A 57,476-nucleotide genomic window follows, 5' to 3' on the forward strand; every position below is an offset into this window, starting at 1 on the left:
AGCGAAATCCAGTATCTACGCGGCATTCCGACTCGGTGCGGCCGCGGAATAACACTGAGCTTGCGAAAGTAGGGCTAGCGCTTCAGGCTCTTGATCTGCGCTTGGTTCTTGAAGTCGTTGATCATGAAGAGCGTTGCGCCATAGAGTCCGAACATCAGCACCACGCACGTGAGCATCAGCGCGAACCGGGACTTGCCGGCCTTCTTCTGCATCTCGACTGGGGCCGTCGTCATGATGAGCGCGCCGACCTCATTGAGCATCGTCGACAGCTCCGCGTATTCCGCGATATCCACCACGCGGTAATAGTTGCGCTCGTTGACAATGCCCGTGTTGAACAGCGCGCCCTTGGAAGTCGGCTCTTCCTCCATATTCCGCATGATCTGGTCAATGTGCCATGCCAGCCAGCTCACTGAGTTTTGCCGGATGCGCTGTAGCGCGTCCGCGATCTGGATGATCTGCGAGCCGATCAGCTTGGTGACCGAGCCCAGCGCCACAAAGAAAGCCGCGCCCTGGAAGTCCCGGTACATCTCATAGGGCAGGAAATGATTGTCCAGCCATGCGCGGCCAGGCCCAGTGTACCGCGGCAGCGACCAGAAGATCCAGACAAGGACGGCGGACATGACAGCGATCTCCAGTGGCCACCAGGTGCGGATGATCGTCGCCGCACCGAACAGGAAGCTGGGCAGCAGGCCGATGGATGCCGGGTCGGCATTCGCCGTCATGGCTTTCTCTAGCTGCGGCATGACCATGAATGCCTGAATGGCGAGGAAGACGTGCAGCAGCACGATCAGGACGAGGCCGGAGGCCATGGTCATGATCATTTCCTGCTTGGTCTTGGCCATCGCGACGATGTTCTCCCCCAACGACTGCAGGCCGGAAGCCAGGTCGCCGGCATTCTCCGACACGGCCAGCAGCGTCAGGTCCTCGTCGGGCACAGTGCCACGAATCGATTCGGTAAAGGTGCCCGTCTCCGCGAAGCGGGTCAGCCAGTACTGGGCCATCTTGCCGATCGCGCGCTTCTGGTACCGCTTGGCATAGTTCTCCAGGAACTGCGTGATCGGCACCCCACGCATGGCGCGCATGCTCTGCGCGAGGTCGACGTAGAACTCACCGCGCTCGCTGCTGAACTCGTGCTTGGTGGTAAATCCCACCGAGTGCACCTTGGCGACTGGGGCCGATGACGACTTACGAAAGAATGGCATTGAGTATCTCTAGTGCGTGTTGGAACTGCCTAGGCCACGCGGCGCAGGCCCGTCTCCGAGGCAAGCTGCATTTCGTACTGCTCGAAGGTGCCGAACTTGTATTCGACCTCGCGCGGATCGATCTCGCCGCGGGAGACCTTGAACATCGAGACTTCCAGCACCGTCTTGCCCGTGCTGGCCTCCTCATAGAATCGGGACCGGTTGAGCGAGCGCACGTAGGCCTTCAGCTCCAGGTTCTGCCGCTCCCGGAACATCTTGAGCATGGTCTGATCCAGCTCGATCATCTCGGCGACGACCGTTCTGCCCTTGACACCGTGCAATTCCGGCAGCCCGGCCCGGCGGCAATGCGGGCAGCCCTCCGGATTGGCGAACCGCAGGACCTTCCGGTCGATACCAAACACGCGCTCGATGCGGGCAAGATACGCCTCGCTGATCCACTTGGCCTGCACATGGTCAACCTTGCACTTGGGACAGTTGATCGGCAACAGCGCCTGGTACACCAGCAGGTTCATGAAGCCAGGTGTCGCGATCACGTCGCGCGGGATGCCCAATTCGTCGGACGTGAGGCGCATGGTGATGGTGTCGATGGCGCTCGGTGCGTGCACCGTCGAGAAGGCGCGGTGACCGGATTCAGCGATATCTCGGAATAGCCCTGCGCTCTCATGGTCCCGGATTTCACCGATCAGGACCGCATCCGGGTCCATCCGCTTGAGCTGGCGCTTCACCGCCAGAAACGGGTCGTTGCCGGTATCGTTCATCGACCGGGACACGGAGAACTGGGTGGTGTCCGGGATGATGTACTCGACCGGATCCTCCACGGTGTACTTCGCCATGGTCGACGGCAACATCGTCATGATGGTCTGGGCGGTGGTTGACTTGCCCGACCCGACCACGCCGGCGGTGATCGTACCGCCGCCGAGGCGGCCGATGGTACGCTTCCAGGCCGCGATCTGGTCGGGCAGGTAGCCGAGCTCCTCGAGCGTGCGAATCGACTGGGCCTCGTCCTGGGTCAGCATCCGCATGACGATCTTGGTGCCCTTCGCGGACTGGTTGGAGGCCCAACGAAACAGCAGGCGGTGGTCGGCAACGTCCGCCCGGATCTGGCAGGCCTGCGGCTTGTTTTCGTTGAAGGCGTTCTCCGAGCCAGATCGGCTGTGGATGTTGTAGAGGTACGCCGACGTATCCAGCAGGTCGCCAGTCTTGATCTCGAATTCCCGCGGGCGGATCAGCTTGCCGTCGACCCGGAAGCCCACCTTGGACCGCTCCTGCAGCCGTTCAATCTCGAAGTGCAAGTCGGATGCGTTGGTTTCGACCGCGAACCCGACGATGTTCTCAAACTGTGACCAGAGTGCGGAGTTCCTGTTGCGCGAATTCAGTCCGCTGGCCATCGCCTTCGTCTTCGGCTTGTTCTCCATTACCCCGTCGCGGCATAGCTCCACCATCACCACGGTGGATGCGATGTAGTAGACGGGCTCCGCTGCCTCACGTTTAAATGAAAGGGCCTTGATCAGCTCGTTGGCGATGTCCGAGTTGATCATGTTCTCGGTCAGGATCAGCGCGAAGCGGTTCGCCTCCGTCTCAACGGGGCAGATGTAATGCCGGAATGAGGCCTGAAGGTTGATCTCCTCGTACAGCTTCTTGGTGAACGGCGGCAGGTCGTCAATGTGTTCGACCGGCTTCGGGGCCGTCTGGTAGCCGCCCGCCGCGGCGCCGGTGCGGCGCCCATGACTAGCGGCCGGGGTCGCCGGAGCCAGGCTAGCGGAGAGCGGTGCTTGCGGCGCCTTCCTCCCAAACAATCGATTGAGCACGGTCGGTCCTTTGGGATCACATCGTGGGGGCCCAGACGGTGTGTCCGCCCTTGCCGCGTTGCCCGACAGGGGCGAGGACTGCACCTTCTGCGGTCAGGCGCCGCACCTGGTAACCGGCAACACGCGCGCCGGTGCGGATCGGATAGATGCGACCGTTCCAGTTGAGGTGCCCGTGGTAGTCCATGGTGCCGTCCACGTTGCTCACGCCGTAGATAGCCGCCACATACGGCTTCGCTTCCACCGCAGGCGCTGCGAGAACACCTGGGCCGCCTGCCGGCGCTGCTACCGCCGCACCCGGGGTGGCGATGCCGGCCACGCCGGCGCCGGGCTTAAGCAGTTCGTCATTGAGCCGCTTGATCGTGAGCTTGTTTTCCAGACTTTCAATTTCCCCCACCGTCGCGACGTCGGTTTGGGCAATCGCCGCCTGGCAGAGCATGGCCGCGGCAAGCGCGGTGATAATTTGGGTCGTCTTCACGGTCAGGTCCTTTTCTTACTTGGTGAGAACCGCGCCCGCCACTTTGACGGTCGCGAACGATTCGGCAGTGCCAGCCTTGCCATTGCGCTCCAGGTTGAGGGAAAGCGCGGTGAGATAGGCGTACTCGGGGAAGGTCTTCAGCATTGCGGCAGTGCGAAGTGGCAACTGCACGGTCCACGTCGCCTCCCGGTACAGACCCGGCACCGCATCTTCGGGAACGCCATCAGGGAGCCGGAAGGGCTTGATGTTGCCCATCTTCGGTTCCGTGCCGAGCACGGCCATCTTTTGCAGGGTCGGGATGAAGTCCTGTGTCAGCTCGGCCCGCGATCGGGCGAGCTTCAGCACATCCCCGACCGTCTTGGTGCTAGCCAGGGGCGCCGTGATCGAAACCCGTACCGTGCGCTGATCCGGGTCGAATGCCGCGGACTTCGCCCACTCGGCTGAGGCCGCTGCCAGGAAGCTCTCATTCGACGCCTGGGAGAAGTTGCGCATGAGCCGGACCACACAGCCCAGGCGCGGGGTGTCCTTGGGTTCGCAATCCACCGACTTCACGCCCCAGCCACCGACCGACACCGGCAGTCCCCTCACCCAATCCAGGTAATCATCGATACTTGTGGCGAGGAACAGCGGCGAAGCGCTAACCACGCTGAGCGCTTGGGCATATTGTTCCGCCGGGGTCTGCGTCTTCCGCACCGCCTCTTCCGCGAGCTGCGTTGCCCGCCACTTGCTGTAGGTTTGCCAGCCGATTCCGATACCACCGAGCAGGACGAGCAAGGCGACACCCTGGATTGGCGTGACGCGCAGCTTCGGCCGGCGCATGGCTGCGCTGGGATCCGCGAGCAGCGCCAGTTCCAGCAGGCTCAGCGTCTCGATGCCATCCAAGCGTGCATCGCCGATCAGGCTGAATGGCTCGCTGCCACAGATCTTGGTGAACTCATCGATCAGCGCCTTGACCTCCGCGGCACGCAGAAAGGCGTGATCGAAGCCCTGGCGTGGCCGCCGGTGATGAATCCCCACGGCGACATAGCCGTCCTGACCGGGAATCTCCGACACGTAGATCAGATTCTGCACCCCCGTCGCGCGCAGGATGAGCTGCGCGCCTGCGTAGACCGTCGCTCGCTTTGCGGGGCGCCTCGTCTTCGCCGGGAGCAGCCCAACGTATTGCCCGGCACGGTCCGCCCACAGCATCGTGGCACCGGCCTTGCGCGCCACGGCCTCTTCACTGCCTTGCCGCAGCAGCACCTGCCACTGCAGGCCAAAGGCCACCGACTTCCCATCAATGGTAAGTATCACGATGCCCCCGGCGCTTAGATATCGGCGTCGCGGATCACCGCCGACACCAGCACGATGGTGGTGGTCCGAGTGCGGCTCTGGGTGAGCGAGCCGCCCAAGGCCAATGGCGCGCCGTCGCCCATTGTGCGGCGGTCGTACTGCGAGTTGACGCGGTCGAAGCCCGTCAGGATGAGGGTCTGCCCATTCTTGATCGGCACCTCCTGCGTCGAGCCCTCCCCGTTCACATTGGGCAACTGCACGGACTGGGCGCTGCTGCCGCTGCCGGACACGAACGTCTGCAGGCTCTGCAGCACCGACTGGTCCAGCGACAAGGTCAGCATCACGCTGTCCTTGTTGGTGGCGTTGGGGAACAGCACCAGTTTTAGGCCCGTGGAGTCCTGCGCGGTCTGGATACCGGGGGTGGAGCCTCCGCCAGAGATGGAGGCCACCCCCGGCGTGGTGTTGCTCACGTAGGAGAACGTGTTGCGCACGTTGTAGCTGATCGCGTGGCGGTTGCGCGTCGACAACGGCAGCTCGGTGGAGGTCTGGACCCGGCCGATCTCGGCCAGCGCGCGGATGATCGCCTGCGTACCGCTGCCCGCGCCGGACATGATGTTCAGCCCCAGCGTGCCGGCATTGCTGCTCACCAACGAGGCCGGCGAGACCGCGCTCAGGCTGAATGCCGGAATGTGAGCCAGGGCCTTGGTCAGCAAGGCGTTCCAGTCAACCCCGCTCTCCCCAGTGTCGGTGGTGGTGATCTGCACCGTCTGGACGCGCAGCAGGACCATGCGGGACAGAATCTTGATCTGTTCCTTGATGATGGCGTCGGCGCGCTCCACCGCATCCTGCGTATCGGTGATCGTGATGGTGCCGGTGGCCTGGTTGGCATTGATCGTCCCCACCCGCGTCAGCACGCTGTCGGCCGCTTCCTTGATCGACGTCAGCTCGTTCAGGCCGCTCGCCTCGCTGCGCACCGCGTTGGCCGTCTGTTGCGTCGTCAGCGCATTGCTGTTGTTGCTCTGGTAGGTCGGGCCCGACAAGGCCGTCGAATAGGAGTTCGTCGCCGGGGAAACGGGCAAGTTCCAACTCTTGGTGACCAGGCGGTAGAACTTGATCGCATTGGCCTGATCGTCGTACTTCCATTGGATCTGCAGCCGGCTCGCGATGTTGTCGAGGATCTGCGCCAACGGCGCTTCCATCCGCGGGAAGTCCAGGTCGGTAGGCGAGTCGGGCTGAACGATCCCTGCGCCGCCACCCGGTGCGGGCAGCGGCAGCGGTGCCGGCGGCAAGCCACTGCCTGCCGCCGGCGGGAGGCCCGTGGGCGACGGCAACGGCACCGGTGGGATCGGCTGGGCGCCCAGCGTACCGACCTTGGCCGCGCCCGTATCCATCGTGCCGCTCTTGGGCATGAGCGACAGCGCCGCGAGGTAGACGTCCGGCGTGATGCTGACGGTGATACCCGTGACCAGGCCGATGCGCTGCGCCGCCTCGGCGAGAGACACCCTCCCGGTGGGGAACAGCACGGCCGTCTTGAAGCCGCGCTGGAGTGCGCGCGGCAGACGGACGTCCCGGGCCAGCGGCACCGATCTTCCGACCAGGTAAGGACGGTTGACCTCCTGTGCCTGCTCGACATAGGCTCGATTGGCATCAATGGCGCGGTTGATCTCGGCGCGCTTGGTGTCGGCCTTGTTCGCCGCATTCTGATACTCGCCCAGCGTTCTCTGGGTCAGTTCCGGGGAAATGCAGCCGGCCAGTGTCGCAGCGGCAGCCGCGCACGCGGCGAGTTTGAAGGTGATATTCATTGGTTCCAATCCTTGGTGGGCAGGCGTTCCGATGCGGCGTGACTTACTCGGCGCGATCACACAGGGCAGTCGCCGGAATGACGCGCACCACGGCGTTGGTGTGGAAGCACGGTTGGACCGCGGCATCGCTCATGTCAGTGGCCCGCAAGACCTCCCGCACCGCGGACTTGAAGTCGCCAGAGAACAACGCGCTGCCGACCAGCGGCACGTCCCTCTCCGCACTCCAGACCAGCGACCAGCCGGCCGCACTGGCCCAGCGGGTCAACAGCATGCGCACGTTCTGGTCGGCGGGGGTCACCTGCCAGCCCGATTGGGCCGGTGGCGCGGACGCAGAAACGGGTACGGATGCCTCGCGCTGAGCGAGCCGCTCTGCGATCAGGTCCCGCTGAGCAGCACCCTGGGGTACGGGACCGCTTTCGCGGACGATGAAGTTGGCCGCGCCGGCTGAACTCGAGACCATCAGGCCCAGCAGCAAGGTCGCGCACGTTTGTTTGATGGCCATCTCGACCTCTCCGTTGAAGAAATTGATACCTGCTCGACGCGGGATCGGTGTTTCGCCACCCTTCCCCCGCTGCTTCATTTCGATGCCACCGGCGACGCTGGCGACACCTCGTTCCAAAGGGCATGGACGCGCACGATGAACTCGGGGTCTCCTGCCGCGCTGATCGATGTCCAGCCCTTGGCCTTCGCCTCCGCGATCGCCGCACGGATCTCGTCGTCGGAGGTGCCGGGGACGGCAAGCCGCGCGTCATCCGCATCCGCTGCGGCTGTCACTGGCGGCGCGATAGGAGGGGCGCGATCCGCCTTTGCCTGCACCGGCGCTGGAGCGACCGTGGGAGCGGGCGTGGGCGCCGCGACGGGAGCCGCTGCTGTTACCGCGGCTGGTGGCGCGACAACCTCGCGCGGCGTAACCAGATCCACGACATAGGCCTGGCTCGAGTTGCCCGTGCGACGGATCTCGTAGCGGCGCCCGTTTGCATACGCGATGATCTCCACCGGCATGCCGCGCACCAAGAACGCATCCTGGCGACGCACCGCGTCAGGGACGGTCAGGGCGACTCCCGGGTGGGCCTGGATGTACGTGTTGACCCCATCGTTGAAGACGATGCGCACGGGCGACTCGGCGCCTTGCGCCAGCGCGCAGGTCGCCGCGCCGGCCAGGAAGAGGGAGGCAATGGCTGTCTTGATCACTTTTCTGCGCTCCATGGCGACATGAGGGTGTCCCGCGACACCACGAACAGGAACTCGGAGCCGGCATCGCCGGTGAGCGTTGGCTGGATGTTCAGGTTGCGCTGTAGCATGGTCCGCACCGTCTCCGACAGCGACTGCGCGAAGACGGAGCCACCCAGTTGCGTACCGCCTGCGCCGACATTCACCGTGACGTTCTGCGACGACTTGGACGCCAGCAACGACGCCGCACCAACCACCAGCGAGCTGCCGAAGATCTTGAGGAAGTGGTTGTTGACGTCAGCATCCAGGCCGGACATCCCTTGCATGTCAGTGGCGGACGCGCCGGACAGTGGGATCCACGTGCCGTTGGGCAGGATCAGCCGTTGCATCGCCAGAAGCACGCGGGTCTGCCCGACCTGGACTTCGTTCCGATAGACACCCACCAGCGTCGAGCCAGCAGGAATCAGCGGAACGCGCTGCGTGACCGAGTCGTAGACGGTCGACGTCACGCGAGCGGTGACCTTGCCGGGCATGTCGCTATTCACGCCCGTGATCAGCACGCTCCGAACCACGGTCCCCTCATAGACCGCGGCCTGCCCATAGGCCGGCTGCTGCCGATTGGTCAGATTCGGCGCGTCGTTCGCGGCTTGCTTCAGGAAGGCGCTATCGCCCGACCGAACGCTCGCCGCCGGTTGCTGTTGGCCCAGCTGCGACAGCAGCCCGAGTTGCCGTTCGGCGAGGGCGTCCGTGCCGGCAGGCTCCGCTGTCCCGGCCGGCCGCATCAGCGAGCCCAAGCCAGATGGCTCCGTGGCACTGGTCTTCTTCAGGGTCACAGTCGCCCCGGTCGCAATGGGAGCGGCCCAGATCTCTTCCTCACGGCTGGGCCCGCCAGCGCCGACGACCGGGTCCGGCGTAGCGAGCGCGCGCGAGGCCGCGCTACCGTTCCCCATCGGCGTCGGCATTGCAGCGGGCGTGCCGCGCCCCTCTGCCGCCGGCGTGCTCGCGCTGGCGTCCTCCTGCAAATCGCGCAACAGGCGCTTTCCGGCCAGTTCGGGTTCCGGCAGATCGGCCTTCGACACGGGCGCCGGTGCGGCCACGCTGTTGGGGGACTGTGGCCAGAACATCCAGGTCACCACCGCCGCCGCGAGGAGGATCAGCCCGAGAATATGCAGGTTGCGGCGAGCCTTGCCTTTAGTCAACGACGGCGAAGGTTCGCTACTCGCACCAGGCCGCGGCGCCGCCTTGCGTGCATCCTCGGCGAAAGGGTCTTTGAGATCCTGCGTCATCAGTTGCCCCAGCTCCACCGCGAGGTCTTGCGGATCACCCGCACTTCGCGCTTGCCGAGCTTCAGCAGCAGCTTGTTCGCGACGCGATCGACCACGACGTAGTCGCCCTTCACCACGTAATTGACCAGAGACGGCTTGTCGTCTTCATAGAGAAAGACACCAGGTTGATCCTGGACGCTGGGCAGCCTGAGGAAGGTTTGCCGGCCGTCGTTGAACACCGTGGTCGGCTTGAAAGGGGCGTCGCCCTCCATCTCATAGCCGAACTCATAGGCGGTCGGATCTGGCACGCCACCCAGCTCTTGCGATTTGAGCCGCGCCTTATCATTTGCCGCGGTCTCAACCTTGTCCCGCTCCTTGAGCGTCAGAGCAGCCTCCACCTCCGGGTAGTGGAAGGTCACCTTCTGGAAGCGCTTCGCGCCCGGTTCGCCCGAGCGCAACTCGAGCTGGTAGGTGCGCTTGTCGGTCACCACCGTGAGCGTCGTCACCAGATTCGGTCGCAGCGGCTTGATGTACAGGTTGCGGGGCCCGCCACTCACGCGCCACTGAATCGAATCCCCGATGGCCGGCATCTCGACCACGCCCTCGCCTGCCTCCAGTTCCAGGTGCGTGATCATCCCGGGTGTCGTCAACACCCGGAAGATCGCGTCGGGACTGTAGGTGAACATGACGATGCGGCTTTCGTCCGGCACCTCGATCGGCAGCGCGGCGGCCGACACCTTCTCGTCGGCCGACGCAGCAGGCTGGGGCTTGGCGTGCGCCGGCGGGACACAGATCGCGGCGCCGAGAAAAATGGTCAGGAGTCGTCGCTTCATTTCGTCGTCGCTTCATCATTGAGGTTGAAGCCGGTGATGTAGACGCCGGCGGGATCTTTGAGGATCTCTTCGCGCGTAGTCGGCTTGACCACGTTGAAGTTGATCGTCATTGCATAGCTGCGCGATTCGGGCGCGGCGCCGGGCGCGCGGCGCGTGGTGGTGCGAAACCGGATCAGCGCGGCATCGCCGCTGCCCAGGAAGTTGATCGAGAGGTTCTCGTACTCGCGCACCAGCCGCGGGTTGTCGCGCAGGAGCACGAGCGGGTTCTCCTTGCGACGCAGGTCACGCAGCTGGTCGCTCGCCGTTCCGATGGTCTTGGAAGCTGCGCGCGCCAGGTTCGCCTCGACCGTGGCCCCATTGATGGCAAACACCTGTTCGACCCACAGGTTCAGCGCGTAAGACAGCGCGGGCTGGTCCGGCACCCAGGCGCCCGATTGGTTGGTGTCGATGACCCGGCGCCCGGAGTCCGACTGGTGGATCACGACCGGCTCCACCGTCTTGAGCGGAAACAGGCGAATCGATGCCGCGCCGTTTGCGACCAGCGCCACCGCCTCGATGCACGCCACCAGGAACCAGCGATTGCGCTCGATGCGCGAGCCGGCGCCCATTTCATAGTGGACACGACGCGCGGCCTCTTCCGGGGGGCCGGGGGTGAAGTCGGGCGGGGCCTTGCTCGCGGACCCCGCGTTCGCGGATTTGCGGAATAGGTTCATGAGGCCCATTCTTGGACCGGCGGGAACTTTTTCAGCTTCGAATGCTGATGCGAATTCGCTCTGATTCGGGATTCGACTGGGCGTGTGGCGCGTGGCAAAAGAAGAGGCCCGCCGAAGCGGGCCGTGGTGTGTTTGGATACGCAGCGTACAAGCGCTAGGACTTGCCTCTTCGGGCAGCCATCCTGCTCGCAGCGCGCTGTCCACTGGTGCTGCTCACGGTCTTGAATGGTCGAGCCGGTCCCTGTCCTCCCTGGGAGGACGACCGAGATCCTCCGCCACTACGCCCGAGCAACTTGTTCGTAAGCATCGTAGCGCCCGCGGCTGCGGTCTTCACGCCTGGGATCTTCATCGCCACATCCTTCAAGATGCCTCCTGCCTCGCCCGCAGCCTTAGCCGTGCTCTTGCGACCATCCCCGGTCACCACACCGAGATTGCCCGGGAACAGCGTCGAGACAATCTGTGGTATCTGGCCAAAAACCCGCGATGCGATCAACGACATCCCGAGGATGACCAACGCATCAAGGGCAACCGTCAAGCCCTCCGCTGCTGAGGCATTGGCAAAGCTCATCGCCGCATTCATCCCTTCGAAAGGCGCACTCATCAACTTGAGCACCAATGCCGCAAAGAAGTTCAGCAGTAAGGCCTGGATCACAAATCCGATCCAAGCGGTAATCCACGAGCGGGTCCAAGCGGATGCACCGAAGGCGATGAAGACGGGTGCGACCGCTGCGCCGACCGCCGCCAGGAAAGGCCCGAGGAATATCACCGCAACGATGTCGACCATCGCCCGAACCATCATATACATTGCGACAACGAGCAGAACCATTGCCACCACAGTGCCCAGCAACACGCCGAGAAATCCCGCATCAAGAACTTTCGTGCAACCGAACTTCTTGATGATGGAAGTAGCGCCTCCTAGCAATGTGTGGAGCATCGTGGCGAAGAAGTCTGCCATTGCCACCCACGGCGAGGGAAGCACTCCCGAGATCGTTCTGGCCGTACTGCTGAGACCATCGATAACCTGCGGGTAGGCGCCCAAAAGCAGGGCAACAACAGAGGCTGGGACCACGACATCGATGACCACGGTCACTGGCGTGCCCTTGTTGGCGCCTAACGCAAGGATCATCCCCCAGAGGAGAGAAGCCACCGCGAGTGCGCCCCCCAACGCGCGGGCCGGATTGAGCAACAGGTTACCGACACCCATCGCCGTGGTCGATAGACTTCCCTCGTAGTCCCCAAGCAGCTTAAATTTCGCGCCGAGCTTGTCCATGCCAGTGAAGTACTGTGGCGCCTCGCCGCATTTTCCTGCCCCGGTCGAGATGGATTCGAGAAAGCCGGGGGCCGATCCGCCGCCTCCCGGCGTGTCTGCGCGCGCGGATTGGATGAGAGCGACCGTCAGCACGAGCGCCAAAAGCGCCCGCAGACCGATCTGGACCAGGGAAGCCATGGGAAATAGATATCGGCAGGCCATCGCGCTACTTCAGCCCGAGTTGATGAAGGCGTGCGTCAATGCCATTCGCATAGTCACGGGCATTGCTGTCCGCCGCCTTCGCCGAAGCCGTATCTGCGGCTTCCTTCTTGGCCGCGCTGGCGAGCTGAGCCGCCACTGCAGCCGACTGCACCTGGTTCTGTTCGATGAGCGTGTCCAGCGCTGCGGTGGCGACCTGGATCGCCTGGGTGGCCCCGGGCACGTTGCCAATCTCGTTGGCGATCCGCATCCGCTTCCCCTGCGCGGTCTGGATGGCCTGATTGAGCGCATCGTGCTTGTTGAGCAGATTGGATGCGTTGGCGTTGCCCAGCGCCGCGCGCTGCGTCATGTTGCTGACAAAGTTGTTGAAATTCCCGCTCTGAGACGCCCCATACAGGCCCATCACATCGCCGATGAAGTCGCTCTTTTTCCCCAACGCCTGCAGCAACGTATCGTCGGCGCCCGACAGGCGCCCGATCTGCGCCACCATCTGTTCCGCCTGCGCCAGATCGCTGATGCCCAACTCCCGAAGTTGGATCATCTTGCCGGAGTTGACCAACATTTGCACCGTCCGCGCCGCATTGGCCACGGCGATAGCCTCCTGCTTCAGTGTGGACGCCGCCGTCGCAGAGGTCTGGATCCAGTTGGTTGGATCGAAGACGATGCCGCCGGGACCGCCGCCGGCGTGGGCTTCGGTGCCGGCGATCAGAGTCGCGAGCAGAGTCAGGTATGCGGGACGGAGTAATTTCATGACGATGCGGTCTCCACGAGGTAGTTGGCCTTCCAGTTGGGCTTGCCGCTTCGCTTGTGCTCATCAAAGCGGCGTTGCAGGTGCCCCTCGGATCGCAGGAAAGCGAGCGATTTCGAATCCAGGGCGGTACGGATGACACGCGCAAAGCCGTTGCTCAGAATCAGGTACTCACGCTGCGGCATCAGCGTCTTGACGATATCGACGTTCTCGTTCGTCAAACCAAAGTGCTTGATATAGCCCTCGCGATGCGCTTCCGCACTCTTGTTGGCGAGCAGGATCTTGGTCAGGATGTTGTCCGTCATCGTGGCCGAGATATCGGACGAGGTAATCGAGGTCGGCGACTGGATTGTCAGCCACAGAAAGGCATTCTTCTTGCGGAAGGTCTTGAGCCAGTCATCCAGCCGGGGGGCGAACGCGGGGTGATTGACCAGGAATGACGCCTCTTCCAGATAGATGAAGGTCGGGCGGCCATCGAGCGACTCATGGATCTTCCGGAAGGCATAGTCGATGAACGCGCGCGCCAGCCGATCCACCGCCAGCAGATCCTTCATCTCGGTGCAGGTCCAGCTCGACAGCGAGTAGTCGTCGGTCGACGAGTCGAACATGCCATACGGCCGATCCTCGAGCCATTCACCCAGTTCGGTGGTCAGATGCCTAGGAAGCTGAAGCGCGAGCGTGGACAGCCGAATGTCCTGCGTGGACATGGCCAGCCTCTGGATTGCCGAGTCGATCGCATCGCGATCCTCGGCGGTGCAGCGATAGCCACCCTCCATGATCCGCTGGATGACCCACTCCCGAGCCCACAGCTGCCCATCGGGCGAGCCGTCCCGCAACACCGCCAGTGGGTTTAGCTGCATCTGGCCGTGCTTCATGTCGATGTGCTGCCCGCCGTGCAACTCGGTCGTGATGCGGCAGGAGTTGTCCCGGTCGAAGATGTAGACGTTGGACTGCCCAATCTCCGGGTCGTAGTACCGCCGGAACTGACTGAGGCAGAGAGAGACGAAGGTGGTTTTGCCGCCGCCCGTGGGCGCAATCAGTACGGCATGGCCCACCTGCCCAACGTGCGGGATAAAGTGGTAGCGTCCGCCATAGCCGTCGATAAACTGCGCCAGCGCCGAGACGGGTCGCCGCAAGACTTCGGAGAAATAGGGGTGCTCGCGATTGCCTTCATCCATCGTGAAGATGGGCGAGGCGTCGGCCACGTTCTCCAGGCTGACCAGGTGGTAGCGGGATTGCCGCGCCCACTGCCCGGGCAGCATTGCTTCCCAGGACGGGCCCAGGTTCTGCCGTTCGCGTACCGATTCGAACTCGACATCCGCGAGGCGACCGTGGACCAGCTGGCAGGCGGTCGTCAGCTCGTGTTCCGAATCGGCATACACCGCGATGGAAAGATTGTGGTACGCGAAACCCAGCCCCTCGGACGACAGGCGCCGCATGGCCTCCTTGCACTCGTCGTGCAGGTCCTGTTTGCCACTATCCGGCTCGGGCGTCGCGTCCGCCATCTTTTGCGCCACATAGTTGAACGGCGAGAACAGCGTCATCCGGTAGTAGTTCACCGCCCCCTTCAGCTCGGTCTTCGCCTGTTCTTTGCCGAGAAAGCGGATGATGTGACAGATCGTCATTTCAACGTCGGACCCCATCAGCGCTTCGAGCAGCAACGGCGACGTGGGGGAAGGCCACTCCTTCACACCGATGACGCCGCAGTACCGCACGTCCCCTTCGCTCTGGAAGGCCATGACCTGCTTGCCGGTGGTGATATAGCCATTTGCGATCCAGCCGTCGAGCAGCACACCCTGCGGCTTCGCGGGCGGTGCCAGGCGTGTTGCCGGGTTGGCGAGATGAAACAGGGAATTGGAGAACGCCCGGCGCTCCAGCCGCTCAAACCGCATCGTGGGAATGGTGGTGTCGAACATACCCAGCAAGCCCTCGAACTCCCCTACCGCCTGCTGCAGCCGGTCCCGGTCCCGCAGCACTTCGGTGCTGGCCGAAACGGACCCCAGTGCGCCACGCAACAGCGCGACGGGAAGGCTCCTGCCCTCCTCGTTCATCAGCCGCGTGACGCTATCCAGATAGCCCTCAACGCCCTGGTGGCCGGTGTAGAGGAGAAAGAACCAATGCCGGAAGCGGTAGGAGATGCCCGACCGGAAGGTGTTGCCGATCAGCCGATCGAGCTGGGCTGCCGTGGTGTTGTCGAAGTCGCCTTCCGGATACGTGTAATCCTTGCGCTTGTCGACGATCCACCACCCGGTCAGCCGCGAGTCGAACTGCCCGAAGGCGCGCTGCAATTGCGTGACAGCCTGGTCGACGAGGTCGTCATCCAAGTTGTCCGGGTCCGGCCCTTGGTAGGCATACGCCGCCAGCAGGGAGCCATCCTTGCACAGCAGCAATTCAGACGTCACGAAGTCGAGCCACGGCAGGATCTCCTGCTGCGGGTGCTCGGCCTCGTCCTTCTTGTACATGATCTCTAGCATCGGACACCTCGCCCATAGCCGACCGGCCGCTGCGCCCCCTTGAAGCGGTCTCGTACGTGCGGCTGGTAGTGGTCTGCCGTCTCGGCATACTTGAGATAGATGTCGATCACCTGCGGATCTTTCCGATACGCCCAGCGCAACACGGCGTGCATCACGATCCCCGCTGCCAACGGAAGCGGCGTGGTCGCCAGAAAGCACGCCAGCCCCACGCCCGGCCAGATCATGGCCATGGCCTTCAGGCCGATGCCGCCCGAGAGCATGGGCTTCTGCAAGGCGAGATAGGTGACGGACTCGCGCATCAGATCGAGCAGGCCGGAGGGATCAGCCCGGTGGCGGCAACGAGCGTGTAGGCGGCGACGGCGATCACGCAGCCCAGGAAGATGTATTGGCCCAATTCCGAGAGGTGCGCCTGCTTGTTGAAGTAGCCGATCACCCACAGGAAAATCGCCAGCACCGCGATCGCGCCCACGATCTGCTTGAAGTAGTTGATCAGGAAGCAGAAGGCCTGCATGCCGCCGGAGGCGGACTGCGCAGCCGCGGAGGCGGAGAAGACCGCCAGCACCGTCAGCACGACGATCTGGTGCGGTTTGAGCCTAAACTTCTTCAAGTACGTATTGACCATGTTCATCCACTCCTTTGACAAGACAGATTTGTTCCACCCGGCGCTCGATGCCGACTTCGTGGTTGGTTAGCATCCGGGCATGCTTCTTTGCGTAGACCACCAGATGGATCGTCTTTGCGAGGTAGCGCCGAGTCGTCCTGGCGTCGAACTGCGCCCCCGGCGGCAAAGACTGCTGAAATAGGATTTCGATGGCATCGAGGGCATCCTCGGCGCCATTCGCGTGCACCGTCGTGAGCGTGCCGTCGTGGCCACTGTTCATCGCGCGGATCAGGTCATAGGTGTCGTCACCGCGCGTCTCCCCCAGGATCAGGCGGTCTGGCCGGAATCGCATCGCCAGCTTGACCAGCAGGCGCGCCGTCAGCCCGGCCTGGTGGTTGGCCACCCAGGCCACATGATTGGGGACCGTGATGTTGAGCTCGCGGGCGTCTTCAATCGTGATGACGCGCTCGTGCGGCGGGACCTTGCCGAGGAAGGCGTTGGCGAGCGTGGTCTTGCCCGAGGAGGTGCCGCCTGCCACCAGCAGGTTCTTGCCTTGCCGGATAAAGAGTTCGGTCACCTTGTCGGCCTGCGCCTTGGTCAACATCTCGCGGGCCACCAGCTGCTCCAGCGTGGGCCGCTTGTCCGGGGGCAGGTGCTTGCGGATCGAGAAGGTCGATCCGTCGGGTGCCGTCGGTGCGATCGCGCCGGCAAAGCGCATGCCGTCGAGCGTCGCATCCACAATGGCGTCGGCCGAGGAGGCGATGGCATCCTTGCGAACCTGTTTCGCGATAGCCTGAATGGCGATCTGGATCTCGTGTTCTGCGAGCCGGAGTCCGGTATCTACCACCTTCCCGGCCCGCTCGACAAAGACGGCCCCGCCCGGGTTGACCATGATTTCGCTGACCGCCTCGTCCCCAAGGACGGGCAGAAGCGGTTTCAGGCTGCGGGCGATCGCGTCGGCGATGATGTTGGCTTGGATCATGGGAACCATGATCCCGCGCCGCCAGCGGAAATCGCCGGCGAATCCACCACTGAAATCGCCCGGACTCGGCCGTCAGGCGCCCGTCTGCAAGTTGGCAGCCATGACCCAGACGGCCGCCGCGGTCGCCAGGAAGAAGCCGCCAAGCACCAATGGCGTGAGCGTCAGCGGAGTGATGGGCACGAACATGGCCAGCCCAATCGCGAGCAGGACGAAGTGCATGCTCGAGTAGAAGAAGATGGGATTGTGCTGGCCGAAGTCATACCGCTTCTTCAGCCGTGAGCCAATGCCGTCAACAAACGCGGGCAGCGCAAAGCCAATAGCGGCCGTGAGATAGAGAGGCCCCAAGGCTAGGACTCGCCACAATACGCGGTACACCAGCATCCAGAAGCCGGCCACCCAATCGCGCAGCCAACCGGTCGCGCCCGCGGACAACGAGGGCCCACCCATCCGTTGCGGTTGCGTGAGTGTCACGCTGCGCTTGACCCAACCCGGCGCAACGAACCAGCGTTCGAACTTATCGTCGGCCCGGCGGGTCACCTCCCGGTCCTGACCGCCCCACCCAGACAGGAACCGCACTTCGGCAGGGCCGATCTGGAATGACTCGGGCGTCATGACCCCTGGCAGGATCATCAGCGCCACTAGAGGCGCCAGCAGCCACCAGAATAGGATGTGCTGGTTGAACTCGCTTTTCTCTGCGAAGAGGATCATCGAAGGCCTCTCAAGGCGAAGGCAACGGAGGCCGGCTCGGGGGCACCTCTCTGTCGCGGTACTTCCTGAGTAGGGTCTCGGCCATCACCGGAGTGAAAAACTGGTTGGCAAACCGCTCGATGGCCATGGTCTGGCCGAGTTCGTTGGGGACCCAGATGAGGTCATCCTTTCCATCCGCGAAATCGCTAAGGCTTTGATGGGCAGGGTTCCAGGTCTCGCCAGCTGCTGACGTGCACGTATGCTGGTACATGTCGCAGCCCTCCTCGATCCACGTATAGAGAAACCAGCCCATTGCGTCGCCGCCACGCCGTTCCGCCGCGAAATAGGCCGTCAGCGCCAGACGCACGGTCTCCCGCACTAGATATCGATCGTTGACCTTCCCATCGCCGACATACTGCAGAAAGCGGATTGTGAGGTCCTTGAGTAGCGGATGCGCGTACCAAACCTTCCGCGCCGCGGGCTGGACGCCAATCTCCGTGGCGAGCCGGACCAAGGGCGTGTATTCGTGTTTTTTAATCATTATTTTTTCTTCTTCTCTCTATTGCGCAATCAGTGGAAGGCGCCCCTTGTACAACGTGCTGCCGCCGAGGAAAGCAAAGTAATGTAGACCCGGCAATCTGGTCAACAGGTCCGGCGAGACAAACGGCGAGTCTGTATCTTCGATCGCTCGCCCTGTGCTGCCCCGAAACTCGGTGAAGGCGGTGGAGCTCTCGGAGGTATTGGAGAACGAAGTGGACTGCTTCCGCGCGATCGTGCTGCCGAAGCTCTCCGAAATCCACTTCGCTGTCTCGTAGTCCTTCACCCGCAAACAAATCACGTTGTTAAGGTTCCCGAGCATCTGGCGTGCCTTCTCCCGTGACCCAAGCCGGACGATAAAATCCGCCTCAGTCTGCGTCGCCATGAAGGCTTTGATGCCGGCGCCACCGCCCTTATTCAAAATCTGGATCGCTTGATCATTGGTCAGCTCCGCTGACTCGTCGGCCATAAGGTAGACGTCTGTCTTGCCGGTTGTGTTATAGATCGCGCCCGCCACAGATGCTAGATCGGCGAGAAAGACACTGCCGATCGCAGAGCCGATGATGCCGTCGGCGAGGGAGTTCGTTGCCATATACAACACGGCATTCTCGTTGATGATCTTCGCAGTGTCGTAAATCGGACGCGCGTCGCCAACATCCTCCGGGTTGGGAGAGAGCATTGCACCGAGCTCACCGGAACCAAGCTTCTCCAGGATCGGCTCCAGAACCTGGATCATCTTCGAGTAGTGCTCCTTCGAATGCAGAACCATGGCGACCAGTCCGTCGATGACCTCGTCGACGTTCTCCGCCTCGGCCCTGTATTTCTGGACCATGAGATCAAGGCGGCTCACTGCCCGGCCCGCCGCTCCGCCACCGGCACTCATCAAATCTCGGTCCCAGGACGCACCCTCTGCAGCGAAGAAGCGCTGTGTCAGCAACTGCTCGAGTAACGGCTCCACGCCCAGCTGTATATAGCGCCTCACTTTACGTATGTTCGGTCTCTCACCGCACGCAACCATCCCGGACATGACGCGAAACAATGACTTCCAGGCAAAGGACCGAAACGATTCATCCGCCTCGACGAGATTGGTGATGCGCGTAGCCGCCTCGCTGATATTGCCCCAGTTGGCGAGCGGATTGATACGGATAGACTTGGACGGATGCGCCGGGTGAAAGTAGAGGAACTTCCTCCCCGCCCGCTTGCACTCTGTTCGCAACCGACGCTCCCAGTCCTGATCGCCCTTTGGGTCCAGAACAATGAGCGCGCTTCCGGGAAGATCAATGATCTGCGTGGAGATGAGTTCGTAGAGGCGAGTCTTACCGCTCCGTGTGGTCCCGACGATCAAGGTATGGCCGGGAAGGGAATCCAACGGCAGACGAACCGGGATCTCCGCAGGTTCCATGCCGTGGATCCACGGTACGCCAATGGCATCCTCCTTCAGCAGGACGGAGTTCGGCGGTGTGATGTGCCGCACCACGCTGTTAGGAAGCCAGCGCGGCAATGTACCGAGTTCTTCGGGATTTCGGCTGAGAATCTCCCGAGCGAGTTCGGCGTGACGCTGTTTCCAGAGAAAGCCCCTCCCTAGCCAGAAGGCCCCCTGTTCCCCGCTGTCCGGGTCCCGAGGCACCCTCTCTCTTCGAGAATGCACCAATACCTCGCTCACCGCGAGCTTCTCGGCGCGCAGCACCGACAGCGAGATACGAAACCGATAAATATCGAGAGCCTGGTGCGCACGCAGCGCACCGAGGGCGAGCCCGAATGGCGCGCCGACCCACCAAAGGGGAGGCTGCGCCGCCGACAGGAACATCGCGGACCCAGCCCAGACGCCCGCGGTCGCGACGTCGTAGTTCGGGCGGAACATATCTCGATAGGAGCGCATCAGTTCGTCTCCTCCTCGAATAGCGCTTTGCCAACCCAGCGCAGGAGAATCAAGTGCGTGGTCGATTGATCCTTTACCAGGCCTCCCTCGACGAGCAGCTTCATCGCCGCTGCTTGTGACATTCCGTAGCGACCGAGTGCCTTCTTCGGGAAGTGAATATTGTCTTCGTTAAATTGACACTCGATGCGGATCTTTGCTATGTCCTTATCGACTCGGATGGCTTTCAGCAAATCACTAAGTAGCGGGCTCAGTTGCTGCATCGACGGCGCGGCAGCAGGATTAAAGGCCACCGTACTTTCAGCCTGACCAGCCGAGGAGGCGGGTGGTGGCGCCGGCGCCGCCGGCTGGACTGGTGCCCGCGGCAATTCTGGGACGCGTGTCGGCACCACCGCCTCGGGCAAGGCGAGGATTTCGCTCAGCGAGAGTTGGGACTGGCCCAGTTGATCAATACGCCTAGCTCTCTCCCTCACGTCGATCTCAAACGCCTTGTCCTGAGCCACTCGCACGACGCGGCATAGCGGCGACTCGACCGCGATCTTGCCGCGAACCGGAAGGATCGAGTCGACCATCGCTGCGATCACCGACTCCTCGAAATCTCCCCACAAGCCCGGTTCAAAGAAGCGACCTGCGATCAGCGCCGCCACCATTCGAGACGGTGCACGGACAGAAGGATTCCAGGACACCGTGAAGTTTTGCACTCCAGCCTCCTCCAACGCGCGCGCCAGCGATACCTGGTTCATCGGCGACCAGCGCCTTCCGGCCACCGTCACGATCGCAACGGCTTCAAGGATCGCCGGCACGGATGCGAGCGCCGCTGCGAATCCACCGTAGCGGTACTGCGGGTCCAAGGCCCGCCTCATCTCAGCAGTATGACTAGGGGCGAAGATCGCATCGTTCGCCAAGCGGAAGGCCATCATTCCGCTGATCACGCCGAAGCGCAACGCGCCGCCGTGCTCGCAGTACGCGTCTCGCGCGAGAGGAAGGGACAGCACACACATCGCCAAGCGGTCCAGCAACGGCTGCACATGCCGGTCAAATTGCGCTCGGTTGAATCCGGACGCAGATTGCAACGTATCCAAGAGGTCGCTGCCAAGAGAGGAAAGCAGCGTAGCGGATGACTGATATGAGAGTTCCATGGCTACCCATCTTGCCGCTCTTTGATTTCAGTCAGTCGACGATTCCCACGCCAATTCCATCACGACTTAGCGACACGCTGTGTACTTTTCTTTGGCTTTGCATTGAAGATAGGACAATATGCTCGGCGAATTTTTTGATCAAAATTCGCCACTTCGACTTTGCAGCAGCTGGCATGAGGCGGTCGAAAATGTTCAATCCTAGATGGCCCACGCTGTCGGAGGTTGTCCCACGTGGGCACAATTTATTCCCGTTAAGTCTTTGATTCCAAAAGAGCCAAAAGATTCAGTCGGCCAATAAATTGCTCAATTTTGGCCGGCTAAACATGCCGATTCTGGGTTCTGCACGGACAGCGACTCTCGGCTCCTCACCGAGCAAATTCCAAGTTTTCCCCACTCGCGTGGGGCCTCCCACAAAATCTTTTGGTATTTCGCTAGCATTCAATAGTTGCATTTGCTTGTTCGTGGGTGACCATCGAGAGGGGACAAGTGGATGGTAGTTTTGATTGTGGAACGGAGGATTTATGCTTAACAGAATGAACGGCAGGTTTGAGCTACCCGTAGACCTGGATCTCCCTCCCGAGATCAGAGGTGAGGTATACGCACTCTGTGCAGAGATCTTTGCCACGAAGAGACGACTGGCAAGGGAGGTGGTTGAGCTGGGCCTTTCCCTTAGAAAGCTAAAAGCTGTAATGGGTGATAAGTTTGAGGACATCGCCCTTGACACTCTAGGCTTCGCCCGTACTTCGCTTTATAGATACCTAAAGGTGGCATCCGTCTACCTGGTCGCGAGCAACGGCATGGAGGATCCCAGCGTTCTCCGCGACGCTACGACCGTCACGGCCTTCCAGTTGCTCGACGGAGCGAGTGAGGAGATTCTCTGCGAGGTTAGAGAACGGGCCTCACGCGGAGAGCCAATCAATGAAGCCTTGGTGAAGGACCTGATGAGTACCCAGGCGCGCCTTGAGCAGAGCCTGGCTGCGGCCCAGGAACAAATCAAGGTTCAAAAGCACGAGCATGCCGAGGTCGAGCGCGAGTTGAGCGCGAAGATTGATCATCTGGAGAACGAAAAGACTGCGAGCAGATTGGCAGAAAGCCAAACTGCAAACATCGCTGCTGAAGCCCAACGCCGCGCCGATAGCCTTACGGAGGACATACTGGCACTGGAGGAATCAATTCGGACCCTTCAAGTTGAAGCGGATCGTGTAAAGGCCGAGCAGACAGCAGAACGTCAACCGGGTCGCCCGCTGACTGAGCAAGAGATCGTCGCTATCCGTAGTGCGGAGCTTGATCGAATCAAGCACGAGTTGGCCAAAGCGACTCAAAAACTTGCTGACACTGAAGCGACGCGAAGGCAAGTCGAGGACGAGATGGCCCAAGCAAAAAGCGCGAACGACGAAGTTCGCAACCTGCAGTCCGACTTCCAGACGTTTTGTGGCTCCCTATCCAAGACGCTCGTTTTTAAGACTACCTTGCTGAGCGCTGAGTCGAAGCAGGTGCTCGCCGCGATGACCGAGAACCTGACCGGCATGCTACACACCATCGATCAATATTGCGGCAGGGGGAAAAATGGATCGCATCCCTGAAGGATTTGCTGACGACGTGGCGGCGCAATTGGTTCGCGGGGAGATCCAGAGATCGAACAGAGCAGTAGTTAGGGCGCTCATTACCGCCGCTTATGCTGGGGAGGGACCCGCCCCGGACTTCATCGGAGTAACAAGGAGCACGCTCCAACTGTTCGCGGAGGCATCTCCGCGCCAACTCGATGCTGTTTATCAAGTCGGACTCCCCCTATGGGACTTCACGCTCAGCGGTCGTCAATTGAATAGCGTTCTCACTGGGAGCGTCGTTGTTCGGACTTTCGCGGGTGATCCGGCCGCTCAAGCAGTACCCCAACTCGTCCTCAGCGAGGTACAAAAGGCAAACAAGGCGATTATTAAGGCACTGGTCACCGCATCACGGCATTGCGACGGTCTAACGCCGGAGTTGATAGGGGTACCGCCGGATACGCTCGACCTGTTGGCAAGAGTGAAGCAGAGTCAATTGGACCCCATCGATAGAATTCCAGCCCCGCTGTGGGTCTTTCGATTCGCCACACCGGCCGCTTTGGCCAGATCACTGCTTGACGGGGAGATCGGAGCGATGGCCATGACGCACCGCTTCCTAGCGGGCTTTAACGTTGGGATCCCGCAATGAAAGAGACACCCGTAAGCCGCGTCAAAATGCGCCAGGCACGAATGCTATGCTTGATGGGGGCTCGGGCCGTCACCATCACGTCGGCCACCGGTATCAGGCTCTCCGACGCGCGTGACATATACAAGGAGATCAACGGCACCGCGTCCCCCTCAGGGCAGACACCGCACTCCCTGGACTGGTACACCGAGCGTCCAGCACGGCAACTTCAAGCCAGCATTCTCCTGAGGCTCTACGCTCGCGCCACCCAGCGCGGGTACTCGGCCCAACAGGCATTCATCGCGACGTACGAGGTGTATTCGAACATCTATGGGGGAGCTAGTGGCCGGCTGCATACGCAGCGCCTGGTGGATCCCGAGCGTGCCCTCTATCTTGTCAAGCGCTCCGGTGACTTTGGCACCCTTAGTGCGGCAGGTGTTGGAGAGCCGGTTGCCATGCAGGCTTGCCGCTCCTGCGGTCTAGAGGTTCTCGGCGCAGTACGTGAACCATCCTTCATTTGCCCGCATTGCAAGTCCGAGAGTTAGGCCGCCGTTCCTCACCGGTAGCGCCACGCCCCGTTGGGTGCGTGGCGCTGGACAACGAGGACGTTAACGAACGTTTGTTCGGGACGATAGAATGGCGGCATCTTCCCTGCATGCATTTAGATCGCGGTCGTTATCGAAACGCTCAATCCGCACGCCGGCGGCCTGAAGGACACTCTCCAACTGAAGATCGCGCGCGGACATACCTCCGGCCGTCCATGCGCGTCGCGACACCACGGCCCGCTGCCGAAGGCGATCCCGCCTCTGCTTATCTGAGGCCTGCACGAGAACGATCCGCCAGCTAGAATCGAGCAACACCAAATGCGATGGGCTCGACGGTAAGCCGTCCAGGACCACACGAGGCCTTGCCATTGCCAGCTCGACCACCGCCGCGGCAACATCGTCTGGCAACGGTCTCCCCGGATCCGCCTCTCGCAGCCTGGCCATCAGCCGCACCGAGATATCGCTAGGTTGCATTCCCATTCTCGCAAGCCTTCGCAGCGCTCCGATACTGATATGCCAGTAACCTTGCTCGGCCAGTAGCTGCCCAACGGTGCTTTTGCCGGCACCGTGCAATCCAATCAGGCACAGGCGGCTCATCGGCTACGCCGCACGGCCGAAGGCTTCAGCGTGCACGCCCCCCCGGAACTTTGAGAGTGTAGCAATCATGGTCTCGATGTCCTTTACTAGGCCCTGCTCCAGCAATCGTTCAAACACTGATGGATCGGTTCGCCGTAAGGCGTTGAGCGTCGCCCGCGCGTCCCGTAGGTTGTCCGTCGCGTCGCCGATGTACTCGAGTGATCTGATTGGGTCCACAACCTTCTCCTATCAGGTTGACGTTGCCATTTGAGTTTCCCGTATCGCTTGTTGACCACTATCTTCGCCGTTGTACGACTAGAAACCCGTGCAGTGGCGACTCCCGCCCGGTCATAATTTTTAAAGATTGGAGCGAACGAGCGCCCACACTTCCCGCCAGTCCACCGCGTCGCTGACCACCCACAGGACCATGAACACCCCCACAAGGCGCGCACAGGTCCAGCGGCGGCGCATCGACGGCAGCAGCTTGCGGTCAAGCATTCTCTAACTCACGCGGGACAGGTTACCTTGCAGGACGCCGACAGACTCCATGTCGGAATACCGAACCTCTTGGGCGACCAACGTTCCGCCATTGCGCAGCGATGCCGTCCCGACCTCTTCCGCATCGATATGGCCCCAGTTCACCAGTAGCTCCGTCGCGGTCACCGTCGTCGTCCGGACAGTGCCGAGGTTGAACAGTCGCTTCACCGTGATCACTGCGCCTATCTCCGCGCCTTCGGCGAGGATCAACGTGCCATCCGGAATGTCAATCCTTCCTTCCGGGACGCTACCGGCTAGATATAGGCCACCCTCACGCACATCGACGTCACCTCTGATCACGCAAGTGCCCTTGAGGACGTGGCGAATATCTTCGGCCTGATGGTCGATCACCAGCGTCTTGCCATCGATGCGATAGCCCGGTGTCGCTGCGTCGGTGGCGCCAGGGCACTCAGCACTGGTCGCAGGCTGCGCAGGAACAATGGCGGCGATGTTCGGTAAGGGACTGACGTTGTTCATTTCGCGGAAGATGAAGGTTGGGATTGAAGCCGGGCGGCTTCCGCCGTGGCGTTGGCCCCCTTCTCTGGGTGACCTTGCGGCGTTTCCTTTGTCGAGGCAGGATTCGCGGGCTTCGTCGCCGGCGCAGCCGCGCCCTTCAATGTCACCTTTACGCCGGCGGCCTCATCTCCAGCCTGCATGCTCCTGGCAGGCCGCCCCTGATTCCCGGCATTCGGCGGAGGCGCGGGTAGCGGTAGCGGTAGCGGTAGCGGAATCAATGCCCCATCGCCGCTTGCTGCTGGCATCGCGGGCGGCAATGCGACAGCACGGGCGGGCGGCGTGGATGCATCCTTTGCTGCGGGCAATTGCGCCGGCTCATAGGCGGGCGTGGGACTCAGTGGGGCAGCAGGCGCTGGTGTGGCGACCGCTGTACCAGGCTCGGCGGGAGCGGGACGCACGTTCGACAGAGGTTGGCCCCCTGCAGCGCCTTCATCTTTTCGAACATCGGATGCAACCACTTTCCCGGCGGCGCCATCTGACGCCCCTGCGGGAATCCCCGGGGCCGCCGCAGTCGGTCGTGGGGTCGCTACCACCTGCTGACGGCTCTGTTGCTGGCTATGCTCGAGATACTGCTGTCCGCCGATTCCAACAAGCACCGGTATTGCAAGATAGGCGTACACGCCGTTCTGCGCTCGGAAACGCGACCACCACTTCAGGACACGCACCAACCGCTGTCGCATGGGCGCGGTTGGGTTGCGCGTCACCTCACGCTTGTCGCGCGTCTGCGGAACTTCTTCGCGTTCAGATTGCCCTACTTCGGTAGGGTGAGAAGCCGGCACCCTCGCTACAGTTTGCGAGCCGATGAGGGCGGCGATGCTGGGGCTGAGGTCGATTTGCATGGTGGTATTGAACGCGAAAACGTTGCCACCGTGGGACTCAAGTTCTCCCCAAAAATATGCGTGTTTCGATGTCGACGCCAGCTCAATGCACTGCTTCACTGATTAGAAGAGGGCTCGCAAAGAGGCGGGCCCATGACCTTGCCACCGAACGTTGAATCGCTAGTGCGCCCAGCGTATCCCACCATCCGTTCGCTACCAGAATAACCGGGGTGCCGTAGTGAAGGTGATAGAGCGGAAGCGATGTGCTGCCCTCAAAGCAAACAAGCAGACTCGCGAACTGGCCCGCGACGTCGATCACGCTGCCTGCTCTCGCGTAATCAGCTGGGTATTCCTCGACCAGCGGAATGGGTGCAATTGCCGACGTGAAAGTGCCCTCAGGCAAATGCCAAACGCCCTTGCGCAGAGTACCGCCATGCATCCGGATGCCGCCAACCAGGAGGTGCTGGCCGGGCTGCAATGCCGTCCTCAGATTGCGCATGGCTGCGAGCGGCAAGGCGCCGAGCCAGTTCTCCGGTGCGATCACGACTGGAGCCTTCGCGCTTCGCACGGTGTCTGCGAGTCGGATCATCGCAACCGCCGCCTCCTCGAAGGTGCGGGGCACCGGCGGGGCGGAGCGGAATTGCAGCGCAAGCCATCCGACCACAGCCTTCGGCGGATCCGATATCGCCCGCAGGTTAAGGGCAACGGCAAGCAGCCCGCTTGCCAACAGGCACGTGGCCAACATACCCCTTCCCGCGCCGCCGACGTGTCGCCAACCTACGATGGCCAGCGCGACGGTCACATACAGGGCGACTCCGATGTATCCGCTAGCAGGGAATAGCCACCCTGCCGCAGCAAGCGGCGGCAATGGCAGCCAATAGGCGAGTGGCGGCAATGACGGCATGAGCAATTGCATCGCGCAGCGAAGCCACCAAGGTCCAGGCACAAGCGCCGGCGATGCCATTATCATTGCATAGCCGAACTGGACAAACACCGCGAGCCACCACGGTGCGCCCGACAGGTAGGCCGATGCAGCAACACACCACGCGACCCCTAGATACACCGGAAATGCGCGGGCATATCGGGCCTTCGGGGATTGCCTGTCCGTCATCCATGGCAAGAGGGCATATGCCATACCGCTCACCGGTGGCAATGAGATAGCCACCCCGAAAAGTAGACAGCGGATACTGGCGTTGGCGTGCTGACGTGCACGTTCGATGTTTGGACTCATACCGGCATCTGACCACGTAGCCCATCGGAGATCAGCGCCGAATAGGTTGTGAAGTGCGGGCGGAATTGGGATTCTCCATCTCGTGCAAACGGGGTTACCCGGCGAATTTTGAGCAAATTATTGGCCGTTTTGTCGCGGTGGCACTTTATCAATCAATGACTTACGCTAGATTTTCTTGCCCACGTGGGCAATTTCCTCGATGTGGAGCACGCCGGGCTGCCGTCAGCGTACAGCGCTCGATTGGCAAATCAAGCACGTTTTAGCAATGTACTTGGCAGCGCCTGGCCGCGCATCTCACGCACGATTGAGTGGCATCCACCTACACAAGGAAGAATCACGATGACCCTCACTGCCATTCACACAATCCAGGACGGGCTTGCGAGTGGCCCGGGCACGGAGCCGGACGAACTGCTGGAGGCCGCCGAAGAGTCGCGCGTCGCGCTGGCGGCCGAGGCCGCGGAGGCCGCCGGCGGCAACGCGGTCTCCGCATCGGCTGACAGCGCTACCGACCAGGCGCGCGCGGACGATCTGATTCGTCGCGCCAGCGCACAACGCGAGCGCGGCAAGCAGGAACTCAAGCGGAAGATTGCGGGTATTCCATCTGTCCAACAGCACGTGGTCCTCAACGATCAAGTGGTGGCCTCGTCATTCACCCGCTTCTTCTACATCATCGACAAGGGCGCCGAGCTCATGCGCCGCCGTGGAGACGCGATCATCGGCGAAGACCGCGCTGCCAAGCTGCGTGAGCAGCTCCAGGCTCTCATTGCAGACGTCGAGGTGGAGGTGCGCAAGAACCTGGAGGCCACGCAAGCGCTTGTCGCCGCCGACGCCTATGAAGATGGCGCAATCGACGTAACCTACACTGCGCCGACGTATGAGGACACCATCCAGATCCGCTCCCGTGAAGGTCTCGCACTGCAGCGCGTATTCACGATGTACGACCAGTTGCTGGCGTTGATGGTCAACCTCGAATGGAACGGCAAGATCGACCCCAACGAGGTCGACCAGATGCGCTATCAGGCCAAGCAGAAGATTCGCCCGATCTTCCGCTTTGCCGCCCGGGCCAATATCGGCATGAACACCTCACGGGCCAGGAATGCCAGCGGCCAGGTTCCGCGCGGCCGCCGCCGGGCCACGGACGCCAATGCAAAGGGCGACGACGCCATCGTGGAGGCCGTGAGCGGTCTTCAGTCGAGCCTGGCGGAAAGCGCGGGCGCCGGCGATACCGACGCAACGCTACTCGCCGAGATCTGATGGCGTGCGACGAACGCCTGCTCGCGGGCCTCAACCCCGAGCAGCTCGAGGCGGCGCGCTGCCGCACCCACTGTCTTGCCGTGGCCTGCCCCGGCTCCGGCAAGACCAAGACCCTGGCCGCGAAAGCGGCCTTTTTGCTGTCGGACGGCGCCTCGACCGTCACGGCCGTCACCTTCACGCGCGACGCCGCGCTGGAATTGCGCGAGCGCATCGTCGCCATCGCCGGCGACGCGGCCAAGCCGCGCCTGCTCGTCGGCACCTTCCACTCGATCGATCTGCTGATGAGCTTCCCCAAGGGGCGCAGCGGCTTCGGCAGCGCCATCCTGGCGGACATGCGCTCGCCCTATGGCGACCGCGCCTGGGACATCGTGCGGGAAGGCGAGCGGCGCTTCTATCTGCGGCGGGCCATCGCCCAAGCCGGCCTCGAGATCGAACTGGACGAGGCCACGCGCCTGATTGAGGACGCCAAGGCGGCCGGCAAGGGCCACGGCCTCGCGGACGCGCACCTTGAACTGCTGGAAACCTATCAGCGCATCCTTGAGCGAAACGGTCAGGTGGACTTCCAGGACGTTCTCCTGAAGACCAACGAAGCCCTCTTCTCTGGCGCCATGACACCGCTGCCGGTCGACTACCTGCTGATCGACGAGTTCCAGGATACCGACCTGGTGCAGTATCGCTGGGGCGCGCATCACGGCGCCGCCGGCAGCCAGATCACCGCCGTGGGGGATGACGATCAGTCGATCTATGCGTTCCGCCGGGCGCTCGGCTATGAGTGCATGCAGATGTTCACCAAGGAATTCCAGGCGAGCACCATCCTGCTGGGCATCAACTATCGGTGCCGCGACCAGATCCTGGCGTCCGCGGGCAGGATGGTGCAGGCCAACCTCGGGCGGATCCCCAAGCTTCTGCAGGCGGCCAAGGGCTCGGGCGGGCGCGTCGAGTGGGAGCGCTTCAGCGACTTCGACTTCGAGGCTGAAGCCTGCGTCGACGCCATCGCCGCCGCGGGGACGGATGGCGCATCGTTTGCGGTGCTCACGCGCGCCAACCGCCGCCTTGACCTGATCGAGGCCATGCTGGTATCCCGGCAGATACCCTATCGGCGGGCGGACGGCGAGTCCGTCCTGGACAAGCCAGAGGTGGCGCTGTTCGGCGCCGTCATCGACACCGTGGCCACGCAGAGTGCCCGGGCCGTCGACCAGGTGCTCGGCTGGGCCGGCTTGTCCGAGGACAACCTTGCGCAGATCCACCAGCTCTTCGGCAATGCCATCCGGATCGGCGCGAAGCAGGATTTCGAGACCACTACCCTCTCCCCGGACGGCATTGCCACCTGGAAGGACTTTGCCAAGCGCCATCAGGCCTGGTCCTCCCTGAACAAGGAGGGCCTGTACCACCTGATGCTGCTCGGGATTCAGGAGTGGCTCTTGCTGCATGCGAAGGACGACCGGACCAAGCGCATGCTGGAGGTCGCCGCGGCCATCTACCACCCCGCCGGCAAGGGCCCGAAGGAGCGGCTCGACGAGCTGCGCCTGGCTCGCCAGAAGAAAAAGAAGGATGAATCCGGGCACCGCGCGGTGCAGGTATCGCTGATGACCGCCCACAGCGCCAAGGGGCTCGAGTTCGATCGGGTCTGGATTCTCGGCGCCGAGGAGGAGGCGTGGCCCTCGAAACACGGGTCGCTGGAAGAGGAACGGCGCCTGATGTACGTCGCCATGACGCGGGCGCGCGAGCAGCTCTGGATCAGCGCGGCCGGCAAGCGCCGCACCAGCCTGTTCGTCGCTGAGACCGGGATTGAGCGGGCGCCGGAAGGCAAGTACAAGACGTCGAGCCGGCCAAGCGCTCCCGCCGGGGAAGTGCCCAGCTCCTAGCCGACGCGGTGTTCGTCCGCCAATTCCTGCGCCGTCTTGCGCGGGATCCGCAGCGCACTGGTCTTGACCGCGCCATACGCCATCAGCACCGGCGGCAAGACGGCCAGTTGCTGGTCCCGATCAATGCGGCCCTCAAATCTGGCCACATACAGGCAGCCATAGGCCTCGTCGAAGCGGCGCAGCAGCCGATACAGACGTGCCCCTTCCCCCGAGACCATCCGCAACGCCACCTCGGCGTAGATCACCGTGGTGGTCGTCGGGTGGATGGCGCGGCAGCGAGCGTCCAGCAGATCGATCTCCGTCTCCAATTGATCCAGGTCCCGGCGGAGGGCCTCCAGGTAGCCACGCAGTTGCGCGAAGGCTCGCATCTTCGTGGCCAACAGGTGAAAATCCCGTCTGACCAGGCGGCACACCAGCGCCGTCCGCAGCTGGAAGGTCGCGCGTGATTCAACGGGGGTTCGCACCTCTTCGATCCGATGCGAATTTTTGATGACGAGCGAGGGATTCTGGTCCATGGCAGCATTATTAGGGCTTCGCTCGTACCCAGTCAGGGCGAAACCGGCTTGAAATTGCACGCGACTCGCCGCTTTCCTTTGCCGGCGCTACGCCTTATGATGAATCCACTCTTCAGCCGTGCAAGCGGCAATGTGTCTCCAGCAAAACAGCACAAGATTCGGCGCGGACTTGCTGGGTGACTCACAAAATTTGGGCGTTTTGTCGTGCCGGCACCCTCGCCTCTCCGGGTTGGGTTCGCCTGCCCACACGCCGCGCCCTCCCCTTCGATTGTCGCCTCAGGCCATTCCGGCCCGCCTTGGCGTCCCTTCACTTCCCTGCAAATCAACATGGAAATCCTCGCCGTGCTGATCCTGGCCGTGCTGATCCTCGCTTGCGCGACACGCAACCGGTCCGATCACAACCCGCAAATCGATCCATTCTTCTTCTCACACGACAAGGACAGCATGGATGACGAATAACAGCTGCCGACGCAGCGGAATGGCCTAGCCATTCCAGTGCACAGGCACACGGACTTCCCAAGCCTCTCCGAGGCACACATGAAGATCCACCGGATTTTGCTGGTGGATAAACCGTTACGGCGATGCCGTCATGGAGAGAAAATCATGGAGAAGTCCATCCTGTCGGACCGACTCAACAATGGCACCGCGCGACTGAATATCTCGGGCCGCATCCGCAGTGGCACCAAGCTGCTCACCGCGGCCGCCGCCAAGAACCCCAAGGCCGTCTCCCTCTTCGCCCCGGCGCTCGCCGGCCAACAGAAGTTCAAGGATGCCGAAGCGGCCATCGCCGCGCAGTGCAACATCGCCTATCCCACCCGTCCCGTGAACACGCCCCACTTCAACGTCTCCGGGGCAGACTTCGAGATGCCGGAATTTGCCCGGTACATCCTCGACACCTACGGCGAGCAGCGCGAGGACGACGTAACCCGTCTCTACCGCTTCCCGATCGTCTTCCACACCGATCAACTGCTCGACTTCTTCCCGCATGCCTTCAAATCTTACAGCGGCGCGGTCAACTACGAGTCCCGCTATGGCAAGGACGGCAAGCGCTACTGCATGTACCGCGAGCCGGTCACCCCCGAGCAGGTCCAGCAGCAACGCGCGCAGCGGATGAAGTTTCATCCCCGGCGCGAATTGGTGCCGCGCGGCGAGTGCATGCCGGATAGCTGCCCCGAGTATCTGCAAGGGCAGTGCAAGTTCCGCGGGGAACTGCAGTTCTATATCCCCGGCATTCCGACCGTTGGGCCCGTATCGATCGCAACCACCAGCCAGTACGCCGCCGAAGGCATCTTCACCGACCTGATGCGCATCAAGGCCGCGCTGGGCACCATCCCGCGCTTCAATCCGTTCCAGCCGGGCAAGCCGATCTACTGGCTCACCAAGGTGCAGGAGACGCGGACGTACTACGACGACCAGGGTGCCAAACGCCTGGGTATGCAGTGGGTGCCCAAGCTCACCGCGGATCTGGACATGGCGAAGGCACTGAGCCTGAACACCGCTCCGGCGCTGTCGCTCGGCTTGGCTCCCGCCGCCCCCCAGAGCTGGCTGGCCGAGACCACGCCCGGTCGCCAGGCTACCGAGATGCCGACAGACGGCAACACGCCGTCCGCCACGCTGGCGGCCGATCCTCCGGGCGACTACGACGCCGAGCTGCAAGCCCGGGTCCTGCGTGCCGTCAACGACAGCAACGGCGACCCCGAACTGATCAGCCAGTGGGCCACGCGGCGGTATGGGCAGGATTGGTCCCGCACCAATGCCTCGCTCGACGCCGTCCATACCGTCTTCCGCAACCTGGGCAACGACGGTGAGTACGTCAACGCCCGCCTGCGTTTCGAGATCGCGGCATTGGTGAGCGGCGTCGACGAGACCCTGCGCAAGCAGTACTTCAAGGCGAAGCTGGGCAACGGCTGGACGCACAAGATCGACCAGTTGGCGACCGCCACCGGCGAACTCGAGGCGCTGGCCGAGCGTGGCGCGAACTATGCCAGCAGCTTGATGCTGAGCTTCCTGGACGACCTGCAACTCCCCGCCTAGCGGTCCGCGGTGGCACACACCGCCAACCCCGTGCCGGCAATCGGCACGGGGCGCTCAACCTATTCCATCGAGAGGTAATCATGACCGCAATCTTCACGGTGCTGCATGTGCGCCAGCATGACCGCAATCGGGTCCGCCTGTGCACGACGCTGATCGCCGCCGAGACCGACACAGAGGCCGAGACCATCTGGCGGCTCTGGGCTGCGAGACTGCTCGAGGCCAAGCTGCTGCGACACGCCTTTATTAATGCCAACGCAGGCGATCGCGTCAAGCTGTGCAGTGCGTGCGACATCGAGATCCTCGACGTCGATGCCTTCGAGCACTGGCGCCAGATCGCAATCAGTCCATTCCACGAGGACGGCCAGCATTGCCCGGCTGTCTGGAGGGAGATCCACAACGAGATTAAGTTGGAATACGAAGCCCAGCACCGTCAGGAGGACGAGGCCAAGAATGGCCCCTTCGACGATACCTTCAACCAGAATCTGGCGAGGGGCGAGGAAGTCCGCCCCTTTAACTGGACCGCGCAGGATAAGTCCGACGCAATGGATGGGAAATGTCCATTCTGCGGCCTGACCGACACTTGCGACGATTGCGAGTCAGCGGGATCGGCGAGCACACCCTGTGCCGCGATCCTCTAAACAATCGCGCGTGCCTTCGTTGGCTTACCGCGCCCTCCCCCGACGTTCGGGGGCTTTCTCTTACGCGTTTTCCTAGCGCGCAACGGAAAGCTGTTCCCTCACTTTCCATTCGCCGCGTACGCGGCAGGTAAGGAGGAACCTCCATGAAAATCGCTCACATGAGTGATCTGCATTACTCCGCAAAAAATCTCGCAGAGTCCAACCGCTGCTTTGGCGCTGCGGTCGACCATGCGATCGAGACCGGCGTGCAGGCGGCAGTCATCACCGGCGACGCCACCGACCATGCGCTTGACGCCCACGAACCGGCCTTCCGGGAACTGGCCAAGCAGATCCAGCGGCTGGCCAATCACTGCCCGGTCCTCATGCTGCAAGGCACCTTCTCGCACGAGCCTCCGGGCTTGCTGCGCGTCCTGGAACTGGTCGGCGCACGGCATCCCATTGCCATCGCGGACCGGATCGGCCAAATCGCCCTGGTGCAAGGCCAGTGGCACAGCAACGGGTTGACTTGGGACGCGCCCGCCGATCTGGTGGTCACGTGCTTGCCGACCGTCAACAAGGCAGACCTGATCGCCACGGTTGGCGCGGAACACGCCGCTGCCGAGGTTGGCCAGGCGCTCCATCAGCTGCTGACCCTGTTCGGGTCCGTCAATGCCCGGCTCTTCGCGCAAGGCGTGCCGACGCTGCTGATCGGCCACGGCACGGTGGACGGTTGTCTGACCGAGCACGGCGTGCCGATGGCAGGCCAGGACCACGAGTTCAATCTGGGCTCACTGTTCCAGGCGAACACCGATGCGGTCGCACTTGGCCACATCCATAAGCAGCAAGAGTGGCGGCGCGAGTTCGCCGGCAGACGGCAGCTGATTGCCTACGCCGGCTCCATCGGACGCTTTCACTACGGCGAGGATGGCGACAAGTCCGCCCTGATCTGGGACATCCGACCCGGCCAGGCCGTGTATGCGGTCTTCGTGACGCCCGCACGGGTCACGCTGGAACTGCAATTCGATGGTCCGCCCGACCTGGAGGCGATCCGCGAATTCGGCCAGCGCTGTGCCGGCGCCTTCGTGCGCGTGCGCTACCTGGTCGACGAGGAATACCTGCAGTCGGTGGACCGCGCGGCGATCAAGGCAGCGCTGCAAGGCGCGGCCGAGGTGAAGCTCGAGGGCAAGACCCTGGTGGTCGAGCGCCAGCGCGCGGCGGGGATCTCTACTGCCGCAAGCCTGGACGACAAGGTCAAGATGTGGTGCGAGCAAACGCAGTCACCCTTCGAGCCCTTGTGCGACCGGCTTCAGGCCCTGTCAGCCGAAGCGCCTGAGGCTATCGCCAGCAGCATCATCCAGCGTCTCAAGACGCGGGAAGCCGCGCACGACACCGCCGACGCGCTTGGCCAGGTGCCGGTACCCGCCACCCACAACCCGACCGCTCCGGTACCGCCGACGATCGATGCCGAAGTCCCTTCCTGGGTCACGGACGACCTGTTTGCCTAACGGCACCCACGGCAAGATCTGGCTTCCACAGCCGGTTCTGCCCAACAACCCCATCAAACATGCCACAACACAAGGACCAACGCAGGATCCGTCCCAACCATGAGCCGGGCGCCCTGCCGGTCAATCGCCTCGTCGAGGTGACTGCCGAATGGCCGCCAGAAGGCACAAAGCTCGAGGCCTAATGGGACGACACCTACTGGAACAGCTGGGTGACACCGCTGTTCCCGCTCGCGTCCGTGCATCGGATCGTCGATCTGATGCCGGGCGTCGAATACCACGAAGCCGAGGATGCCGTTCTGATCCACAGCGGAAACGATATTGAGCAGTTCCACCCACTCTCCATCGAAGTGAACGGCCAGCCGATGACCGTGTATGTCGTCGGGGCCGGCTTCTGCTGGGAGCTGGCGACGTGAGCACCCAGCCAATTCGAAAGAGACTCGAAATGACACAACAGGAACTCATTGCCGAGAACGAGCGGTTGCGCAAGTTGCAAGAGCAGCAGGTGACCGCGTTGAAAGCAGTTTGGAAGTGCTACACAGCGACCCAGATTGGCCATGCGCGTGTCGGGAGTGCCGTCTGGTTGGTCGCAGAGGCACTGGATGAAGCCGGCGTCCGCCGTCAGCCTGAAGGCGACGCGGCAGAGGCCAGCCGCCGGCACCACTGAGCCACCGCGGTCAGCCCATCTAACCACACTTGCGGGTCCGCATCCGCAAGGGGCGGGCTCCGCGCCACACCGAGGAGATTCCGCCATGGATCTGAATGGCATTACCGCCGAAATGATGGAGTCCGCAGCCCAATACCCGGACCTCGACAGCGCGCTGCAACCGCTCCAAGCCGCAGCGGGCATCACCAGCGGCGACACCGCCGGTCTGTTCTTCAGTTTTATGGATAGCGAGAACAGCCAGTGGTTCGAAGCCTCGCCGGCCCAACGCCATGTCTGGCTCCGGCAATGGCTCGCGCTGGAACAACGTCACACATCCCCGCAACGGTAGTCACACCCCCAACCCACATCGCCTGCCCCACGGCGGCGCCTCAACCGCTCGCTGCTGTCACCTCTGGCGGCGCTTTCTATTTGTCCACGGAGAACAATCCATGCATCGCACAAGCCGCCTGTTCGCAGGCTTCACCGCAACCCTGCTTCGCATGCTCTTTATCTTCTTTCTGCATGTCGGCATTTTCTTCATCTTCCTCGCGGCGCTCCTGCGCAGGCGCGCTGCCTTTCGTCAACGGGCCGCCACAACCGTGGCCAGCTGGCCTGTTCTGGGCTCGGCAGTCAACACGGCAGATCGCGCTGCGCAAACGGCAGCGCGACTTCATGCCGAGACAGCGAACGAATGGGCTGCGCGCGTTGCGCGCCTGGTCGACGAAGGCGATCTGGAAGCCGCGGCCACCGCGGCTTACGTGGTCGGCCGCTACGGCGCCGAACTGTCACCGGCCGTCGCCGCGCACGCGTCTCTGAAAGCGGCATTCGAGCGAGGTACCGCCGACGCCAGACAGGAAGCGGCGGAACGCGGGGCAACCCGCGTTCTGGTGCCAATGACCCGGTAAGCGGCAGCCCTTTTCCAACCATCCCTAGCGGGCCCGTACCCGCAAGGGGCGGACTCCGAACTTAGAAATGGAGTCCAGATGAAGAAGGATCTCAAACAACTCGCAGCGGAAACGCGACAGGGATTGACGGCGCCGACCAACAAGCAGAAGGAGTCCATCGCCCGCTACGCACATTCGCTTTCTGCTGTCTGTGTCGTTGCGGCCGTGAGCTTCGCCTTTGGGGCCGGGCACGCACGCGGCTATGTTGTGCTCAAAACGACGGCACTCGCCCTATGGGGCGTGCTACTATTTCTCGGTGGTTTGCTCATCAGCAAGGGAGAATGAGATGGCAGGGGTTATCCTTCTAAGTGTTATCTGCGGGTCGCTCTGCGCATACTGCCTGTACATCGCAAGTCTGCCCCCCGACGAAGCAAAGAGGTCGGCGGACGAGCCGGTCTAATCACTCCGCAATCCAGAACAGCCACCAATAGGTGGCTGTTCTTCTTTCGGCGCGACCCGAAACATGCTGCAATTTGCCTCGGTTTCGCGCGCCCATTTCATTTCGGTTTGCGCTTACACTATGGTCACGCCGGGCCCACCGGCACTGTAGAGATGTTGCGGATTGATCCATGCGCCCTCCCGGGCCTATCGATCAGTCTCCGTGGTTTCCAATTCGCCGCGCCAGCGGCAGGAGTTGAACATGAAACCACGCATGTTAAGCCTCGCAAATTTCATTGGTATCCAGTCCGGCTTAGGCAAGCCCGAGATCACCCTCGATCTGCGTCACCTGGATGCATCCACCACCCTCGTTGCCATCGCTGGCCCCAATGGCGCCGGCAAGACGACCATCATGGACAACCTTCACCCGTTCCGGGTGATGCCCTACCACGCCACCACCCCCACGCCCAACGGCTTCTCGTACTGGGATCACGTTGCCGGCGCACAGGCGGCCAAGATGCTGGAATGGGAACACGATGGCCAGGTGTACCGCACCGACCTGGTATTTCGCCAATCTGGCAAGACGAAGAAGCAGGACGCCTACCTGACCGTCCGCCAGGGCGAGCAGTGGGTCCCGGTCAACCTGCTCAACGGCACGGTATCGGACGGCAAGACGGATACCTACGATGCCTGCGTCGAGCATCTGCTCGGCAAGCCCGAAGTGTTCTTCACCGCCCACTTCTCCGCGCAATCCCGCACGTCCCTGTCGGCGATGAGCGCCGGCGACGTCAAGTCACTCCTCTCGTCGATCCTCGGTCACGACCAAATTCGCGAAGAGGGTGCCAAGGCAAGCGCCGTCGGCAAGCTGCTGAACCAGGAGCTCGAGCGCACCCAGGAGGATCTGCGACTCGCGATGGCGGCGGCGTCTCGCGCCAGCGTGCTGGACAGCCAGATCGTCCAAGCCGACACGCAGCTGACTGCGTCAACCGCCAACGTCGATGCGGCGCAGGCGGAAGTCACGAAGGCCAGCGCTGCCCTCGCGGCCACGCAGGCGCAACTTGACGCGCAGGCATCCGTGCGCCAGCAACGCGCGCAGCTCGAGCAACAGCAGCAGGCAGCCGGCCGGGAGGCCGCACAGCAGCAAGCCGGCATCGACGCCGAGGCGACCGCGCTCAAGCGCGAGCTCCACGAGGCCTTGACGCAGGGCCAAAGCCAACTCGCCGGCCTTGCCACCGAGGCCAAGCGGCTGCGCAATGACCAGAACACGCGGCAAGCCGTCCTGGCGCAGGAGCCTGCCATTCAGCAGGCGGAAGTCGCTACCGCGCAAGCCAAGACGCAGCTTCAAGCGCTTGGCCAGCAACGTGATGCGCTCAACGCGCCCATTGCCACCCTGGCGCAGCGCCGCAAGGAACTGACCGAGGTGTCGGCGGCGCACCAGAAGACAATCGCCGACGGTTCGGCCAAGAACCAGGCCGTACAGTCGATGACGGTCAATGCCAAGCTGGCCGATGACGTGCCGTGCGCCGGGATGGCCCTGCAACCCAAGTGCCCGCTGCTGGCCAACGCGATGGCGGCCAAGACTGCCCTGCCGGGCGAGATCGCCCAGTTGAAGGACATGCGGAAGACGTTCGAGGCCAGCAAGGCGCGCAGCGCCGCCCTCGCCACCGCCATCGCAGAGCTGGAAAGCAAGGATGCGCAAGCCCGCCAACTGGATCAGCAAATCCGCGCGCTGAACGATCAACTCTTGCAGTTGAGTCGCATCGCCAATCAGCGCGAAGCGCTGGCCGCCGCCAAGCAGGCCCTGCCGATCGCCACACAACGCCTGCAGGAGATTGGCGCGACCGAGGTGGAGTTGAACCAGCGACTGGCCGACTTGACCAAACGCATCGCGGCGGTCGATCAGGACGCAGCGGCGAAGCGCAAGGCCACCGAGGCGGCCCACGCCGAGAAGCTCGCGAGCCTGGTGCAGTTGCTGTCCACCCTGCCACGCGTGATAGGCAGCGACGCCATACAACAGGCACAGCACGCTGTCACCACGGCCGAGCAGATCCTGGCCAAAGCCAAGCGCACGCATGCGCAGGCGCAGAGCCAGCTCCATGGCTTGCAGCTGCAGTCCGCGGAAGCCACGGCCGTCGCGTCACGCACGGCCTCGCTTCAGTCACTGTGCACGGCGCTGTCGGACGAAGCGGCCTATTGGGCGCTACTGGCGAAATGCCTGTCGAATGACGGCCTGATCGCCCTATCGATCGACGACGCTGGCCCCGCCATCTCGATGCTCTGCAACCGCCTGCTGGAGGACTGCTACGGCGGTCGCTTTGCGGTGCAGATAGTGACGCAGCGCACGACGCAGACCGGCACGGTTAGGGAGACGTTCGAGATCCATGTCACCGACGTCGAGCGCGGCGAGATCAAGCCGCTCGGCAGAATGAGCGGCGGCGAGAAGGTCTGGGTCAACGAGTGCCTGGTACGCGCGCTGGCCCTGCACATGGCGTGCAGCACCGGCATGCATTTCCCGACGCTGTTCTCCGACGAGGTGGACGGCCCGCTCGATCCGGAACGCAAACGGCAATTCATCGCCATGAAACGTGCAGTGCTGGCCGCCGGCGGATACGAACGCGAGTTCTTCATCACGCAGACGCCCGAACTGTCGGCCATGGCGGACGCCATCATCCACATCCAGTCGCTCTAGCAGCTACATTTATCAGGAGGGGCCACAGGCCCCTCCTGTCTTCCACCCGCGGACCGCCTTGGCGGCCGCCCTCTTCTGCCACGTATCCAAGCAGGCTTTCCCGGCGCCGCCCCAACGCGCCGCAGGGAAAGGCTGTGCCTCCGACTTTTTAGCGCCCAGTCATGGGCAAGAACGGAGAGCAACATGACAGAGCAATTGCTCGACCTGTTCGGCGAACAGGTCGCAGAGAGACCCGCGAGGGTCCCCAAAGTCGAAGGCACGCAGGCTGACCTGATCTCGGTCGACAGTATGTCGTCCAACGATCTCGCGAAGTTCTGCACCGGCATCGCCACCGCCCTCTGGGGCGGCGTCCGCGACGCCATCGTGGCCTACAGCGCCACCAAAGACATCCGGGCCTCGAAGAAGGATTCCGACTTCTTCGGCATGCCAAACCTCTGGGAAGAAAAGATCCACCTGTTCGATGCCCTTTGCTGGGCCTTCGACTTGTTCGATCACCGCGCCATTACCCCGTTCGACGCCGTGTGCGATGAACTGGACCTCGATGTTCGGCGTATCCGTCGAAGCATGGCCAGGAACCTGCACAGCGAGTTGCGCGAGCTGTTTCGCGTGATCCGGATGGCGCTAGGTGAACCCAAGGCCGCGGATGTGGCCCTCAAGCTCGATGAATACGTCAACCTCGGAAACTGGAGAAACCAATAATGAAAGCAGATCGAATTGGCATGCCCGCGCGGCTGCTCTGGATCATCGTGTTCCTGATCCTGCTGCCGTACGCCCTGGTCGCCGGCAAACAACGCTCGGAGAAGGCCATCGGCTGGATCGGAGACAAGTTTGGTGGCGAACGTGGCGATGAAACGCTGGAGGACGAGGAACTGGAAGATGCAGCGCCTGCGCCAGCTGTTATGGAGTCCCAGGTTCCGGTAGCAGCGGCGCCGGCACCTGTTGTCGCCAAGCCGCCGCGTCGCCCCCGCAGCATGAAGCAGATTGCAGCAGGTATTGCGCCGGAACCGGCCTTCACCGAAACCGAGAGCATCGGCGCACGGTGCGTGCAAGTCAGGAAGATCGCGCGCAAGCGGGTCTTTTTCTACCAGTACGCCAACCACGTGCGCCGGGTCCTGCCCGGTGAAGTGGGCCAGGCCCGCGAGCAACTTGGCATCCTCACCCGGGCCGCGTTCGAGGAAGCCGGTCTGCCCTTCGGCATTCCCAGCGCGGTGACACTCACCGAGCTGATGCTCAAGAGCGAATCCGGCTCAACGCGGAATCAGCCAAAGGCGGCGCTTGCGACAGTTCACCCGTTGCATGGCGTGGACGTCAACGCCGCACTGGCCGATGCGAGCGCAACGCAAGAGGTACGGCCCTGGGAAGCCGCGGGCTACGAGCTGCCAGAGCCGATGGCATCGGCGCCGGAGTCAGAGCCGGCACCACTGTCCACCAAGCCTCAACCCGCCAAGGTAACGCCGCTCGCGCCGCAAGTCCGGAAGAAGCCGATCAAGGTTGGTGTCGGCCGCATTGTGGACATGGGCGTGCGTCAGTTCAAGCCGGAAGGCCGCAAGCCGTATCAGTCCTTCACGGTCACCCTGGAGAAACGCGACGGCAGCCGCAAGGCGTTCAGCGGCGAGCACCTCGCGGAACTGGTCTCGGAGCGCCACGTGCGCGTCGGCGACACCGTGAAGATCAGCATGCTCGGCCGCGTTGCCGTCCAGGTCCCGCATCCCGAACAAGTCGGTAAGTTTATCGATACACATCGCAACGAGTTCGACCTCCGGCACGTGCGCTCACTCGCGGCGTGATTCACCGGCAGCAAACAAAGGAAAATCAATGGTATCCATCAACAAGGTCATCCTCGTCGGCAATCTGGGCGCAGATCCGGAAACCCGCTATCTGCCCAGCGGAGACGCCGTCAGCAATATCCGGCTGGCGACGACTGATCGCTACAAGGACAAGACCAGCGGCGAGATGAAGGAGGCCACCGAGTGGCACCGCATCGCGTTCTTCGGCAAGCTCGCCGAGATCGTCAGCCAGTACCTCAAGAAGGGCTCGCAGGTCTACATCGAAGGGCGCATCCGCACCCGGAAATGGACGGACCAGGCAGGCGTGGAAAAGTACAGCACCGAAATCGTGGCCGAGCAGATGCAGATGTTGGGCAGCCGCTCAACGGGCGCGTCGAGCGGTGATGACGAGGGCGACGGCAGTCAAGCCCAGCGTGCGCCGGCACGCGCGTCCAACAACAGCGGCCGGCAGAACGGCGCCGCAGCACCCAGCAGTCGTGGCGCCCGCACACCGCCCCCATCACCACCGCCCAGGCAGCAGTCTGGCGGCTATGGCGGTGGCGGCGCTCCGCGCGGCGGTGGCTTCGAGGACATGGACGGCGACGATATTCCGTTCCGCGCCCCGTTGGCGCTCGACGGCATTCCGTTCCGCCGCTAACGCGCAGTGTGGAAGGCCCCCTCGGGGCCTTCCCGCTGCTTCTTCAACCCTCCCCCCTTTTCGGGGGCTTTCCTGATGCGCGCTGCGCTTCAGAAAAGCCTCTGCACCTCAGCAGTGGTCTCTCCGCTTTTGAATTGCCTTTCCGAGGCAGGAGAACACGATGAGCCTGAACTTTAAAGATATCGACTGGGTGAAGGTGCTGACGCGCGCCCAGCTCGACGTGAAATATCTCTCGAAGCGCCAAGGTCCCTGCCCTCTCTGTGGGGGCAAGACCCGCTTCCGATTCGACAACAAGGATGACGCCGGCACCTACTTCTGCAATCACTGTGGTGCCGGCAATGGCTACACGCTCTTACGCGCATTCACAGGCATGAGTGATCGCGAGGCGCTTGAGTTCCTGAAGGACGATGCATGCTGTCGCCCGGTAGGACGGCCAGCCGCCTACCACGACGAGCGTAGCCTCAAGGCGAAGGCGGAAGCCGAGGCCAGAAAGAAGCGGGCGAAGCTGAACGCGGCCTGGTCGGGCTCGGTGGCCATCATGGAGACTTCGCCCGTGTGGGTCTACCTCAGTCGGCGGGTGCCCGGCCTGCAACTGGCGTGGCTGTCGCCCGACCTTCGGTATCACCCTGCCATGGCCTACTGGAATACAAACGATGAAGACAAGCCGGTGAATCGTGGCGACTGGCCGGTCATGCTGGCCCGGGCAAGACGTGCAGATGGGACACCGGTCACGCTCCACCGCACCTACCTGAGCAAAGATGGTTACAAGGCGCCATTCGCCGATGTGAAGAAGCAGATGGCAAGTCCCCAGAAGCTCGCCGGCGCTGCCATCCGCCTGAACTGCCCAACCACTCGAAGCAACAAGGTCATCGTCTGCGAAGGCATCGAAACCGGCCTAGCCCTTGTGGCGGCCACTGGCAATCGCATCGAGGTCTGGTGCATGGTGAATGCCGGGAACCTCGCCGTTGCCGACATCCCGCGGGATCGCTTCGACGAAGTGATCATCTGCGCAGACCGGGATCCGCTCGTTCCGAAGCACGGCTGGCGACCAGGTGAACACTATGCCGAGCTGCTGAAGGCAAGGCTGGTCACCGAGAATTTCGGCGTGCGCTTGCACGTGCCGAAGAACGAGGGCGAAGACTATTCCGACCTATGGCTAAGGGCTTCGCATCTGCGGGTTGCCGCATAGCCTTTTTGCGCGACAAGGAGTTAGTTTCGATGAGATCGATATCAGCACTGTTAATGGAAGTGACCAGAGAAGCCCACCGGGCGCTCTGCGAGAGCGAAGAAGCAGCCGCACATTACGGCGAGCCCTTCAGCCGCTGGGATGCCTGCTGTTGCTGGTGGCGCGGTTTCTTCAGTGTCGCCCGGCAGGCTCATGCACCTATAAAGTGATTTAAGGGCACTTCCAGCCCGCCGGGCTCTCCGAATGACAAGCGGCCCTGTTGCAAATAGCCGACCCGATGGGGTCGGCTTTTTTTTGGCCGACATGGTGCCCTCACTGGAGGGTGCAAGTCCGGTACACACCCGGGAACGGGAAAGCACGCGCCCGAGATGGGGGATCGCGGGCTGACTGCCGGTAGGTATCTTTTGTCGCTCCCCGAGCTTCCCCATGCGCCTCACTGTCCGAGGGCTGAGCGAATCCCCCAAAACCGCACTGAAAGTGCTTTATAGGATATCCGCCACTACTTCCTGATACCACCGCGCATGCGAGCAGTCACTCACACGGGAACGCGGGTGTGTCGCATGTCACCCTGAATTCATCCCAAAACAGGGTACCTTTCGATGCGGCCAAAGGTACCCGTCTATGGTAAGGCGGCAGTGCTCAAACGACCGAGATTCCCATAGACGGGTACCTTTTCATCATTGCAATCACCTGTCCCCATGTAACTTCGCCGGTTTCAACAACAGTGGTTACCTACTTACTTTGAGGGAGAGCCGAGCCACAATCCCATAGGCCGGCACCTAAACCTGCTTGAACTGATTTGTGGACGGCCTTCCCCGCGATGAATTGTGGGGCATAGACAATCCCGAAAAGCCTTGTCCACACTAGATTTGCGGACGTTTGGCGGCCATGAAACACGACTTGGCATCCCTGGAGCAACTAGTCCCATACGTGGGTACCTATCAGCGTCTGGGTCCCTCAAAGGAGGTTGATACTCGCCCCAAAACCGATCCCATAAACGGGTACCTTTGACCAGATTTCGGGCCGGCGAGCTGCTCCCAGAAGCGGGGACCTGTCTCCCATATCCACATACCTTTCTTCCCATTGAAAGGTACCGTCAGTCCCATATCCACATACCTGAGCTCCCATCGATGGGTACCTTCCCCCCATATCAGGGTACCTATCGGACTGGAAACCCTTTGTTTACGCGGTTCTCCAAGCTCTAAAGGTTTACTTAAAGAAGTAAAGTGTTAGGTAAACACGTAAACGGAGCGTGCTCCCAGAAAAGCCCCTCAAACACCGGCATAGGTACCTGTCTTTGGGATGTTCCAGCCACAACCAGGACTGCAATCGCCTCACGCTTCTGCCCTATCCAACTAGGTATACTGGCCCGGTCCGACTGGCTGACAATAGCAGGCAGACGGTGCAGGTGAGACTGGGCCCTCGACTGACCAAAAACATGGCACCGCATCTCAGCGGCCCTTGTGGCATGCTTCGACGTTGATATTGAAGGTACCAAGGTGTAATATAGGCGTGGCGCCTTTATACCTACGGCGGACTTTTCGGTATCACATCGATGGCCAAACAAAATCGCACACCGCCTGCGGACACTCAAATCGCCCTCTTCCAGACCGTAGAGTCCCCCGAACCATTCCGAAAAGCAGTTCAAGCAATCCACATCGCTCCGCGGTCCGGCATCATCTCGCTCCAGCAGCGCAAGATGTTCAATTCGCTCATCAAGAACGCGATTAGCCAGAACGAGGAAAATGAGGGTCGGACGCTCTTCGAAATGACAGCGGGGAGCCTATCGAATGATATCGGACTTAATAGCAACAATAGTCAGTACGTCAAGGACACGCTGAATTCCCTCATCAGCACGGTAGTGAACTGGGACTTTCTTACGCCTGACAAACGAAACATATGGAAGTCATCCGGTTTGCTCGCCGGAGCAGAAATCGAAGGTCCAAAGCTTCGTTATTCCTTCTCTGATCAGATAAGGACGGAACTGCTGAATCCAGAAATATATGCGCTTATTGATATGCGCATAACGAGACAGTTTCGCCGCGCCCACTCCTTAGCGCTATGGGAAAATACGGTGCGCTATGAAGCTATTGGAATTACCGCCAAATTTCCATTGCAGACCTTTCGGGAGCTGATCCTCGGCCTTGACAATGGAGCGCAATCCTATGCGGAATACAAAGCATTCAAGAGTAAAGTAATTGTCCCATGCGTCCGAGAAGTAAATGAAATATCGGACCACCTGCTAGAACTCGTTGAACACAAGAACGGCCGTTCAGTTGTGGCGATTCAGTTCAAAGTAAACAGGAAGGCAGAGGCGAAACCGGACGTCACCGAAAAAGAGAGTGCTCTTTTAGATGAAGTAGTAAAACTTCAGGTGCCGCGCTCAGAGGCTGCCAAGCTGATTGCTGAGTATGGCGAAGACCGTGTGAAATCCGCCATCGAATATACTCGCGCTAGGAAAGCAAAGAAAAATGCGCCGGCACTGGACAACGAAGCGGCCTATTTCAGAAAGGCCTTACAGTCGGGCTGGCAGGCACCGACTTCTAAGGCTTCCGATTCCGCAAAGCCGCCGCCTCGCAAAAAGGTAACAACAAGCGACGTTCGCGAGCGTTATATCACTTCAGAGGTCCCGCGAGCCAGGGAGTACTTCAACGAGCTTTCTATTGATGACCAGGCTGTTCTCATCGATCGATACAATGGAACCGTCGAGGTCAAGAATCTAAAGATTGTTGTCGGAAAGCGATCGACGAAGCTTGCTGAGACCAACTTTTTCAGCTGGCTTGTGATTGACACATGGGGCGACCCTTCCGCAGAGGATCTCTTGAGCTTTGTTGTGAATGGCGGTGCCGCAATCGACGTCGCAGCCTAAGAACCCGTTTCAGAATGAAGTTTCCCCGCGCTGCAGCGTGCGTTAACAAATGACGCAGCAAGCGAGTTTGAGGAAAGCTTCGTGAATGTCGGTGCGACACTCAAAGCGCACTCGCTGGCGTCGGGTTGCATGAAGCTAGGCATGATCCACCCCAGCGGACTTTGCCGAGCAATCGAAGTCGGGATGCCGGCGGCATGAAGCGGGCGACCATATTTGTCGTGGTCATAGGTGCGGTTGGCATAGATCCTACCTAGTTTGCGCAGGGCCGACTTTAACATCCGCGGACAGCGGGGGTGGCTTGGATCAGTGGTTGTGGCCCGCAAGTCGACACGCAAAGTCCCTCTGCTCCCGGCAGGTGCACCGATGAATGACCGTTTCCAGGCAAGGTCAACGGCGCGTGACGACCCAAAGCAGCCTGTCCAGATCGACCGAAAATGGCCACTCGCTGCCTGTGACGACTTCGGCCTTTCGATCCAAATGACCGATAAGTAAAGTGCGCCGTTCGAGTGCGGAAAGCGCGACTTCGCTTAGCTACCGTGGATGGAACCGGTAATGGAAAACTTTTCGGTCGTTCCGTCAGGACGATTCACCCAGAAGCACTTGGTGCCGAAGTCAGCACTTCGAACACTGAAGTCGGTGATACCGCACCCAATTTTTGCGGCGGCATTTGGATGATGCTCCAGCGCCGCTCGCAAAATCACTGCGTCGTCGGCGTTGACACGATCGCCTAGGTCGTACCGGTGAAGCATCGCCTTTAAGTGTGCGACGGCGTCCCCCCTCCTGTCGAACTGCAGGGGGCCGAGGGTGATGGGCTTCGCGGGCATGTGTAACCTCCAATTCAGCGGCGGGATTATGTGGCAACGTCGCCAGGCAGCGCGAGACGTTCGCGCACCTCGCGGATGATGATGGCTGGGATATCCATTGCTTGGAGTTGCACCACACGCTCGGAGATCCACGCTACGCATTCCTCTCTGCTGAGGTCGTCGCGGGCAATTTTCTCGTACAAAGCGACGGCGCTCATGCGGGAAAGGCCAAGTTCCATGAGCGAGAGAAGCGTCGTCGACGAAACGCCGAACTCAAGCTGCGTTCCGATATCCAAACCGTCGTCGATCAGATCTTCACGGCCAATCTCGCGCAGATGCAGATGCAGCACATCCATATAGGCGGAAAGGTACTTTGGTGCCTTGAACCGAGCGATCTGCTCTACTAGCTCCATCGTGCCGCGGATCAGCTCCGGGAGTTTGAAAGACCTACCGGCGTCTTGGTGCCATTCGATGCTATCGCGGATGATCCTAGCCAACGAGTACCCCCTTAGCCATTTGAAGATGATCAACGCATAAAGCCTGATGCGGTTCTCGGGGGCGAAGGCGAGAAACAAGTGTTTGTTGATCCTCCCCATAATCGTAATGAACCGGTCATAGCTGTCATTACTTGCCACCTCGGCCGGCAGCAGGTTTTCGACATCACCAGCGTAGGAACGGAAAGCTTCGAGAAGGCGCTGAAGGCCAACTGCGCTTACCCCTGGGTGCCGAGCGGCCAGATCAATGTTGATTTCAATCTGCGCTACCAAGGCACCGAGAGCCTGGTCGAGCTTCGCAATCGATGCAGCGTCATGGCGCTTCGCGAGGCTTGCTGCTGATATGGAACCGAGTCGCATGAAGGTGGTGAGGAGATAGGCGCCAACCTGCTCGAATGTATCAGTGTCCTCGATGCTGGACAGATCTGATAGCCCACGCCGGAAGAGATAGTCCGCCATGCCGTCACCAAGTTCGAGAACTGCGTCGCTTTCGCGTTTAATGGGATAGCGCGCGCGGCTAGGAACGCCAGTGGGCCAAGCCTGCCTGTCCTCAGGATCGATGCAGATGATGTTTCCTTGGAACTCGTCACCCCATCGGCCTGCGCGGCCAGCCAAATTCCAGAAATCGTGCGGCTCCATCGGGTGGCCCTTCCCTTTGCGCGGTCCGCGCACCACGATTGTGCGACACGACAGGTTTACGCCCTCGATCAAAGTTGAAGTGCATACAAGGAAGCGAATCTTCCCTGACCGGAACAACCGTTCTATCTCTAGCCGGAGCAGCGATGGCATATTGCCGTAGTGGAACGCCACCCCTAGCTCAACTAACGGTGCAAGGCGGAAGTCCTGATGCACGCCCTTCCGAGCAAGCTCAGCGAGCTGTAAGAGCTCCGAATCGATGGACCCAAGCTTGGGCAAGAGCTGACTGATCAGATCAGCGACATCTTCCGCCTCACCAGCGCCGTTCGTGTAGACGAGCGTTCCGCCTCTCTCGCCGACAGCCGCGGCGATGAACGCGAGGCGCTTTTTGAGTCCATCCGGCGTGCTCGCGAGCTGAAGTGTCCCTACTGGAAGTGTCGAACCCTGCTGTCGAAGAGTAAGCGTCCAGAGCTTCGATCTTCGCGGCATCTGGGTGGCGACCATCAGGTTCTGAAGGACCGTGGAGGAGTCGCTATCAACGGCGATGGTCTGCACACCATCAGGCGCGTCCGTAAGCAACACTTCCGGGTTTTGGGTCGCCGGGCTGATAAACACAGCCTTCAGCTTTGGGTTGGCGCGGGTGGCCCGCTCTACTGCATCCTGCAAAATTACGCCGCGCTGGTTGTCACCGATCTTGTGCGCCTCGTCCACAATGAGCAGGTCGATGGAGAACATATCACTGAGCACGTTCGCGAGAAGGTGCAACCGTTCTTGTGTGAATACGAGAATCACTCGCGCGCCGCCAGCGCGAGCAGCCTTGTACTTATCGGGGAGGGGAAGGGACGATACCTCGATTAGCTCGGTATTACCGAGGAGCCCGTTGAGATTGGTTTCTATCTCGGAGACCAGCGCGCGGGTCGGGGCGAGATAGACCGCCACCCGGGTCTCGCCCGTAATCACTTGGTCGATCAGCCACTGAAGTACGAGAAACGTCTTGCCAGAGGCAGTAGGTGCGGATGCCGAGAGCCAGCGGTCTCCGGCCGCATTGGTCCAGAAGCGTTGCTGAAAATCGTTTACTTGTAGCCACGCGCCGCTCGATTGTACCAGGATGGAGCGGTCCATCTCGCGACGCTGAGCTTCGAGACGCAACGCGACGCCCAGCCGCCCGTCAAGGCCGGATGCCACCAGCCCCCGATCGGTGGCTAACGCGATGGCCCGGAAGTTAGAGAGCTTACCCAAGAGTACAGCACCCGCGTCTTTGAGTGCCCGATCGTCCGTCAGTGAAATTGCAGCGGTTGCGATTCGGAGCGCTGCTTCTTGATCGACCCTTTGATCGGATCGCGCCAAAATGCTGCCGGCGAGCAACAATCTTGGCCAATCAATAACCGAAGCGGACGGTGCGGAGGGATCGAGCGCCAGATTATCGAGTTCGTTGCGTACTGTGAGTCGAGTGATCGCATCGAGATCGTCCCGAACGCCTTCCTGGAGAAGCCATGATTGGAGGTTGGCGAGGCTCATTGTTCCTTGATTCCCATAGCCTTGAGAAATGCGGCGCGGAAGCCTTCGGCTGAAGGCAAAGGGACGCAGAATACCTCGATTTCCATCTGATCGAGCTTCTCCAACTTGAGCCGCTTTCCGATACTATTACTCCAACCTGTAAGTTCCGCGCGGGATGCATTGACGAGCTCCTCAGCAACCGCCTTTGCATTATCTTTCGGGTAGAACGGCGCATCGAAGCCTACGAGGGCCACGCCGCAGTATTGGACCCGCTTAGACATGACCGACGACTTGTCCAAATACTTCTTAAGCGCGTCGGTGAGTGCTAGGTTGCTAAGGTCGGCTTTGTCGCTCAGGAGCATTAGGTCGCGCTCCCGTCCTGCCTCCTCGTGTTCGGGTTCAATCAGGAAGGGAGCGAGGGAATTGAGACAATCGCGAATCGCGGCAGTCGCATCCCCATAGATTTTTGATTCACCCCAGTAGAGTTTTAAGGTGCCTTCCGGTGTTACGCCCGCATACACCCCATCCGCGCCGTGAAAGTGCATACGGGTGTCCGTCTTGAGATCCATCTTGCAAAGAATCTGTGGCAGCTTGAGGAAGCGCTCCGCCAGTAGGAACAGCAACATCTCTCCGCCCTCGCCGGTGTTCGCCAAATCGGTGAACGAGCGCTTGGCCCGCTCGACGAGTTCGGCAACGGCCTCGGTGCTGTTGAACCTAGTGTCGCGCGCTTTCGCGTCGGCAAGCTTCGAGCGCGGGATCGCATAATCAACTATGGCGTTCCGCATGAACTCCGCCAGCCGATGCGGTTGAATACGGCCATTTCCATCCACTGAAAGACAGTGACAGTGAATCTTGACTAAATGCCCGTCGATGGGCACGTCTCGCTCTACGAGGGTAAGGTGGACCTGAAGTGCTTCTGGGTTTCCTGTCAGAGCAGATTCGAGATCGGTGGCGGTGATGGTGGACAAATGGCCTCCGTGGCGTCTATCCATCTGCCTTCAGATGGGGTCATAGAAGCAAATGTAACCGCCTGCGCCTTCTTAGTCCACGGACTTGCTAACGCTCAAGGTGCGTTAAGCCGGGTCTGCGATCGGTCGAGTTTTAGCGCAATTGTGCTGTCGGTGGGGTTCGCACATCTCGATGGGGCATCCCTAAATGCACAAACAATATCCATGCTGTTCAAGTGATGCTCGGTTAGCCGATTCTTGATTCCAGAAAATGGGTGCTTTTGGCCGATTGCAGCCGTCCGGACCGGCGGCCGTTTCCGACCCGTTGTGAGCACTGGCCGAATCGGCCGGAAGGTCAGCTATGCAGCGAATACAGCCGATTTGCGCAGATGGCATTCGCCAGCCACCGTGACCTCCGTCGACATCACGGAATGGCCAGAATCTCCCCCGGCGTAAACCAGCCACTTTTCTCCTTAATGTGTGCGAGTGCCACGGCTGGCTGCTCCGACCATAGAACGAGCGCTAAAGACTCGCGAGCTCGGCTGCAGGTGACGTACAGCAGGCGCAGGCTGCGATCGATGGTAGTTTCCTTACCGGCATCCATGTTCGACATGTCCCTGTCGCTCAGCTCTTTGCCTCCGAAGAGCTTGTCGTACGAGATTTGGAAACCGCCCGCCTGGCTGTCATCCATCACGACCATCACGTGCGCGAATTCCGAGCCCTTCACCACTTGGTGGGTAGCCAGTTCGGAGTTGCCGGCGAGATAGCGCCGGTACCTTCCAAGTTCTTCCCAAGGTGCCGCAAAGAGCGCGCACCAACCGCGGCGCATCCTCGCTTGCGTGGTTTCCGTTTCCTTGCGGGGAATTGGTGGTGGAGGGGGATCCGACTTGTCGGCAAACGCCTCCGCCAGCCGAGGGTGCACGTCGAACAGGTTGGCAGCAAGGATAGGTTCGATCACCTTAGCCACGGTCGACTTCCGGTCGACACACGCCTTGGCAAATGCCTGGATCGCCTTGAGCATCTCGTCCGTTCGGGCATGCCGCTTAGCCGCGTCGACCGGCAGGTGGTCGAGGCTTCCGCTGCGCCTCAGCACATCGGTTGCCGCGAACTCGTTGACCGTGCCGTCTGGATGGACACAGGCCTCGAGCTGCACCAGCTCATCCAGAACCAGGCGCGCAGCCGACGGACCATTGTTCTCGCCGCTGCCGACGGGCGCCGCAGCGTTGGGGTCTATTAGGTCCATCGCCTCGTAGACCCTCAGAAACCCCCCACGGGCTGCGACCAGCTTGTGCTCGAGCGCCAGGAGCTGATAGCCGCCGACCTTCCAGGCGTCTGCCTGGGCCGACGCCCGCATCTGGTCGACACACCAGCGTTCGCGATCGCGCTTCTCCTCGGGGGACAGGGATGCATCCCCGACGAACAGGCGCACCATGCCGCCCGTCTTCTCGATCCGGGGATGCTGCTTGACGCCCGTAGCCGGCTGCGTGCGGCCCTGCATCTTCGATTCCCAGATCTTGTTGATGAGGGTGACGATGCGGCGCTGGCTGCGATGGTTCATCTGCAGCTCCGGTTTCGCCCAACCGTCGGGCACCAAGCCCGGCAGGTCGGAATGACCGTCAGAATAGATGCGCTGCCGGTGGTCCCCCAGGAGGCCCAGCGTGAGTCCGCAGCTACGGGGCTCCGTTAGCACCATCAGCGCGTCTAGCATTCCTTTCATTGTGTCCTGGGATTCGTCGATGAGGATGATCGGGTGGCGGTCCCGCAGGATGGTCTTGAGCGTCGGCCGGTTTAGCAACAGCCAGGCCGTGGCGTCGAGGACGTGCCGGTGCTGGATCGCGCCAGGCCCGAAGGTGTTCCGGTCCGGGTGATAGATGAACTTCTCAGTCTTGCTGAGCTGCTCCATCTCCGCCACGATTTCGGCGAACTTCGCGAGGTCGGTGGCGCTGACGCCGCGCTTTTTGGCTGCCGCCTTCTCGCGTTCCTTCTCGAGCTCGATCTTCTTCACCGCAACGAGCGCATTGCGGATGTCTTCGTCGAAGCCGTCGATGAGTTCCCAGCAAAAGGAGTGGATCGTCGAGACGCTGACCAGGTCATTGCTTCCCAGGCGCCCGTTGATGATCGCGACCGCGTTCTTCGTAAACGTGACGACACGGATGGATCGGCCACCCTGACGCAGGCGACGGCCGAGCACGCCACCGGCCTCGTGAGGCACCACCCCGGTCAGCCGGCGCAAGACCTCGACGAGCGTCCGCGTTTTTCCGGAACCGGCACCGGCGAACAGGAAGAAGCTGCGCGGCTGCTGCTCCGTAAGATACCCGCAAATCTCCTCGACAACGCCGGCATCGCGGTCGTTGCCTTCGCGAACCGCGGCGCCGCTCATAGCACCACGTCCGCGCTCGGTTCGAGCTGCGCTTGCAGCCAGGCGAGGGCGTCCGCGATGTACTTCGGACACGCGATGGTTTCGCCAGCGGCGACCTTCTCGAAGATGCTCGCGGCAAAGTCGCCTTTGCTGAAGGAGTCGTGCATCAGCGCGTGCAGTGAGCTTGCCAGCTCGGGATGCGTCTTGGCCTCGGCGACAGTCGAGGCGGCTGCGCCCAGCGCGCCAGTCGGGGGCTTGACCTTCTTGCCGTCCTTATCTTCCTTAGCTTCGGACAGTTCCTTGAACCACTCGATGTTGCTCAGGATGAGAGAGTCTTCAAAGGAGCTCGGCCAGGTGTTGCCGGCCTCCGCGACCGGCAGCTGCCAGGCGAACCGCACCATGCACTCTGCCACCTCGGTCCACGTCAGATGCTCAGGCATGGGATTCTTGAAGTCGTCCAGCTGCGCGAGCTTCGGATGCCAATTACGCAGCGTCGCATTGCCGCACTCCAGTCCCGCTTGGCCGGTGTTGGCCACCGCCACCCGAACCGGCTGGCCTTTGGCGCCGACCTTCACTTCCACGGGGTCGATGTCGGTGATGACGATGGTAGGGATGCGCAGCCTCTCGACCAGGGGCTTCAACCGGTGGGCGTGGCTGCCGCCGATGTCCAGGAAAGAGACGTAGCGCGTGTTCAGAGCCTCGTAGTCGCGTTCCATGAACAACGGCACCAGCATGCGCTCGGCCACTCCCTCCACGAAGATGGCCGCGTTGGCGAACAGCAGGTCGGTGTGTTGTACGCGGAAGTAGCGTTCGGCGAATTGACGCGTCGCGTCATCGCTGCCGAAGAGCTGCCCGAGGTTGACGACTTCGGTGGTCGGCATCGGATGGTCCTTGGACTTGGCGATGCGCCGGACATAGCGAAGCCGGTCGAAGTCCTCGGCGTGCGCGAGGTGACTCGAATGGGTGCTGATGAGCAACTGGCTCTTCAGCGCTGTCGCCTCCTTGTCGGTCGGGCTGATGAGCTTGTGCGCCTTGTCTGGGAAAATGCGTTGCACTTGGACATGCAGGTGGGCTTCCGGCTCCTCGATCATCACAAGGTGCACCGGCGTTGGCGAGCCTTTTTCCGGATTCAGGCGAGCGGCCTTGAAGGAGACCAGCTGATAGCTCAGTGACTGGAGGTTCTGGTAGCCCAGGCCGATGGAGTATTCCGGCAGCAAGTCCTCCGCGGAGTCCTTCTTCATGCTGTACTGGACCGCGGTGCCGTGGTCGAGCAGGTCCGCCGTGTGAATGCGGGTCCGGAAGCGGATTTCCTGAGGGTCGTGCAGCCCCGGGTAGCCGAGCTCCTTGACCTCCTCCACGGAGGGCGCGATGGCGTCGTGGATCTTCTGGTCGAGCTCCTTCTGCGCCTCGGCCACGGCCTTGATGAGATCGGCGCGGTGACCGTGCCCGGTCGAGGCCACGTTCAGGTGACGCCGTGCGAAGTGCAGCAGCTGGTTGGAGAACATGCCCACGCGATGGGGGCCGGAGGCCGACCGAGAGTCCGCCTCTTCGCTGCCCAGGCCGCGCTGCGCCGCCACGAAGTCGACGCGAATCAGCTTTGCCAGATGCTTACGCTCGATGGGCACTGCGTCGGCCGGCAAGACCTGCGTCTTGTAGGCGGCCTTCCCTTCCAACGGGTTGTTCTCTGCGTTGAGCTTGTAGGCCCTAACCTGACCCATCTTCAAAGATTCACGTAACCAGTAGTCGAGCAGGTCAATGGGCCAGGCCAGCGAGTCGTTGCCCATGTCCTTCACGGGAAGGCGGGCCGTGTGATACGACCAGGCCAGCTCCATGAGCGAGGCCACATCGGTTGCCGGCTCCAAGCGCAGTCGAACGCCGACCGCGCCGCCCTGCCAGTTGAAGTTCGAAAGGAACGGCGCCACGAAGTGGTACATGCCCGCCTCGGCGTTGAACCACAGGTCAAGCGTCGGCATCGCGGAAAGCAGCGTGGCGAGCTGGGCCGTCCAGTCGTTGGTGTCGGTCCCTGCGGCCGTTGCCGGGTCCTCGGTCAGCGCCTCCCATTGCTTGCCCAGTTCCCGCAGCTTCGTCCACTGCGATAGGCTGATGTCGAAGGCGCCGAATGCCGAGCCATCGGACAGGAAATGCCGCAATGCCGCGAGCACCGAGGTCTTGCCGCTGTTGTTGGCGCCGACGAGGATGGTGGTCTTCTCGTCGATGTCTAGTTGAACCTTCCCCAGTCGACGGAACTGGCAAAGCTCCAATAATCGGAGGGTAATGCTTCCCGAACTGGGAGCGACAACAGCTGCTTTTTCGGTCATGGCCTTGCGCATTAGGTACTTATCGACCGTGCATTGCACGGACTGGCTCACGCGAGGCCCAATGCTGTGCTGCACGGGTTGAGCCATGCATGCCTTGTGAGCCCCCCACATTCAGAATTGAATGCTACCTCAAGCCCAGGATGGTCATGATGGAGGCGTGCAGCACCGCCCACCACTGGGCACGGCGTTTTCAGTCGCTAGGCCGTTCTTGTTCGTCCTGACGAACGGGGCGACATATTGCGGGCTGATCAGCCGGACTTCGATGCCGTCGGGTCCATACATGCACGAAAAGCAGACCCCGGACCTCATGGGATTCGTCTTCCTTAATTGAGTATTTCTTGCGCCAGTGCTCGGAATGCATGGCGCATTCAATGGTCATGCCCAGCGACTTGAACGCGCCACGCAGTTTTGGGGCGGTGATGCTCTTCTTCGTGTAGCTCTTCAAATCGGTGTGCAGGTAGACCATTTTTTTCAGCGTAATGGAACACGACGTCGCCGGGGTGCGTGTCTTTCGGCTTGGCATCCTTGCTCTCGCCTGTGTGCTCGGGATTACCGCAGGCGAAATTGTCGTCGTGCTTGCCATGCTTGGACCAGAGGAAGTGCTTGAAAACGTCCCGGGAAAGGGCAGTGGCGATGTCGCCGATGTTGATTGTCTCTGACATGTGTTATGAAGCGACCGCGTTGAAGGCGTACATCCGCATGGACGCACGCCTAGTTCCCGTACAAAAAATGCTGACGAACGGACCCGCAGACAGGGCGGGCCGGCAATGCTGCGTCGGCTGATGGCGATTATGTGGCGAGCGGCGGGTTGAGCCTATCCCCCGCTTGGGGGTTACATCCGCCGGCTGCCTGGCGCGTCCGCTGCAATGACTTGGCGCAATATCGCCGACCAGACGCGGTGCCGCGCTGCCGTGGCGAACTGCCTGCGGGCTTGTTACGTCCGGCCAAGAAAATCCGCACGGGGCGAGTTCGGCGAAGGTCGCGGGGTCAGTTGCGACAGCGAGTATTGTGACGCAAAGGACGTGGCCCCACCTGTCTTCAGGTGGAGTGGAAGCCAAGTCTGCGTTGGTAGACCGACTGCCTGCGCGCTAGGCTGCGCCAAAACCAATTCCGGCGGCGTAGGAAAGGGCCCAAGCCAGTCGCTGATTACGGCGCTGGGCGGACCCGCCGTGGGTTCGACGGCCATGTAGGCGTCCCAGCGGCAGTCGATCAGCATCCGCAGATGGATGCTCTGGCGGCAAGCGACCCACGCATTGGGCCGCACGGAAGGTTGCGCCGGTTGGGCGACAGGCCGCTGTCGCCTGCAATGCGTGATTGCTCCGTATGCGGCATATTCCGCAAATCCTCGCAGCAAGGTCGATATCCGCTGGGAAACCCGAGCAAATCTGCTTATTTGGATAACGGTACCTATCATGCTAGCCGCTAGCGTCCACGTCTGCCGGCTACTAATGCCGTTCATGGAACGCTCGCCTTTCACGTCCCGATGGTCAATTGCAGCGAGGAGCCGTCGCCTGAAGGTCCGACCGACAGCGCGAGCGAATGTCGCCTCGAGCGCCAGCCCCTTCCTGCAGTTCGTCCGTCGGCGAGGCCGGTGCATTGATTGGCGCCTGGTTTCTGGATGGCCATCTCGGATTGGGGATCTGTATTGCCAACTTGTACGGGCATTTGCGGACGGGATCCACGATGCGACCCAATCGTTCAGCCTGGTCCAGATGCTCTGCACTTACCCGCTGTGGGGCGGAACCGGCCGATCGCTCGAGAGCGGCTCGAAAGGGTTGGGCGAGTCAACCGCCGGAGCTCACTTCACAGGGGAACCGGGCGTGTCCCGCCCTTAAAACAATGACCGCGCCGACCACATCGGCGCGCTTCTCGAAGCCGTACATCACACACAAGAAGTTGCAATGGTTGCGTCGGCGAACCCTTGAGCCACTGTGTTTCCATGCCGTTCGCTCCGCCCTCCCGCTATAAGCTGATGGCGCTAGTGTAGTGTTCTGTTCTTGATGGAACTTATATGAATTCGGCGTCTCCAAAGCGCTACTGCGACACAGCGTGGAG

Annotated in this window: 51 protein-coding genes; 20 read left to right on the forward strand and 31 right to left on the reverse strand. The window is 61.7% G+C overall.

The window, feature by feature from the left end; all coding sequences use genetic code 11:
• Positions 1-74: 74 nt before the first annotated feature.
• The 20 genes from ACGLHR_RS25515 to ACGLHR_RS25610 form a co-directional block, all read right to left on the reverse strand.
• A complete protein-coding gene (locus ACGLHR_RS25515; RefSeq protein ID WP_400096860.1) occupies positions 75-1,202 on the reverse strand; it encodes a type II secretion system F family protein in 1,128 nt (375 codons plus the stop codon).
• A 29-nt stretch (positions 1,203-1,231) separates the two neighbouring features.
• The gene (locus tag ACGLHR_RS25520; protein ID WP_400096861.1) at positions 1,232-3,010 is read right to left on the reverse strand and encodes a GspE/PulE family protein; all 1,779 of its coding nucleotides are present in this window, start codon (positions 3,008-3,010) and stop codon (positions 1,232-1,234) included.
• 16 nt (positions 3,011-3,026) lie between these two features.
• The gene (locus ACGLHR_RS25525) at positions 3,027-3,485 is read right to left on the reverse strand and encodes a hypothetical protein (protein ID WP_400096862.1); all 459 of its coding nucleotides are present in this window, start codon (positions 3,483-3,485) and stop codon (positions 3,027-3,029) included.
• Between the two features lie 15 nt (positions 3,486-3,500).
• Positions 3,501-4,751: a hypothetical protein gene (locus tag ACGLHR_RS25530; RefSeq protein ID WP_400096863.1), complete on the reverse strand. Its 1,251-nt coding sequence runs from the start codon at positions 4,749-4,751 to the stop codon at positions 3,501-3,503.
• A 41-nt stretch (positions 4,752-4,792) separates the two neighbouring features.
• Positions 4,793-6,559, reverse strand: coding sequence for a hypothetical protein (locus ACGLHR_RS25535; protein WP_400096864.1), 1,767 nt, complete (start codon positions 6,557-6,559; stop codon positions 4,793-4,795).
• Positions 6,560-6,602: 43 nt separating this feature from the next.
• Complete coding sequence (locus ACGLHR_RS25540) at positions 6,603-7,061, reverse strand: toxin co-regulated pilus biosynthesis Q family protein (protein WP_400096865.1); 459 nt, start codon at positions 7,059-7,061, stop codon at positions 6,603-6,605.
• Between the two features lie 74 nt (positions 7,062-7,135).
• Positions 7,136-7,750 carry a hypothetical protein gene (locus ACGLHR_RS25545; RefSeq protein ID WP_400096866.1) on the reverse strand — a complete coding sequence of 205 codons (615 nt, stop codon included), beginning with the start codon at positions 7,748-7,750 and terminating at the stop codon, positions 7,136-7,138.
• Positions 7,747-9,015: a TrbI/VirB10 family protein gene (locus ACGLHR_RS25550; protein WP_400096867.1), complete on the reverse strand. Its 1,269-nt coding sequence runs from the start codon at positions 9,013-9,015 to the stop codon at positions 7,747-7,749. Before ACGLHR_RS25550 ends, ACGLHR_RS25545 begins: the two co-directional genes overlap by 4 nt.
• On the reverse strand, positions 9,015-9,827 hold the full coding sequence (locus ACGLHR_RS25555) for a TrbG/VirB9 family P-type conjugative transfer protein (protein ID WP_400096868.1): 813 nt from the start codon (positions 9,825-9,827) through the stop codon (positions 9,015-9,017). Before ACGLHR_RS25555 ends, ACGLHR_RS25550 begins: the two co-directional genes overlap by 1 nt.
• Positions 9,824-10,540: a type IV secretion system protein gene (locus tag ACGLHR_RS25560; RefSeq protein ID WP_400096869.1), complete on the reverse strand. Its 717-nt coding sequence runs from the start codon at positions 10,538-10,540 to the stop codon at positions 9,824-9,826. Before ACGLHR_RS25560 ends, ACGLHR_RS25555 begins: the two co-directional genes overlap by 4 nt.
• A gap of 154 nt (positions 10,541-10,694) precedes the next feature.
• Positions 10,695-11,987 (reverse strand): type IV secretion system protein, encoded by a 1,293-nt coding sequence (locus ACGLHR_RS25565; RefSeq protein WP_400096870.1) that lies wholly within the window; start codon positions 11,985-11,987, stop codon positions 10,695-10,697.
• A 28-nt stretch (positions 11,988-12,015) separates the two neighbouring features.
• Positions 12,016-12,759 carry a hypothetical protein gene (locus tag ACGLHR_RS25570; protein ID WP_400096871.1) on the reverse strand — a complete coding sequence of 248 codons (744 nt, stop codon included), beginning with the start codon at positions 12,757-12,759 and terminating at the stop codon, positions 12,016-12,018.
• Positions 12,756-15,218, reverse strand: coding sequence for a VirB4 family type IV secretion system protein (locus ACGLHR_RS25575; protein ID WP_400096872.1), 2,463 nt, complete (start codon positions 15,216-15,218; stop codon positions 12,756-12,758). Before ACGLHR_RS25575 ends, ACGLHR_RS25570 begins: the two co-directional genes overlap by 4 nt.
• A gap of 5 nt (positions 15,219-15,223) precedes the next feature.
• Positions 15,224-15,529: a VirB3 family type IV secretion system protein gene (locus tag ACGLHR_RS25580; protein ID WP_253932276.1), complete on the reverse strand. Its 306-nt coding sequence runs from the start codon at positions 15,527-15,529 to the stop codon at positions 15,224-15,226.
• Positions 15,529-15,852 carry a hypothetical protein gene (locus ACGLHR_RS25585; protein ID WP_253932277.1) on the reverse strand — a complete coding sequence of 108 codons (324 nt, stop codon included), beginning with the start codon at positions 15,850-15,852 and terminating at the stop codon, positions 15,529-15,531. Before ACGLHR_RS25585 ends, ACGLHR_RS25580 begins: the two co-directional genes overlap by 1 nt.
• Positions 15,824-16,813, reverse strand: coding sequence for a CpaF family protein (locus ACGLHR_RS25590; protein WP_400096873.1), 990 nt, complete (start codon positions 16,811-16,813; stop codon positions 15,824-15,826). The genes ACGLHR_RS25585 and ACGLHR_RS25590 overlap by 29 nt, the downstream gene beginning before the upstream one ends.
• Before the next feature lie 72 nt (positions 16,814-16,885).
• On the reverse strand, positions 16,886-17,521 hold the full coding sequence (locus ACGLHR_RS25595) for a DUF4400 domain-containing protein (protein WP_400096874.1): 636 nt from the start codon (positions 17,519-17,521) through the stop codon (positions 16,886-16,888).
• 10 nt (positions 17,522-17,531) lie between these two features.
• Complete coding sequence (locus ACGLHR_RS25600) at positions 17,532-18,041, reverse strand: hypothetical protein (protein ID WP_400096875.1); 510 nt, start codon at positions 18,039-18,041, stop codon at positions 17,532-17,534.
• A gap of 18 nt (positions 18,042-18,059) precedes the next feature.
• On the reverse strand, positions 18,060-19,916 hold the full coding sequence (gene traD, locus ACGLHR_RS25605) for a conjugative transfer system coupling protein TraD (RefSeq protein WP_400096876.1): 1,857 nt from the start codon (positions 19,914-19,916) through the stop codon (positions 18,060-18,062).
• Entirely contained in the window at positions 19,916-21,052 is a 1,137-nt protein-coding gene (locus ACGLHR_RS25610; protein WP_400096877.1) for a TraI domain-containing protein, read from the reverse strand. Before ACGLHR_RS25610 ends, traD begins: the two co-directional genes overlap by 1 nt.
• Positions 21,053-21,699: 647 nt before the next feature.
• Between ACGLHR_RS25610 and ACGLHR_RS25615 the strand changes: the two genes are divergently transcribed.
• The 3 genes from ACGLHR_RS25615 to ACGLHR_RS25625 are packed head-to-tail and all read left to right on the forward strand — an operon-like array spanning position 21,700 to position 23,766.
• Positions 21,700-22,635, forward strand: a complete 936-nt coding sequence (locus tag ACGLHR_RS25615; protein WP_400096878.1) for a hypothetical protein — start codon at positions 21,700-21,702, stop codon at positions 22,633-22,635.
• Positions 22,619-23,245 (forward strand): hypothetical protein, encoded by a 627-nt coding sequence (locus ACGLHR_RS25620; protein WP_400096879.1) that lies wholly within the window; start codon positions 22,619-22,621, stop codon positions 23,243-23,245. The genes ACGLHR_RS25615 and ACGLHR_RS25620 overlap by 17 nt, the downstream gene beginning before the upstream one ends.
• Positions 23,242-23,766, forward strand: coding sequence for a FlhC family transcriptional regulator (locus ACGLHR_RS25625; RefSeq protein ID WP_400096880.1), 525 nt, complete (start codon positions 23,242-23,244; stop codon positions 23,764-23,766). The genes ACGLHR_RS25620 and ACGLHR_RS25625 overlap by 4 nt, the downstream gene beginning before the upstream one ends.
• Positions 23,767-23,829: 63 nt before the next feature.
• Here the strand turns inward: ACGLHR_RS25625 and ACGLHR_RS25630 are convergent, their stop codons facing one another.
• The 4 genes from ACGLHR_RS25630 to ACGLHR_RS25645 all read right to left on the reverse strand — a co-directional run bounded on the left by ACGLHR_RS25630 (position 23,830) and on the right by ACGLHR_RS25645 (position 27,348).
• Complete coding sequence (locus tag ACGLHR_RS25630; RefSeq protein WP_400096881.1) at positions 23,830-24,363, reverse strand: AAA family ATPase; 534 nt, start codon at positions 24,361-24,363, stop codon at positions 23,830-23,832.
• Positions 24,364-24,699: 336 nt separating this feature from the next.
• A complete protein-coding gene (locus ACGLHR_RS25635) occupies positions 24,700-24,840 on the reverse strand; it encodes a hypothetical protein (RefSeq protein WP_400096882.1) in 141 nt (46 codons plus the stop codon).
• 3 nt (positions 24,841-24,843) lie between these two features.
• Positions 24,844-25,356 (reverse strand): hypothetical protein, encoded by a 513-nt coding sequence (locus ACGLHR_RS25640; RefSeq protein ID WP_400096883.1) that lies wholly within the window; start codon positions 25,354-25,356, stop codon positions 24,844-24,846.
• Positions 25,357-26,316: 960 nt separating this feature from the next.
• Positions 26,317-27,348: a hypothetical protein gene (locus ACGLHR_RS25645; protein ID WP_400096884.1), complete on the reverse strand. Its 1,032-nt coding sequence runs from the start codon at positions 27,346-27,348 to the stop codon at positions 26,317-26,319.
• A gap of 435 nt (positions 27,349-27,783) precedes the next feature.
• On the opposite strand from ACGLHR_RS25645, the gene ACGLHR_RS25650 reads away from it, so the two are divergent.
• A complete protein-coding gene (locus tag ACGLHR_RS25650; protein ID WP_400096885.1) occupies positions 27,784-28,698 on the forward strand; it encodes a hypothetical protein in 915 nt (304 codons plus the stop codon).
• Positions 28,698-30,563 (forward strand): ATP-dependent helicase, encoded by a 1,866-nt coding sequence (locus ACGLHR_RS25655; RefSeq protein ID WP_400096886.1) that lies wholly within the window; start codon positions 28,698-28,700, stop codon positions 30,561-30,563. Before ACGLHR_RS25650 ends, ACGLHR_RS25655 begins: the two co-directional genes overlap by 1 nt.
• On the opposite strand, the gene ACGLHR_RS25660 is transcribed toward ACGLHR_RS25655, so the two are convergent.
• Positions 30,560-31,078, reverse strand: a complete 519-nt coding sequence (locus tag ACGLHR_RS25660; RefSeq protein ID WP_400096887.1) for a hypothetical protein — start codon at positions 31,076-31,078, stop codon at positions 30,560-30,562. The two genes, ACGLHR_RS25655 and ACGLHR_RS25660, sit on opposite strands and share 4 nt — an antisense overlap.
• A gap of 327 nt (positions 31,079-31,405) precedes the next feature.
• Between ACGLHR_RS25660 and ACGLHR_RS25665 the strand changes: the two genes are divergently transcribed.
• From ACGLHR_RS25665 to ACGLHR_RS25735, 15 genes are all read left to right on the forward strand, one after another.
• Positions 31,406-31,537 (forward strand): hypothetical protein, encoded by a 132-nt coding sequence (locus ACGLHR_RS25665; protein ID WP_400096888.1) that lies wholly within the window; start codon positions 31,406-31,408, stop codon positions 31,535-31,537.
• A 144-nt stretch (positions 31,538-31,681) separates the two neighbouring features.
• Positions 31,682-33,112 carry a hypothetical protein gene (locus ACGLHR_RS25670; protein ID WP_400096889.1) on the forward strand — a complete coding sequence of 477 codons (1,431 nt, stop codon included), beginning with the start codon at positions 31,682-31,684 and terminating at the stop codon, positions 33,110-33,112.
• Positions 33,113-33,192: 80 nt separating this feature from the next.
• On the forward strand, positions 33,193-33,750 hold the full coding sequence (locus tag ACGLHR_RS25675) for a hypothetical protein (RefSeq protein WP_400096890.1): 558 nt from the start codon (positions 33,193-33,195) through the stop codon (positions 33,748-33,750).
• Positions 33,751-33,893: 143 nt separating this feature from the next.
• Positions 33,894-35,234, forward strand: coding sequence for an exonuclease SbcCD subunit D (locus tag ACGLHR_RS25680; protein ID WP_400096891.1), 1,341 nt, complete (start codon positions 33,894-33,896; stop codon positions 35,232-35,234).
• Positions 35,235-35,443: 209 nt separating this feature from the next.
• Positions 35,444-35,647, forward strand: a complete 204-nt coding sequence (locus ACGLHR_RS25685) for a hypothetical protein (protein WP_400096892.1) — start codon at positions 35,444-35,446, stop codon at positions 35,645-35,647.
• A 29-nt stretch (positions 35,648-35,676) separates the two neighbouring features.
• Positions 35,677-35,898: a hypothetical protein gene (locus ACGLHR_RS25690; RefSeq protein WP_400096893.1), complete on the forward strand. Its 222-nt coding sequence runs from the start codon at positions 35,677-35,679 to the stop codon at positions 35,896-35,898.
• Between the two features lie 85 nt (positions 35,899-35,983).
• The gene (locus ACGLHR_RS25695; protein ID WP_400096894.1) at positions 35,984-36,226 is read left to right on the forward strand and encodes a hypothetical protein; all 243 of its coding nucleotides are present in this window, start codon (positions 35,984-35,986) and stop codon (positions 36,224-36,226) included.
• A 100-nt stretch (positions 36,227-36,326) separates the two neighbouring features.
• Positions 36,327-36,782: a hypothetical protein gene (locus ACGLHR_RS25700; RefSeq protein WP_400096895.1), complete on the forward strand. Its 456-nt coding sequence runs from the start codon at positions 36,327-36,329 to the stop codon at positions 36,780-36,782.
• A 78-nt stretch (positions 36,783-36,860) separates the two neighbouring features.
• Positions 36,861-37,106: a hypothetical protein gene (locus ACGLHR_RS25705; protein WP_400096896.1), complete on the forward strand. Its 246-nt coding sequence runs from the start codon at positions 36,861-36,863 to the stop codon at positions 37,104-37,106.
• Positions 37,107-37,461: 355 nt separating this feature from the next.
• Positions 37,462-39,888, forward strand: a complete 2,427-nt coding sequence (locus ACGLHR_RS25710; RefSeq protein WP_400096897.1) for a hypothetical protein — start codon at positions 37,462-37,464, stop codon at positions 39,886-39,888.
• Between the two features lie 183 nt (positions 39,889-40,071).
• Complete coding sequence (locus ACGLHR_RS25715) at positions 40,072-40,587, forward strand: hypothetical protein (protein WP_400096898.1); 516 nt, start codon at positions 40,072-40,074, stop codon at positions 40,585-40,587.
• 47 nt (positions 40,588-40,634) lie between these two features.
• Positions 40,635-41,675, forward strand: a complete 1,041-nt coding sequence (locus tag ACGLHR_RS25720; RefSeq protein WP_400096899.1) for a hypothetical protein — start codon at positions 40,635-40,637, stop codon at positions 41,673-41,675.
• Between the two features lie 28 nt (positions 41,676-41,703).
• Positions 41,704-42,312 carry a single-stranded DNA-binding protein gene (gene ssb, locus ACGLHR_RS25725; RefSeq protein ID WP_400096900.1) on the forward strand — a complete coding sequence of 203 codons (609 nt, stop codon included), beginning with the start codon at positions 41,704-41,706 and terminating at the stop codon, positions 42,310-42,312.
• Between the two features lie 160 nt (positions 42,313-42,472).
• A complete protein-coding gene (locus tag ACGLHR_RS25730) occupies positions 42,473-43,501 on the forward strand; it encodes a primase-helicase zinc-binding domain-containing protein (RefSeq protein ID WP_400096901.1) in 1,029 nt (342 codons plus the stop codon).
• A 1,552-nt stretch (positions 43,502-45,053) separates the two neighbouring features.
• On the forward strand, positions 45,054-46,367 hold the full coding sequence (locus tag ACGLHR_RS25735; RefSeq protein WP_400096902.1) for a replication initiation protein: 1,314 nt from the start codon (positions 45,054-45,056) through the stop codon (positions 46,365-46,367).
• Between the two features lie 527 nt (positions 46,368-46,894).
• Here the strand turns inward: ACGLHR_RS25735 and ACGLHR_RS25740 are convergent.
• The 6 genes from ACGLHR_RS25740 to ACGLHR_RS25765 all read right to left on the reverse strand — a co-directional run bounded on the left by ACGLHR_RS25740 (position 46,895) and on the right by ACGLHR_RS25765 (position 56,083).
• Positions 46,895-47,191 (reverse strand): DCL family protein, encoded by a 297-nt coding sequence (locus ACGLHR_RS25740; protein WP_400096903.1) that lies wholly within the window; start codon positions 47,189-47,191, stop codon positions 46,895-46,897.
• A gap of 26 nt (positions 47,192-47,217) precedes the next feature.
• Positions 47,218-49,818 carry a DEAD/DEAH box helicase gene (locus tag ACGLHR_RS25745; RefSeq protein ID WP_400096904.1) on the reverse strand — a complete coding sequence of 867 codons (2,601 nt, stop codon included), beginning with the start codon at positions 49,816-49,818 and terminating at the stop codon, positions 47,218-47,220.
• A complete protein-coding gene (locus tag ACGLHR_RS25750; RefSeq protein ID WP_400096905.1) occupies positions 49,815-50,765 on the reverse strand; it encodes a DUF1837 domain-containing protein in 951 nt (316 codons plus the stop codon). Before ACGLHR_RS25750 ends, ACGLHR_RS25745 begins: the two co-directional genes overlap by 4 nt.
• A gap of 403 nt (positions 50,766-51,168) precedes the next feature.
• Positions 51,169-53,124 carry a UvrD-helicase domain-containing protein gene (locus ACGLHR_RS25755; protein WP_400096906.1) on the reverse strand — a complete coding sequence of 652 codons (1,956 nt, stop codon included), beginning with the start codon at positions 53,122-53,124 and terminating at the stop codon, positions 51,169-51,171.
• Positions 53,121-55,421 carry an AAA family ATPase gene (locus tag ACGLHR_RS25760; protein ID WP_400096907.1) on the reverse strand — a complete coding sequence of 767 codons (2,301 nt, stop codon included), beginning with the start codon at positions 55,419-55,421 and terminating at the stop codon, positions 53,121-53,123. Before ACGLHR_RS25760 ends, ACGLHR_RS25755 begins: the two co-directional genes overlap by 4 nt.
• Positions 55,422-55,789: 368 nt before the next feature.
• Positions 55,790-56,083, reverse strand: a complete 294-nt coding sequence (locus ACGLHR_RS25765; protein ID WP_400096908.1) for a hypothetical protein — start codon at positions 56,081-56,083, stop codon at positions 55,790-55,792.
• Between the last annotated feature and the right edge of the window lie 1,393 nt (positions 56,084-57,476).

Origin of the sequence: Cupriavidus sp. CuC1 (genome assembly GCF_044627735.1) — a bacterium.
Taxonomy (GTDB): domain Bacteria; phylum Pseudomonadota; class Gammaproteobacteria; order Burkholderiales; family Burkholderiaceae; genus Cupriavidus; species Cupriavidus ulmosensis.

Excerpts from the sequence above, each read along its gene's own strand:
- ACGLHR_RS25515 (WP_400096860.1), bottom strand. The coding sequence starts at position 1,202 with ATGCCATTCTTTCGTAAGTCGTCATCGGCCCCAGTCGCCAAGGTGCAC.
- ACGLHR_RS25535 (WP_400096864.1), bottom strand. The coding sequence starts at position 6,559 with ATGAATATCACCTTCAAACTCGCCGCGTGCGCGGCTGCCGCTGCGACA.
- ACGLHR_RS25540 (WP_400096865.1), bottom strand. The coding sequence starts at position 7,061 with ATGGCCATCAAACAAACGTGCGCGACCTTGCTGCTGGGCCTGATGGTC.
- ACGLHR_RS25550 (WP_400096867.1), bottom strand. The coding sequence starts at position 9,015 with ATGACGCAGGATCTCAAAGACCCTTTCGCCGAGGATGCACGCAAGGCG.
- ACGLHR_RS25555 (WP_400096868.1), bottom strand. The coding sequence starts at position 9,827 with ATGAAGCGACGACTCCTGACCATTTTTCTCGGCGCCGCGATCTGTGTC.
- ACGLHR_RS25560 (WP_400096869.1), bottom strand. The coding sequence starts at position 10,540 with ATGAACCTATTCCGCAAATCCGCGAACGCGGGGTCCGCGAGCAAGGCC.
- ACGLHR_RS25565 (WP_400096870.1), bottom strand. The coding sequence starts at position 11,987 with ATGGCTTCCCTGGTCCAGATCGGTCTGCGGGCGCTTTTGGCGCTCGTG.
- ACGLHR_RS25570 (WP_400096871.1), bottom strand. The coding sequence starts at position 12,759 with ATGAAATTACTCCGTCCCGCATACCTGACTCTGCTCGCGACTCTGATC.
- ACGLHR_RS25575 (WP_400096872.1), bottom strand. The coding sequence starts at position 15,218 with ATGTACAAGAAGGACGAGGCCGAGCACCCGCAGCAGGAGATCCTGCCG.
- ACGLHR_RS25580 (WP_253932276.1), bottom strand. The coding sequence starts at position 15,529 with ATGCGCGAGTCCGTCACCTATCTCGCCTTGCAGAAGCCCATGCTCTCG.
- ACGLHR_RS25585 (WP_253932277.1), bottom strand. The coding sequence starts at position 15,852 with ATGGTCAATACGTACTTGAAGAAGTTTAGGCTCAAACCGCACCAGATC.
- ACGLHR_RS25590 (WP_400096873.1), bottom strand. The coding sequence starts at position 16,813 with ATGATCCAAGCCAACATCATCGCCGACGCGATCGCCCGCAGCCTGAAA.
- ACGLHR_RS25595 (WP_400096874.1), bottom strand. The coding sequence starts at position 17,521 with ATGATCCTCTTCGCAGAGAAAAGCGAGTTCAACCAGCACATCCTATTC.
- ACGLHR_RS25600 (WP_400096875.1), bottom strand. The coding sequence starts at position 18,041 with ATGATTAAAAAACACGAATACACGCCCTTGGTCCGGCTCGCCACGGAG.
- traD (WP_400096876.1), bottom strand. The coding sequence starts at position 19,916 with ATGCGCTCCTATCGAGATATGTTCCGCCCGAACTACGACGTCGCGACC.
- ACGLHR_RS25610 (WP_400096877.1), bottom strand. The coding sequence starts at position 21,052 with ATGGAACTCTCATATCAGTCATCCGCTACGCTGCTTTCCTCTCTTGGC.
- ACGLHR_RS25620 (WP_400096879.1), top strand. The coding sequence starts at position 22,619 with ATGGATCGCATCCCTGAAGGATTTGCTGACGACGTGGCGGCGCAATTG.
- ACGLHR_RS25625 (WP_400096880.1), top strand. The coding sequence starts at position 23,242 with ATGAAAGAGACACCCGTAAGCCGCGTCAAAATGCGCCAGGCACGAATG.
- ACGLHR_RS25630 (WP_400096881.1), bottom strand. The coding sequence starts at position 24,363 with ATGAGCCGCCTGTGCCTGATTGGATTGCACGGTGCCGGCAAAAGCACC.
- ACGLHR_RS25635 (WP_400096882.1), bottom strand. The coding sequence starts at position 24,840 with ATGCTTGACCGCAAGCTGCTGCCGTCGATGCGCCGCCGCTGGACCTGT.
- ACGLHR_RS25640 (WP_400096883.1), bottom strand. The coding sequence starts at position 25,356 with ATGAACAACGTCAGTCCCTTACCGAACATCGCCGCCATTGTTCCTGCG.
- ACGLHR_RS25645 (WP_400096884.1), bottom strand. The coding sequence starts at position 27,348 with ATGGCATATGCCCTCTTGCCATGGATGACGGACAGGCAATCCCCGAAG.
- ACGLHR_RS25650 (WP_400096885.1), top strand. The coding sequence starts at position 27,784 with ATGACCCTCACTGCCATTCACACAATCCAGGACGGGCTTGCGAGTGGC.
- ACGLHR_RS25655 (WP_400096886.1), top strand. The coding sequence starts at position 28,698 with ATGGCGTGCGACGAACGCCTGCTCGCGGGCCTCAACCCCGAGCAGCTC.
- ACGLHR_RS25660 (WP_400096887.1), bottom strand. The coding sequence starts at position 31,078 with ATGGACCAGAATCCCTCGCTCGTCATCAAAAATTCGCATCGGATCGAA.
- ACGLHR_RS25665 (WP_400096888.1), top strand. The coding sequence starts at position 31,406 with ATGGAAATCCTCGCCGTGCTGATCCTGGCCGTGCTGATCCTCGCTTGC.
- ACGLHR_RS25670 (WP_400096889.1), top strand. The coding sequence starts at position 31,682 with ATGGAGAAGTCCATCCTGTCGGACCGACTCAACAATGGCACCGCGCGA.
- ACGLHR_RS25675 (WP_400096890.1), top strand. The coding sequence starts at position 33,193 with ATGACCGCAATCTTCACGGTGCTGCATGTGCGCCAGCATGACCGCAAT.
- ACGLHR_RS25680 (WP_400096891.1), top strand. The coding sequence starts at position 33,894 with ATGAAAATCGCTCACATGAGTGATCTGCATTACTCCGCAAAAAATCTC.
- ACGLHR_RS25690 (WP_400096893.1), top strand. The coding sequence starts at position 35,677 with ATGACACAACAGGAACTCATTGCCGAGAACGAGCGGTTGCGCAAGTTG.
- ACGLHR_RS25695 (WP_400096894.1), top strand. The coding sequence starts at position 35,984 with ATGGATCTGAATGGCATTACCGCCGAAATGATGGAGTCCGCAGCCCAA.
- ACGLHR_RS25700 (WP_400096895.1), top strand. The coding sequence starts at position 36,327 with ATGCATCGCACAAGCCGCCTGTTCGCAGGCTTCACCGCAACCCTGCTT.
- ACGLHR_RS25705 (WP_400096896.1), top strand. The coding sequence starts at position 36,861 with ATGAAGAAGGATCTCAAACAACTCGCAGCGGAAACGCGACAGGGATTG.
- ACGLHR_RS25710 (WP_400096897.1), top strand. The coding sequence starts at position 37,462 with ATGAAACCACGCATGTTAAGCCTCGCAAATTTCATTGGTATCCAGTCC.
- ACGLHR_RS25715 (WP_400096898.1), top strand. The coding sequence starts at position 40,072 with ATGACAGAGCAATTGCTCGACCTGTTCGGCGAACAGGTCGCAGAGAGA.
- ssb (WP_400096900.1), top strand. The coding sequence starts at position 41,704 with ATGGTATCCATCAACAAGGTCATCCTCGTCGGCAATCTGGGCGCAGAT.
- ACGLHR_RS25730 (WP_400096901.1), top strand. The coding sequence starts at position 42,473 with ATGAGCCTGAACTTTAAAGATATCGACTGGGTGAAGGTGCTGACGCGC.
- ACGLHR_RS25735 (WP_400096902.1), top strand. The coding sequence starts at position 45,054 with ATGGCCAAACAAAATCGCACACCGCCTGCGGACACTCAAATCGCCCTC.
- ACGLHR_RS25740 (WP_400096903.1), bottom strand. The coding sequence starts at position 47,191 with ATGCCCGCGAAGCCCATCACCCTCGGCCCCCTGCAGTTCGACAGGAGG.
- ACGLHR_RS25745 (WP_400096904.1), bottom strand. The coding sequence starts at position 49,818 with ATGAGCCTCGCCAACCTCCAATCATGGCTTCTCCAGGAAGGCGTTCGG.
- ACGLHR_RS25755 (WP_400096906.1), bottom strand. The coding sequence starts at position 53,124 with ATGAGCGGCGCCGCGGTTCGCGAAGGCAACGACCGCGATGCCGGCGTT.
- ACGLHR_RS25760 (WP_400096907.1), bottom strand. The coding sequence starts at position 55,421 with ATGACCGAAAAAGCAGCTGTTGTCGCTCCCAGTTCGGGAAGCATTACC.
- ACGLHR_RS25765 (WP_400096908.1), bottom strand. The coding sequence starts at position 56,083 with ATGTCAGAGACAATCAACATCGGCGACATCGCCACTGCCCTTTCCCGG.